Annotated in this window: 50 protein-coding genes, 2 tRNA genes and 1 riboswitch (1 of these 53 running past the window's edge); of the genes, 26 read left to right on the forward strand and 26 right to left on the reverse strand. The window is 70.0% G+C overall.

Features of this window, described 5'->3' with window-relative positions; all coding sequences use genetic code 11:
- Positions 1-2 precede the first annotated feature (2 nt).
- A complete protein-coding gene (locus tag B118_RS0115585) occupies positions 3-647 on the reverse strand; it encodes a C39 family peptidase (RefSeq protein WP_028192997.1) in 645 nt (214 codons plus the stop codon).
- Positions 648-1,044: 397 nt separating this feature from the next.
- On the reverse strand, positions 1,045-2,823 hold the full coding sequence (locus tag B118_RS0115590; RefSeq protein WP_028192998.1) for a beta-N-acetylhexosaminidase: 1,779 nt from the start codon (positions 2,821-2,823) through the stop codon (positions 1,045-1,047).
- A gap of 303 nt (positions 2,824-3,126) precedes the next feature.
- Here B118_RS0115590 and ppdK point away from each other — a divergent pair, with 303 nt between their 5' ends.
- The 9 genes from ppdK (at position 3,127) to B118_RS0115635 (ending at position 15,177) form a co-directional block, all read left to right on the forward strand.
- The gene (gene ppdK, locus B118_RS0115595; protein WP_018223055.1) at positions 3,127-5,859 is read left to right on the forward strand and encodes a pyruvate, phosphate dikinase; all 2,733 of its coding nucleotides are present in this window, start codon (positions 3,127-3,129) and stop codon (positions 5,857-5,859) included.
- Positions 5,860-5,982: 123 nt separating this feature from the next.
- Positions 5,983-7,248 (forward strand): deoxyguanosinetriphosphate triphosphohydrolase, encoded by a 1,266-nt coding sequence (locus tag B118_RS0115600; RefSeq protein WP_018812407.1) that lies wholly within the window; start codon positions 5,983-5,985, stop codon positions 7,246-7,248.
- A 9-nt stretch (positions 7,249-7,257) separates the two neighbouring features.
- Positions 7,258-8,091 (forward strand): siderophore-interacting protein, encoded by an 834-nt coding sequence (locus B118_RS0115605; RefSeq protein WP_018812408.1) that lies wholly within the window; start codon positions 7,258-7,260, stop codon positions 8,089-8,091.
- Positions 8,092-8,184: 93 nt separating this feature from the next.
- Positions 8,185-9,810, forward strand: a complete 1,626-nt coding sequence (locus tag B118_RS0115610; protein ID WP_028192999.1) for a BCCT family transporter — start codon at positions 8,185-8,187, stop codon at positions 9,808-9,810.
- A 105-nt stretch (positions 9,811-9,915) separates the two neighbouring features.
- On the forward strand, positions 9,916-11,850 hold the full coding sequence (dnaG, locus tag B118_RS0115615) for a DNA primase (RefSeq protein ID WP_028193000.1): 1,935 nt from the start codon (positions 9,916-9,918) through the stop codon (positions 11,848-11,850).
- Positions 11,851-11,898: 48 nt separating this feature from the next.
- Complete coding sequence (locus B118_RS0115620) at positions 11,899-12,435, forward strand: hypothetical protein (protein ID WP_018223060.1); 537 nt, start codon at positions 11,899-11,901, stop codon at positions 12,433-12,435.
- Between the two features lie 135 nt (positions 12,436-12,570).
- Entirely contained in the window at positions 12,571-13,503 is a 933-nt protein-coding gene (locus tag B118_RS0115625; protein WP_018223061.1) for an ABC transporter ATP-binding protein, read from the forward strand.
- 51 nt (positions 13,504-13,554) lie between these two features.
- Positions 13,555-14,355 carry an ABC transporter permease gene (locus B118_RS0115630; RefSeq protein WP_018812411.1) on the forward strand — a complete coding sequence of 267 codons (801 nt, stop codon included), beginning with the start codon at positions 13,555-13,557 and terminating at the stop codon, positions 14,353-14,355.
- Positions 14,356-14,367: 12 nt separating this feature from the next.
- A complete protein-coding gene (locus B118_RS0115635; RefSeq protein ID WP_027648850.1) occupies positions 14,368-15,177 on the forward strand; it encodes an ABC transporter permease in 810 nt (269 codons plus the stop codon).
- Here the strand turns inward: B118_RS0115635 and B118_RS0115640 are convergent.
- Positions 15,137-15,457: a hypothetical protein gene (locus tag B118_RS0115640; protein WP_018223064.1), complete on the reverse strand. Its 321-nt coding sequence runs from the start codon at positions 15,455-15,457 to the stop codon at positions 15,137-15,139. The two genes, B118_RS0115635 and B118_RS0115640, sit on opposite strands and share 41 nt — an antisense overlap.
- Before the next feature lie 228 nt (positions 15,458-15,685).
- Here B118_RS0115640 and B118_RS0115645 point away from each other — a divergent pair.
- From B118_RS0115645 to B118_RS0115660, 4 genes are all read left to right on the forward strand, one after another.
- Positions 15,686-15,758 (forward strand) — tRNA-Asn (locus B118_RS0115645).
- A 230-nt stretch (positions 15,759-15,988) separates the two neighbouring features.
- On the forward strand, positions 15,989-18,133 hold the full coding sequence (locus B118_RS0115650) for an MMPL family transporter (protein ID WP_028193001.1): 2,145 nt from the start codon (positions 15,989-15,991) through the stop codon (positions 18,131-18,133).
- The gene (locus B118_RS0115655; RefSeq protein ID WP_028193002.1) at positions 18,123-19,364 is read left to right on the forward strand and encodes an NAD(P)/FAD-dependent oxidoreductase; all 1,242 of its coding nucleotides are present in this window, start codon (positions 18,123-18,125) and stop codon (positions 19,362-19,364) included. Before B118_RS0115650 ends, B118_RS0115655 begins: the two co-directional genes overlap by 11 nt.
- 141 nt (positions 19,365-19,505) lie before the next feature.
- Positions 19,506-19,582, forward strand: a tRNA-Ile gene (locus tag B118_RS0115660).
- A 260-nt stretch (positions 19,583-19,842) separates the two neighbouring features.
- Here B118_RS0115660 and B118_RS0115665 read toward each other — a convergent pair.
- Complete coding sequence (locus B118_RS0115665; RefSeq protein ID WP_080636902.1) at positions 19,843-20,007, reverse strand: DUF397 domain-containing protein; 165 nt, start codon at positions 20,005-20,007, stop codon at positions 19,843-19,845.
- Positions 20,008-20,943: 936 nt separating this feature from the next.
- On the opposite strand from B118_RS0115665, the gene B118_RS30520 reads away from it, so the two are divergent.
- On the forward strand, positions 20,944-21,741 hold the full coding sequence (locus tag B118_RS30520) for a helix-turn-helix domain-containing protein (RefSeq protein WP_026270932.1): 798 nt from the start codon (positions 20,944-20,946) through the stop codon (positions 21,739-21,741).
- The gene (locus tag B118_RS0115680) at positions 21,732-21,932 is read left to right on the forward strand and encodes a DUF397 domain-containing protein (RefSeq protein ID WP_018216564.1); all 201 of its coding nucleotides are present in this window, start codon (positions 21,732-21,734) and stop codon (positions 21,930-21,932) included. The genes B118_RS30520 and B118_RS0115680 overlap by 10 nt, the downstream gene beginning before the upstream one ends.
- Positions 21,933-22,315: 383 nt before the next feature.
- Here B118_RS0115680 and B118_RS0115685 read toward each other — a convergent pair whose 3' ends face one another.
- The gene (locus B118_RS0115685) at positions 22,316-23,167 is read right to left on the reverse strand and encodes a CPBP family intramembrane glutamic endopeptidase (RefSeq protein WP_238323929.1); all 852 of its coding nucleotides are present in this window, start codon (positions 23,165-23,167) and stop codon (positions 22,316-22,318) included.
- Between the two features lie 238 nt (positions 23,168-23,405).
- Positions 23,406-23,840, reverse strand: coding sequence for an NUDIX hydrolase (locus B118_RS0115700; protein ID WP_018216556.1), 435 nt, complete (start codon positions 23,838-23,840; stop codon positions 23,406-23,408).
- On the opposite strand from B118_RS0115700, the gene B118_RS33465 reads away from it, so the two are divergent.
- Positions 23,766-24,047, forward strand: coding sequence for an ArsR/SmtB family transcription factor (locus B118_RS33465; protein WP_272945095.1), 282 nt, complete (start codon positions 23,766-23,768; stop codon positions 24,045-24,047). The genes B118_RS0115700 and B118_RS33465 overlap by 75 nt on opposite strands.
- A gap of 117 nt (positions 24,048-24,164) precedes the next feature.
- Here the strand turns inward: B118_RS33465 and B118_RS0115705 are convergent, their stop codons facing one another.
- Together B118_RS0115705 and B118_RS0115710 are read right to left on the reverse strand one after the other, a co-directional pair.
- A complete protein-coding gene (locus B118_RS0115705; RefSeq protein ID WP_018812574.1) occupies positions 24,165-24,419 on the reverse strand; it encodes a Txe/YoeB family addiction module toxin in 255 nt (84 codons plus the stop codon).
- The gene (locus B118_RS0115710; RefSeq protein WP_018216554.1) at positions 24,416-24,700 is read right to left on the reverse strand and encodes a type II toxin-antitoxin system Phd/YefM family antitoxin; all 285 of its coding nucleotides are present in this window, start codon (positions 24,698-24,700) and stop codon (positions 24,416-24,418) included. Before B118_RS0115710 ends, B118_RS0115705 begins: the two co-directional genes overlap by 4 nt.
- Before the next feature lie 207 nt (positions 24,701-24,907).
- Here B118_RS0115710 and B118_RS0115715 point away from each other — a divergent pair, with 207 nt between their 5' ends.
- Together B118_RS0115715 and B118_RS0115720 are read left to right on the forward strand one after the other, a co-directional pair.
- On the forward strand, positions 24,908-25,231 hold the full coding sequence (locus B118_RS0115715; protein WP_018216553.1) for an ArsR/SmtB family transcription factor: 324 nt from the start codon (positions 24,908-24,910) through the stop codon (positions 25,229-25,231).
- Positions 25,231-25,617 carry a VOC family protein gene (locus B118_RS0115720; RefSeq protein ID WP_018216552.1) on the forward strand — a complete coding sequence of 129 codons (387 nt, stop codon included), beginning with the start codon at positions 25,231-25,233 and terminating at the stop codon, positions 25,615-25,617. Before B118_RS0115715 ends, B118_RS0115720 begins: the two co-directional genes overlap by 1 nt.
- 93 nt (positions 25,618-25,710) lie before the next feature.
- Here the strand turns inward: B118_RS0115720 and B118_RS0115725 are convergent, their stop codons facing one another.
- From B118_RS0115725 to B118_RS0115740, 4 genes are all read right to left on the reverse strand, one after another.
- Positions 25,711-26,934, reverse strand: coding sequence for a right-handed parallel beta-helix repeat-containing protein (locus B118_RS0115725; protein ID WP_028193004.1), 1,224 nt, complete (start codon positions 26,932-26,934; stop codon positions 25,711-25,713).
- 380 nt (positions 26,935-27,314) lie between these two features.
- Complete coding sequence (locus B118_RS0115730) at positions 27,315-28,706, reverse strand: hypothetical protein (RefSeq protein WP_028193005.1); 1,392 nt, start codon at positions 28,704-28,706, stop codon at positions 27,315-27,317.
- A 204-nt stretch (positions 28,707-28,910) separates the two neighbouring features.
- Positions 28,911-29,783: an aldo/keto reductase gene (locus tag B118_RS0115735; protein ID WP_018223073.1), complete on the reverse strand. Its 873-nt coding sequence runs from the start codon at positions 29,781-29,783 to the stop codon at positions 28,911-28,913.
- 178 nt (positions 29,784-29,961) lie between these two features.
- The gene (locus tag B118_RS0115740; RefSeq protein WP_018812718.1) at positions 29,962-30,552 is read right to left on the reverse strand and encodes a helix-turn-helix domain-containing protein; all 591 of its coding nucleotides are present in this window, start codon (positions 30,550-30,552) and stop codon (positions 29,962-29,964) included.
- Positions 30,553-30,632: 80 nt separating this feature from the next.
- On the opposite strand from B118_RS0115740, the gene B118_RS0115745 reads away from it, so the two are divergent.
- The 3 genes from B118_RS0115745 (at position 30,633) to B118_RS0115755 (ending at position 33,234) form a co-directional block, all read left to right on the forward strand.
- Positions 30,633-31,652: an NAD(P)/FAD-dependent oxidoreductase gene (locus B118_RS0115745; RefSeq protein WP_018223075.1), complete on the forward strand. Its 1,020-nt coding sequence runs from the start codon at positions 30,633-30,635 to the stop codon at positions 31,650-31,652.
- Between the two features lie 275 nt (positions 31,653-31,927).
- Positions 31,928-32,197 (forward strand): hypothetical protein, encoded by a 270-nt coding sequence (locus B118_RS0115750; RefSeq protein WP_018223076.1) that lies wholly within the window; start codon positions 31,928-31,930, stop codon positions 32,195-32,197.
- Positions 32,197-33,234, forward strand: a complete 1,038-nt coding sequence (locus tag B118_RS0115755; protein ID WP_018828130.1) for a hypothetical protein — start codon at positions 32,197-32,199, stop codon at positions 33,232-33,234. The genes B118_RS0115750 and B118_RS0115755 overlap by 1 nt, the downstream gene beginning before the upstream one ends.
- Before the next feature lie 222 nt (positions 33,235-33,456).
- On the opposite strand, the gene B118_RS0115760 is transcribed toward B118_RS0115755, so the two are convergent.
- Positions 33,457-34,602, reverse strand: a complete 1,146-nt coding sequence (locus tag B118_RS0115760) for a site-2 protease family protein (RefSeq protein WP_018223078.1) — start codon at positions 34,600-34,602, stop codon at positions 33,457-33,459.
- 141 nt (positions 34,603-34,743) lie between these two features.
- The gene (locus B118_RS0115765) at positions 34,744-36,156 is read right to left on the reverse strand and encodes a membrane protein (RefSeq protein ID WP_028193006.1); all 1,413 of its coding nucleotides are present in this window, start codon (positions 36,154-36,156) and stop codon (positions 34,744-34,746) included.
- Positions 36,157-36,566: 410 nt separating this feature from the next.
- Between B118_RS0115765 and B118_RS0115770 the strand changes: the two genes are divergently transcribed.
- On the forward strand, positions 36,567-37,955 hold the full coding sequence (locus B118_RS0115770) for a right-handed parallel beta-helix repeat-containing protein (protein WP_028193007.1): 1,389 nt from the start codon (positions 36,567-36,569) through the stop codon (positions 37,953-37,955).
- A 100-nt stretch (positions 37,956-38,055) separates the two neighbouring features.
- Here B118_RS0115770 and B118_RS0115775 read toward each other — a convergent pair whose 3' ends face one another.
- The 5 genes from B118_RS0115775 to B118_RS0115795 all read right to left on the reverse strand — a co-directional run bounded on the left by B118_RS0115775 (position 38,056) and on the right by B118_RS0115795 (position 43,318).
- Positions 38,056-39,042 (reverse strand): zinc-binding dehydrogenase, encoded by a 987-nt coding sequence (locus B118_RS0115775; RefSeq protein ID WP_028193008.1) that lies wholly within the window; start codon positions 39,040-39,042, stop codon positions 38,056-38,058.
- Between the two features lie 148 nt (positions 39,043-39,190).
- Positions 39,191-40,474, reverse strand: a complete 1,284-nt coding sequence (gene serS, locus B118_RS0115780; RefSeq protein WP_018223082.1) for a serine--tRNA ligase — start codon at positions 40,472-40,474, stop codon at positions 39,191-39,193.
- Positions 40,475-40,570: 96 nt separating this feature from the next.
- Entirely contained in the window at positions 40,571-41,740 is a 1,170-nt protein-coding gene (locus B118_RS0115785) for a saccharopine dehydrogenase family protein (RefSeq protein WP_018223083.1), read from the reverse strand.
- Positions 41,741-41,765: 25 nt separating this feature from the next.
- Positions 41,766-42,938 (reverse strand): alcohol dehydrogenase catalytic domain-containing protein, encoded by a 1,173-nt coding sequence (locus B118_RS0115790; RefSeq protein ID WP_028193009.1) that lies wholly within the window; start codon positions 42,936-42,938, stop codon positions 41,766-41,768.
- Complete coding sequence (locus B118_RS0115795) at positions 42,935-43,318, reverse strand: SRPBCC family protein (RefSeq protein WP_033668099.1); 384 nt, start codon at positions 43,316-43,318, stop codon at positions 42,935-42,937. The genes B118_RS0115790 and B118_RS0115795 overlap by 4 nt, the downstream gene beginning before the upstream one ends.
- 338 nt (positions 43,319-43,656) lie before the next feature.
- Here B118_RS0115795 and B118_RS0115800 point away from each other — a divergent pair, with 338 nt between their 5' ends.
- Complete coding sequence (locus tag B118_RS0115800; protein WP_028193010.1) at positions 43,657-46,488, forward strand: winged helix-turn-helix domain-containing protein; 2,832 nt, start codon at positions 43,657-43,659, stop codon at positions 46,486-46,488.
- A gap of 34 nt (positions 46,489-46,522) precedes the next feature.
- On the opposite strand, the gene B118_RS0115805 is transcribed toward B118_RS0115800, so the two are convergent.
- Positions 46,523-47,071 (reverse strand): DsbA family protein, encoded by a 549-nt coding sequence (locus B118_RS0115805; RefSeq protein ID WP_018812730.1) that lies wholly within the window; start codon positions 47,069-47,071, stop codon positions 46,523-46,525.
- A 539-nt stretch (positions 47,072-47,610) separates the two neighbouring features.
- On the opposite strand from B118_RS0115805, the gene B118_RS0115810 reads away from it, so the two are divergent.
- Entirely contained in the window at positions 47,611-47,973 is a 363-nt protein-coding gene (locus B118_RS0115810; RefSeq protein ID WP_018223088.1) for an STAS domain-containing protein, read from the forward strand.
- A 72-nt stretch (positions 47,974-48,045) separates the two neighbouring features.
- Here B118_RS0115810 and B118_RS0115815 read toward each other — a convergent pair whose 3' ends face one another.
- From B118_RS0115815 to B118_RS0115830, 4 genes are all read right to left on the reverse strand, one after another.
- Positions 48,046-49,128: a coiled-coil domain-containing protein gene (locus B118_RS0115815; protein WP_043541421.1), complete on the reverse strand. Its 1,083-nt coding sequence runs from the start codon at positions 49,126-49,128 to the stop codon at positions 48,046-48,048.
- A gap of 6 nt (positions 49,129-49,134) precedes the next feature.
- Positions 49,135-49,266, reverse strand: a riboswitch (cyclic di-AMP (ydaO/yuaA leader).
- An 80-nt stretch (positions 49,267-49,346) separates the two neighbouring features.
- On the reverse strand, positions 49,347-50,270 hold the full coding sequence (locus B118_RS0115820) for a cation diffusion facilitator family transporter (protein ID WP_028193012.1): 924 nt from the start codon (positions 50,268-50,270) through the stop codon (positions 49,347-49,349).
- A 163-nt stretch (positions 50,271-50,433) separates the two neighbouring features.
- Positions 50,434-52,551, reverse strand: a complete 2,118-nt coding sequence (locus B118_RS0115825; protein ID WP_028193013.1) for a HelD family protein — start codon at positions 52,549-52,551, stop codon at positions 50,434-50,436.
- Between the two features lie 214 nt (positions 52,552-52,765).
- On the reverse strand, positions 52,766-53,095 hold the full coding sequence (locus B118_RS0115830) for a hypothetical protein (protein WP_018223092.1): 330 nt from the start codon (positions 53,093-53,095) through the stop codon (positions 52,766-52,768).
- Positions 53,096-53,405: 310 nt separating this feature from the next.
- Between B118_RS0115830 and B118_RS0115835 the strand changes: the two genes are divergently transcribed.
- Positions 53,406-53,897, forward strand: a complete 492-nt coding sequence (locus B118_RS0115835; protein WP_026185767.1) for a DUF3145 domain-containing protein — start codon at positions 53,406-53,408, stop codon at positions 53,895-53,897.
- Positions 53,898-53,991: 94 nt separating this feature from the next.
- On the forward strand, positions 53,992-55,728 hold the full coding sequence (locus B118_RS0115840) for a glycoside hydrolase family 3 protein (protein WP_026185768.1): 1,737 nt from the start codon (positions 53,992-53,994) through the stop codon (positions 55,726-55,728).
- Between the two features lie 36 nt (positions 55,729-55,764).
- Here B118_RS0115840 and B118_RS0115845 read toward each other — a convergent pair whose 3' ends face one another.
- Positions 55,765-56,442 (reverse strand): lipoprotein, encoded by a 678-nt coding sequence (locus B118_RS0115845; RefSeq protein ID WP_196230350.1) that lies wholly within the window; start codon positions 56,440-56,442, stop codon positions 55,765-55,767.
- A 116-nt stretch (positions 56,443-56,558) separates the two neighbouring features.
- Positions 56,559-57,278: the 3' portion of an acyl-CoA carboxylase subunit beta gene (locus B118_RS0115850; RefSeq protein WP_018223096.1), read on the reverse strand. Its footprint extends 705 nt past the window's final position; 720 of the gene's 1,425 nt are visible here — the last part of the coding sequence; its start codon lies beyond the right edge, outside the window; its stop codon occupies positions 56,559-56,561.

The raw sequence follows: 57,278 nt of genomic DNA on the forward strand, positions 1-57,278 counted from the left end.
GGTCAGCTGGTGGAGTAGCCGCGGGTGGCGATCCAGTCGGCGAGGGCTTCGGTGGTGATCCAGTACTCGGCGGTGTTCGGGTTCGCCGAGTCGGCGATCTTCACCTGGTCGCCGGCGTCGCGGTAGCCGTTGACGGNGATGTAGTGGCCGCCGGCGAAGGAGTGGCTCTCGCCGTTGGTGTCGGTGGCGGTGCCGGCGATGTTGGCCACGACGGCGCGGCCGTCGTCGACGGTGCGGATGATGTCTTCGCGCAGGGTGTCGGTCTGTGTGGTGTCGGCCTCGGGGGTGGAGATCTCGACGCTGCGGTACACGTCGCTGCCGGTTTCGGTGTTCAGCACCGGGGTGATGTCGTTGATGGAGTCGGTGCCGGACTCGGTGGTGCCCATCCGCTCGGCCATCGAGTAGACGTCGATGTCCTTGTCCTGCACGGACAGGGCGTTGCGGGCGGCGGCGGGGCCGCAGTAGTAGAAGTTCGGCTGGGCCTCGTAGTCGACCGGGAGTACGCGGGTGCCGTCGCGCTGGCTTTGCGCGGTGGGCTGCGCGGTGGGGGCGGCGAAGGCGGCGGTCGCGGGGGCGGCGATGGCGCCACCGGTGGCGATCAGGCCAGCGGCGGTCAGGGCGGTCTTGCGAAGGATGTCGGTACGCATGATGATCGAAGCCTTTCGCTCGGGGGTGCCGCGGACGCGGGGGGCGCCTACGGGTCGGGCGAGGTGGTTCGAGAAGAGATTCGAAAGAGGGGGTTGCGCCCGGCGGGGTGCTACTCGGGCGGCCCGGGGAGGTAACCAACGCCGGCCCGGTGGCATTCCGGGGCGGTCGAACCACCGGCGTCCGGCGGTCCGGCGGGGCGCTCGCGGCTGCCCCGCATGGTTACGCCAGGTATAACCACGGGCCCCCACCACCGATTCCCCGGCGACGGTGACCCGGGCCACCCGACAAGCCGCCCAGAGTGGGCGATAGGTGGCATCTCCCCGCGCGGCCATGCGACCAGACCAGACATCCGGCCCAGGCAGGTGGATCGGTGACACCGTGGCCCCGAGACCCCGGCTAGGCCGCCCTGGGGCGCGGCGTGGACGCCGCGACCTGCGCCGTCGGCGAATCAGCGGGCGTCGCGGGCCAGGGGACCTCAGCGGAGCGGTGGAAGGCGATGCCGGCCGCCGTCCAGCGGGGTCCCTGCCCGGCCAGTCGGGTACGAAACGCCGCCCAGTCGTGGTTGGCTCGCGGTGACCAGCCCAGCTCCGCGATGGCGGGTAGCCGGGGCAGGAGCATGAATTCGATCTCCGCAAGCGAGGTGACCGACTCGGTCCAGAGCGGGGCCTCCACCCCCAACACTGATTCCGCCGGCACGCCTGTCACCTGGGTCGCCGGGTCCCAGTCGTAGGCCCGCCGGACGTCGATCAGGCCCGCCCAGTCATGTCCGATCGGGGTGTCGGAGGTGTACTTCATATCCAGATACGCGCGGTTACCGGGGGAGAGGATCAGCCGGGCGCCGCGGCGGACGGCGTCGGCGGTGGTCGGGTCGATGCCGTCGGTGCCCCACCACTGGAGCACCCGTCCCTCGATGTGGGCGGCCGGAGCCAACTGGTGCCAGCCCACCACGGTCTTGCCGAGCTTGGCCACGATGCGTTGCGCCCGTTCCACGAATCCGGTGTACACCGCTCCCTTCACCTTGAAGGCCTCATCGCCGCCGATGTGCAGAAACGGCCCGGGGGTACGCGCGGCAACCTCCCCCAGCACGTCGGCGACGAACTCGTACGTCTGCGGGTTGGTGGGGTCCAGGTAGCTGAAGCCGACCTCGGTGCCGGTGTAGGGCACCGGTGTGGTCCCGGCCGGGGCCAGCTCCGGGTGGGCGGTCAGCGCGGCGTTGGTGTGCCCCGGAAGGTCGATCTCCGGAACGACGGTGAGGTGCCGCTCGGCCGCGTACGCGACGATTCGTTGGTAGTCGGCCGGGGTGTACCACCCGCCGGGGGCGCCACCGACCGCCGTGCTTGCGCCGATCGCGGTCAGTCGCGGTCGGGACTCGACCGCGATCCGCCACCCCTGGTCATCGGTGAGGTGCAGGTGTAGGTGGTTGAGCTTGTAGCGGGCGAGGTGGTCGATTACCCGCAGTACGTCGTCAACCCCGAAGAAGTGCCGGGCCACGTCGAGCATGGCGCCCCGGTACGGGAAGCGCGGCCGGTCGAGGATCGATCCACCGGGCAACGTCCAGGTGGCGCGGACCGGCGTGCTGCTCTCGATCGTGGCCGGTAGAAGCTGGCGCAGGGTTTGGGTGCCGTGGTGGAGCCCGGTCGCGGTGGCGGCGCTGATCCGGACCCCGGTCGGGGTCACGTCGAGTCGGTAGCCCTCGGGACCGAGCTCGGGCTGCTCGGCGAGGACGAGCGCGATGCCGTCGGTTGGCCCGGCGTGCGGGGCTTCGGCGATCGGGAGCCGATATCCGGTGGCCGGCCGGAGCAGGTCGGCGAGGCGTTCGGCGACGGCCCGCGCGGCGGGGTCGGGGCTGACCCGCACTCTCGTGTCGGCCGTCAGCGTGAAGTCGGCGCGGGGCGCCGGGCGGATCTGCTCGGGGGCGGGCACCACGTCGCCCAGTCGGACCGGGGCGGGCGCGAGTCGGGTGCCGGCTTCGTGGGCCGCCAGCCGGGCCAGCTCGCCCGCTGCCGGCTGGCCAGGTGCCAGCTCGCCCGCTGCCGGCTGGACGGGTGCCGGGGCGGAGCTCGTCGGGGTGTTCGCGTCGCCGTCGGTGCCCGGCACGGTGCCCGTCGTACCCGAGGTCGCGGGGGCGGGCCGGTGTTCCGGCTGCTGCGGCGAGGTGGCGGGGGTGGGGTGCACGGAGCTGCCTTTCGGGGGTGTATTCGAGGCGGTTGTGGCAAGGCTTCACCGAGGGCGTCGCATCAAGGGTACGGCGGTACGACGGATGCGTGATCGTGCGCGTGGAAGCGTTTCCAAATACGGGTACGAACACGGAAAGTGGGGACGACTGTGCCGATTGTCACCGAACGGTCCCTGGGGGTCCGATGTTCGCCTAACCTTCGCCCCACGATCGGCAGCGTGGCCGCGGACCGGCGGCCGGGCCGCCCGGTGGCAGCTGAAACCTTCGTCAAGTGACACATTCGGCGTGCGTGGGAGGCTCTGGTGGCAGCGCAGGAGACAGTCGATCACAAGTACGTCTATGACTTCGCCGAGGGAAACAAAGACCAGAAGGAGCTCCTCGGCGGCAAGGGCGCCAACCTGGCCGAGATGACCAACCTCGGCCTGCCGGTGCCGCCCGGCTTCACGATCACCACCTCGGCGTGTCAGGCGTACCTCGCCACCGGTAGCGAACCGGCCGGCCTCGCCGACCAGGTCGGTTCCCACCTCGACGCCCTGGAACGGGCGATGGGTCGAACCCTCGGCGACCCGGAGGACCCGCTGCTGGTCTCGGTGCGCTCCGGCGCCAAGTTCTCGATGCCGGGCATGATGGAGACCGTTCTCAACGTCGGCCTCAACGACCGCAGCGTCGTGGGGCTGGCCCGACAGGCCGGCGGCTCGGCGGGCTCCGACTCCACCAGCGACAGCGACCGGTTCGCGTGGGACTCCTACCGTCGCCTGATCCAGATGTTCGGCAAGACCGTCTGCGCGGTGCCGGGGGAGGACTTCGAGCACGCCCTCGACGACGCCAAGCGGGCCAAGGGCAGCGACCTGGACCTGGACCTGACCGCCGACGACCTCCGGGCACTGGTCGACACCTACAAGAAGATCTTCCGCCGGCACACCGGCCGGGACTTCCCGCAGCAGCCGCGGGAGCAGCTGGACCTCGCGATCCGGGCGGTCTTCGAGTCGTGGAACGCCGAGCGGGCGGTGATCTACCGCCGGCAGGAGCGACTGCCCGCCGAGGCGGGCACCGCGGTGAACGTGGTCGCCATGGTCTTCGGCAACCTCGGTACGGACTCGGGGACCGGCGTCGCCTTCACCCGCGACCCGGCCAGCGGGACCCAGGGCATCTACGGCGACTACCTGGCCAACGCGCAGGGCGAGGATGTCGTCTCCGGGATCCGCAACACCGTGCCGCTGCAGGAGCTGGAGCGGATCGACAAGAAGTCCTACGACGAACTGCTCGACTACATGGCCCGGCTCGAGCGGCACTACAAGGATCTCTGCGACATCGAGTTCACCATCGAGCGGGGCAAGCTGTGGATGCTCCAGACCCGGGTCGGTAAGCGCACCGCCGCCGCCGCGTTCAACATCGCCGGGCAGCTCGTGGACGAGGGCCTCATTGACCTGGACGAGGCGCTGCACCGGGTCAACGGTGCTCAGCTCGCCCAGCTGATGTTCCCGCGCTTCAACCTGGACCACGAGTTCCAGCCGGTCGCCACTGGTATCGGCGCCTCACCGGGCGCGGCCGTCGGCAAGGTGGTCTTCACCTCCGCCCGCGCGGTGGAGCTGGCCGGCCGGGGCGAGGCGGTGATCCTGGTCCGCCGGGAGACCAACCCGGACGACCTCAATGGCATGATCGCCGCGCAGGGCATCCTCACCTCGCGCGGCGGTAAGACCAGCCACGCCGCCGTGGTGGCCCGAGGCATGGGCAAGACCTGTGTCTCCGGCGCCGACCAACTCGACGTGGACATCCCGGCGAAGCGATTCACCGTGGCCGGACAGACCGTTCACGAAGGCGACGTGGTGTCGATCGACGGCACCACCGGCAAGGTCTACCTGGGCGAGGTCCCGGTGATGCCGTCCGAGGTGGTGCGGTACTTCGAGGGCACCCTCGACCCGGAGCAGGCCGACGTACTGGTGCGGGCCGTACACCGGATCATGACCCACGCCGACGACCGGCGGCGGTTGGCCGTGCGGACGAACGCGGACACCAAGGCGGACGCGGCGCGGGCCCGGCGTTTCGGCGCGCAGGGGATCGGCCTGTGCCGTACCGAGCACATGTTCCTCGGCGACCGGCGGGAACTGGTCGAGCGGCTGATCCTCGCCTCCACCGACGCCGATCGGGAGCAGGCGCTGGCCGCGTTGCTGCCGCTGCAACGGGCGGACTTCGTCGAGATCTTCCGCGAGATGGACGGGCTGCCGGTCACGGTGCGGTTGATCGACCCGCCGCTGCACGAGTTCCTGCCCCCGCTGGAGCAACTCGCGGTCAACGTGGCGGTAGCCCAGGAGCGGGGCGAGGCCGCGGCCCGGGAAGAGGCGTTGCTGGCCGCCGTTCGGCGGATGCATGAGGAGAACCCGATGCTCGGCCTGCGTGGGGTCCGGCTCGGCCTGGTCATTCCCGGCCTCTTCGCCATGCAGGTCCGCGCGATCACGGAGGCCGCCGTCGCGGTCGCCGAGTCCGGTGGGTCCGCCTTCCCGGAGATCATGGTCCCGCTGGTCGGTGCGGTGCAGGAGCTGGAGACGGTACGCACCGAAACGGAGAAGATCATCGCCGAGGTGGTCGGCGGCAGCGGTGTCGAGGTGCTGATCGGCACGATGATCGAGGTACCGCGAGCGGCGTTGACCGCCGGCGAGATCGCCGAGGCGGCGCAGTTCTTCTCGTTCGGTACCAACGACCTGACCCAGATGGCGTGGGGCTTCTCCCGCGACGACGTGGAGGGCGCCTTCTTCTGGCGCTATCTTGAGCTGGGCATCTTCGGCATCTCACCGTTCGAGTCGATCGACCGGGACGGGGTGGGCCGGTTGGTGCGGATCGCCGCCGAGGAGGGGCGGGCTGCTCGGTCGGAGCTGAAGCTCGGCGTCTGCGGCGAGCACGGCGGTGACCCCGACTCGGTGCACTTCTTCCATGAGGTTGGGCTGGACTACGTGTCGTGCTCGCCGTTCCGGGTGCCGGTCGCCCGGTTGGAGGCGGGGCGGGCGGCCGTGGAGACCGCCGGATCGGACAGCCGCTGACGTGCCGGGCGGTGGGTGGCCGGCTACCTACCGCCCACCGGTCACCGCCCACGCCGGCGCCCACCGGTCACCGCCCACGCCGGGCGCCCACCGGTCACCGGCTGGCCGGCGTAACCTGGCGGCATGAATCCGGTCGGCCCGGACCAGCGGCGGTGGGTGGGCGAGCCCGCGAAGGACACCGGGCAGGGCCGGTCGGCGTTCGAGCGAGACCGCGCCCGGGTGCTGCACTCGGCGGCCTTCCGGCGGCTTGCCGCCAAGACCCAGGTGCACACGGCCGGCACCGATGACTTCCTCCGTACCCGGTTGACCCACTCGTTGGAGGTCGCCCAGGTCGCCCGCGAGATGGGCAGCCGGCTCGGCTGCGACCCCGACGTGGTGGACACCGCCGGGCTCGCCCACGACCTTGGGCACCCGCCGTTCGGGCACAGCGGCGAGGCGGCGCTGGACACCCTCGCCACGACCTGCGGCGGCTTCGAGGGCAACGCCCAGACGCTGCGCGTGCTCACCCGCCTGGAGGCGAAGGTGATCGGGCCGGACGGCGCCTCCGCCGGGCTGAACCTCACCCGGGCCACCCTCGACGCGGTCAGTAAGTATCCGTGGCCGCGCCGGCCGGGAGAGCGCAAGTTCGGCGTGTACGCCGACGATCGCCCGGTCTTCGAGTGGCTGCGCGCCGACGTGCCAGACGGGCAGCGGTGCCTGGAGGCGCAGGTGATGGACTGGGCCGATGACGTCGCGTACTCGGTGCACGATGTCGAGGACGGCATCCACGGCGGGTACGTGACGCTGCGTCCGCTGCTGGCCGACGCCGACGAGCGGGCGGCGCTGAGTGCCGATGTCGCGGCGGCCTACTCCAATGAGTCCCCGTCCGACCTCGCTGAGGTGCTGGTTGAGCTGCTTGCCGACCCGCTGCTCGCGGCGCTGGCCGGCTACGACGGGAGTCATCGGGCGCAGGCCGCACTGAAGGCGACCACCAGCGTGCTGACCGGTCGCTTCGTCGCCGCCGCGGTGGCGGCCACCCGGCGTCGGTTCGGGCCCGGTCCGCACCGGCGGTACGCCGCCGACCTGGTCGTGCCGCGCGAGGTCCGGGCTCGGTGCGCCCTTCTCAAGGGCGTCGCCCTGCGGTACGTGCTGCGTCGCCCCGGCTCCGCCGCCCGGCACGAGCGGCAGCGGCAGCTCCTCGCCGGCCTGGTCGCGGGCTTGGCCGACCGGGCCCCCGACGCGTTGGACGCGGTGTTCGCCCCGTTGTGGCGGGCTGCCGGAGACGATGCGGCCCGGCTGCGGGTGGTGGTCGATCAGGTGGCGTCGTTGACGGATCCGGCGGCGGTGCAGCGGCATGCCCGGCTCTTTGGTGGCCCGACCGACGCCGTCGGGCAGGTTGACTTAGGTTAACCTAACCGCATGCCGGATCGTCCAAAGAAGGTCACGTCCACCCGTGTCGTCCGGATCGGACGGCCCACCCCGCACGTCGTTCGGCTGGTCCTCGGCGGTGCCGAACTGACCGGACTGCCGGTCGGCGAGTTCACCGACCACTACATCAAGATTCTCTTCCCGGTGCCCGGGGCGGTCTACCCGGAGCCGATCGACCTGGCCGCGATCCGTCGGGACCTGCCGGCCACGCAGTGGCCACGGCTGCGCGCGTACACCGTACGGGCCTTCGACACTCACGCCGGTGAGCTGACCGTGGACGTGGTGTACCACGGCGACGAAGGGCTGGCCGGGCCGTGGGCCGCGGCGTTACGTCCCGGTGACCCGGTGCACTTCCTCGGCCCGGGTGGGGCGTACGCCCCGAGCCCTGACGCCGACTGGCACCTGCTGGTCGGCGACGAGAGCGCCCTGCCGGCCATCGCCGTCGCCCTGGAACGGCTGCCCGTCGGGGCGCCGGCCACCGTCCTGGTCGAGACCAGTGGACCGGCCGAGGAACAGCCGCTGCCCAGCCCGGGGCAGGTGCGGCTGACCTGGCTGCACCGGGGGGACCGGCCGGTTGGCGCGGCGCTGGTCGCGGCGGTCCGGGCGCTGGACTTCCCACCGGGGGTGCACGCCTTCGTACACGGTGAGGCGACCTTCGTCCGGGAGCTGCGCCGGCTGCTGCGGGGCGAGCGGGGGGTTCCGCGCGAGCGGCTCTCCATCTCCGGCTACTGGCGTCGCGGTGTGGATGACGAGGGCTGGCGGGCCAGCAAGGCGGAGTGGAACCGCCAGGTCGAGGCCGAGGAGTCCGCCGCCGCCCCAACCTGACGATTGTTCCCATTTCGCCGCGGCTCCACCCCCGCCACCCGCAGGATGACAGAGGGGGGCATCGGTGGACCGGCGGGCAGCGGAGGGGCCAACATGGGCGAGGCGGCTGGGCGACGGCCCGACAGCGGGAGCGTGGACCGCCTTCTGCTGGGCCTCGCCGTGGGCGTCGTGCTGGCCGTCGTGGTCTGGGGCGCCCTGGCACCCGATTCGGTCTCCCGTGCCGGTGGGTCCGGGCTGAGTTGGGTCATCACCACGTTCGGCTGGTTGTTCGTCGTCGCGGCGAACGTCTTCCTGGTGCTGACCTTCGTGCTGGCGTTCTCCCGGTTCGGCACCATTCGGCTGGGGGCCGAGACCGAGCGGCCGGAGTTCACCACCCTGGCCTGGGTCGCCATGATGTTCAGCGCCGGCATGGGGATCGGCCTGGTTTTCTTCGCCGTGGCCGAGCCGATCCAGCACTACGCATCGCCGCCGCCGGCCACCGGAGCCGAGCCGGAGACCGGCGCCGCCGCCTCGGTCGCCATGCAGTTCACCCTCTTTCACTGGACGCTGCACCCCTGGGCGATCTACGCGGTGGTGGCGCTCGCCCTGGCGTACTCGACCTTCCGCAAGGGGCGGGAGAACCGGATCTCGGCGGTGTTTCGCCCGGTGCTCGGCTCTCAAGCCGACGGCACGGTCGGGCGGGTGATCGACCTGCTGTCGGTCTTCGCCACGGTCTTCGGCTCGGCGACCAGCCTCGGCCTCGGCGCACTCCAGGTCACCGCGGGCCTGGACCGGGTCGCCGGGATCCCCAGCAGCAGGGCGGTGGAACTGGTCGTGATCGGGGCGTTGACCCTGGCCTTCGTCGTCTCGGCCTTCTCCGGGCTGCACCGGGGCATCAAGTGGCTGTCCACCACCAACGTGGTGCTGGCGGTGTTGCTGATGATCTTCGTCTTCGTGGTCGGCCCAACCGTCTACATCCTTGAGCTGCTGCCCGCCTCGATTGGTGACTACCTCAGCAACCTGGTCTTCATGTCGACCCGCACCGGGGCCTTCTCCGAGTCGTCCTGGTTGGGCTCCTGGACGATCTTTTACTGGGCGTGGTGGATCTCCTGGGCGCCGTTCGTCGGGACCTTCATCGCCCGTATCTCCCGTGGCCGTACGGTGCGTCAGTTCCTGATCGGCGTGCTGCTGGTGCCCAGCGGGGCCAGTGTGGTCTGGTTCGCGGTGCTGGGTGGCAGCGCGCTGCGGGTACAGGCCACCGGCGCCGCGGACCTGGTCGCCGAGACCGCCGCCGGCACCGAGAACGCGCTCTTCGGGCTGCTTGAGGCGTTGCCGCTGGGCGTCCTGGCCAGCGTGCTGGCCATGGTGCTGGTGACGCTCTACTTCGTCACCAGCGCCGATTCCGCCTCTCTCGTGCTCGCGTCGCTGACCTCCCGAGGTGCGCTGCGCCCGCGCCAGGTGATCGTCATCATCTGGGGTGTGCTCATCGGTGGAACCGCCGCGGTGCTGCTGCTGGCCGGCGGGCTGAGCGCACTCCAACAGGCGACGATCATGGTGGCGTTGCCGTTCGTGGTGGTGATGCTCGGCCTCGCCGTGTCGCTGGTCAAGGAGATGCGTGAAGATCCGGTGGTGCAGGCCCGCCCACCCCACCAGCACGGGCTGGCCGAGGCCCTCGACCGCGCTCGTTCGACCAGGGAGGAGGGCCGCCACACCCGCTCGACCAGGGAAGAGGAGGAGTAGACCCCGCCCATCCTGGTCTCGCGCCGCGGAGTCCCGGTGGGGATTCGGTAGTGGTCGCCGTGCCCGCGTCCCCCGGCCACGGGGACGTCGGTCGGACAGGGCAGGATGTACGGCGAGGGGGTGGCGGAGATGACGGGGCGGATCCGGGACGAGGACATCGCGTTGGTCCGCGAGCGCACCTCGATCTCGGAGATCATCTCCGAGACGGTCACCCTGCGGTCCGCTGGTGGCGGCAACCTCAAAGGGCTCTGTCCGTTCCACGACGAGAAGAGCCCGTCCTTCAACGTGTCACCAGCTCGTAACGTTTGGTATTGCTTCGGCTGTGGCGCGGGCGGGGACGCCATCAAGTTCCTGATGGATGCGGAGCACCTCAGCTTCGTCGAGTCCGTCGAGCGGTTGGCCGGCCGCGCCGGCCTGCAGCTTCGCTACGTGGCCAACGACCACACCACCCCCCGGGCCCGGCCGCAGCAGGGGCAGAAGCAGCGGTTGATCGCCGCGCACGCCGCCGCGGTCGAGTTCTACCAGGCGCAGCTGACCACCGCCGGCGCCCGGCCGGCCCGCGAGTTCCTCGCCCAACGCGGGTTCGACAAGGCCGCCGCCGAGCGGTATGCCTGCGGCTTCGCGCCCGACGGGTGGGACCTGTTGACCCGTCACCTGCGCCAGCAGGGCTTCAGTCACGACGAGCTGGTTACCGCCGGGCTGTCCCGGCCGGCCCGGTCGGGCAGCCTGATCGACCGGTTCCGTCGCCGACTGCTCTGGCCCATTCGGGATCTGGCCGGTGACGTCGTCGGCTTCGGCGCCCGCAAGCTCTTTGACGACGACGACGGCCCGAAATATCTGAACACCCCCGAGACGCCGATCTACAAGAAGTCCCATGTCCTCTACGGCATCGACCAGGCCAAGCGGGAGATCGCCAAGCAGGGCAAGGTGGTCGTGGTCGAGGGCTACACCGACGTGATGGCCTGTCACCTGGCCGGGGTGCCGACCGCGGTGGCGACCTGTGGCACCGCTTTCGGCGGCGACCACATCGGGGTGCTGCGCCGGCTACTGCTGGACACCGACGCCGTTGCCGGCGAGATCATCTTCACCTTCGACGGGGACGCGGCCGGGCAGAAGGCGGCGCTGCGCGCCTTCGACGACGATCAGCGCTTCGTCGGGCGCACCTTCATCGCGGTCAGCCCGGACGGCATGGACCCCTGTGAACTGCGGCTGGCCAAGGGGGAGCTGGCCGTTCGGGACCTGGTCGCGCGCCGTGAACCGCTGGTCGACTTCGCGCTGCGGCACGTGATCGGCCGGCACGACCTCGACACCGTCGACGGTCGGGTGGAGGCGATGCGCCGGGCGGCGCCGTTGGTCGCCAAAATCAAGGACCGGGAAAAGCGCCCAGAGTACGTCCGCAAGCTCGCCGGGGACCTCGGCATGGAGATCGAGCCGGTACAGCGGGCCGTGCTGGCTGCCGCCCACGCCCCGGGCAGGGCCAACACCGCCTCCGGTAGGGCCAACACCGCCTCCGGTAGGGCCAACACCGCGCCCGGCGGGGCCCCGGCACCATCGCAGTCACCGGCGGAGAGCCCACAGGCGGCTGTCGAGCGGGAGGCGCTGAAGCTGGCCCTTCAGGCGCCGGTGCTCGCCGGGCCGATGTTCGACGCCGTGGAGGCCACGGAGTACCGCCATCCGTTGCATGTCGCGGTCCGGGCGGCGGTGGCGGCGGCCGGGGGAGCGGCGGCGGCCACCGGCGGTGCGGTCTGGATCGAGTCGGTCCGCCACGCCTGTGCGGATCTCGCCGCCCAGGCGCTCGTCGGTGAGCTGGCGGTCGAGCCGTTGCGAATCGACGGGGAGCTCGATCCGCGCTACGTGTCGGTGACGATGGCCCGCCTCCAGTGGGGAGCGGTGACCGGCCGGATCCGGGAGCTCAAGTCGAGAATCCAGCGGATGAATCCGGTCAGCAACAAGGACGAGTACTTCGCCGCCTTCGGTGAGTTGCTGTCCCTTGAGCAGCATGCCCGGGCGTTGCGTGAGCAGGCCGCGGGTGGGCTGTGAGGCCGACCGCCGGCAGGTGCGGGGCCGGTAGCCATGGGAGGGTGCTAGATGGGGTTGTTCCGCCGCCGGCCGAAACTGTCGCCGGCAGACCGTCCACCACTCGTCGCCGGGGAACGGGTGCTCGCCTGGGCCGCCGCCGGTGGTTGCGCGGAGGGCACCGTACTGGTCGCCACCAACCTTGGGCTCTGGCTACCCCGGCGGGCGGAACGGCTGGGCTGGCACGACATCCTTCGGGCGGTCTGGTCTGGGCAGGAGTTGGTGGTCACCGCCGCTGAGCCCGTGGTCGAGCGGGACGGCTACCTGGTGGTGGCCGACCGCCCCACCGAGGCCTACCCGTTGCCGGATCCGGGAGAGCTCCCGCACCAGGTGCGGGAACGGGTGACCCGCTCGGTGGCGTACACCGAGGCGTACTCGGTGCCCGGCGGCGAGGGCCGGGTGGTCGCCCGGCGGGTCCCGGGCGTTGACGGGCTGACCTGGACGGTCCGGTACGAGCCGGGCACCCCGGTCGACGATCCCGCGGTCCGTGCGGAGACCGAGCGCCTGGTCGCCGCGGCCCGCGTCGCGACCACCGCCCCGGAGGCGTGACAACGCGGCCAGGGGCGGCGGGGCCATGACAACGCGGCGATGGGCGGCGGAGGCGGTCGACCGCCGCGAGTTTGGACCGGTCGGCTGGGTGAAAACCCGGTGAGGAGTGTCGGACCGGGTGGCTAGGGTCAGGGGGTGACCACGGCTCAACCACTCATCCAGGCGCGGGGGCTGGTGAAGCGGTTCGGCGGCTTCACCGCGGTCGACGCGATCGACGTTGCGGTCCGGGCTGGGGAGGCGTTCGGCTTCCTCGGGCCCAACGGCGCCGGCAAGTCATCCACCATGCGCATGATCGGTTGTGTCTCGCCGCCCAGCGGCGGCGAGCTGCGCATCCTCGGCATGGATCCGGTGCGGGACGGGCCGGCCATCCGGGCCCGCCTCGGTGTCTGTCCCCAGCTCGACACGCTCGACCCGGAGCTGACCGTCCGGGAAAATCTGATCACCTACGCCCGCTACTTCGGCATCGCCCGCCGGGTGGCCCGGCTGCGCGCCGCCGAGCTGCTCGATTTCGTGCAGCTCAGCGAGCGGGCCGACAGCAAGGTGGAGCCGCTCTCCGGCGGCATGAAGCGACGGCTCACCATCGCCCGGGCGCTCGTCAACGAGCCCGAGATCGTGCTCCTGGACGAGCCGACCACCGGTCTTGACCCGCAGGCCCGGCACCTGGTCTGGGAGCGGCTGTTCCAGCTCAAGCAGCAGGGTGTCACGCTGGTACTCACCACGCACTACATGGACGAGGCCGAGCAGCTCTGCGACCGGCTGGTGGTGATGGACGGGGGGCGGATCGTCGCCGAAGGCTCCCCCCGCGTGCTGATCGAGCAGCACTCCACCCGCGAGGTGGTCGAGCTGCGCTTCGCAGGCGAGTCGCAGGAGCCGTTCGCCAGCAAACTCGACCAACTCGGCGAACGGGTCGAGGTGCTGCCCGACCGGGTCCTGCTCTACGTGCCCGACGGCGACGCGGCGGTGGCCGAGGTGACCGCGCTCGGCCTGCACCCGATCAACGTGCTGGTGCGGCGTAGCGGCCTGGAGGATGTCTTTCTGCACCTCACCGGCCGCACGCTGATCGACTGAGGCCGCGAGGAGCCGGGCCGGAAGAGGCCCGGGTGGATGGGGAGCGAAGGCATGACACAACTCGCGGCCAAGCGGGCCCGGCCCGGCCCGGCCCGCGCGCCGGCGTTGGCGGTGCTGCAATACCACCTGGTCGGTTACCGGCGCACCTGGCGGGGCGGGGTGCTCTCGTCGTTCCTGCTCCCCACGCTGACCGTGCTCGGCTTCGGCGTGGGCGTCGGGGCCTTCATCGACCAGGGGGTCGACGGTGTCTCCTATCTGGAGTGGATCGTCGGAGGACTGCTCGCGTCAACCGCGTTGCAGGTGGCGATCGCCGAGTCCACCTGGCCGGTCTACAGCAGCCTCCAGTGGACCAAAGTCTACTTCGCCCAGTATGCGGCACCGCTGCGGGTAACGGACATCATGGCTGGTCAGCTGGCGTTCGTGCTGTTCCGGGTGCTGACCTCGGCCGCGGCGTTTCTGCTGGTGACCGGGGTGTTGGGGGCCCTGCGCTCGCCGTGGGCGGTGCTGGCGCTACCGGTGGCGGCGCTGCTCGGCCTGGCCGTTGCCGCGCCCACCTTCGCGTACGCGGCAACGGCTTCCAGCGACAGCTGGCTCGCCTTGTTGTTCCGGTTCGCGGTGATCCCGATGACGCTCTTCGCCGGGGTCTTCTTCCCGGTCGAGTCGCTGCCGGTGGGGCTGCGTTGGCTGGCGTACGTCACCCCGCTCTGGCACGCGGTTGACCTGAGCCGGGCGGCCACGCTCGGCGCTGCGCCGGTCTGGTCGGTCACCGGCCATCTGCTCTACCTCGCCGCCTGGGCGGCCGGTGGGTGGCTGCTCGCTCACCGTGCCCTGCGCCGCCGGCTCGTCGTCTAGGAAAGGGGTGTCATGGTCGCTCTGGTGTTGCCCCGGCTGATGGATGTCTCGGCGGCGTCGCGCCGGTCGGCCTCGGTGGCCGAACGGAACGTCTCGGCCCTGAAGTCGATCTACTGGCTGCTGTTGGTCTCCGGCTTCGTCGAGCCGCTGCTCTACCTCTTCTCCATCGGGGTCGGGGTGGGGGCGCTGGTCGGTGACCTGACGCTGCCCGGCGGAGCCGTCGTCAGCTACGCGGCGTTCGTCGCGCCCGCGATGCTCGCCTCGTCGGCGATGACCGGGTCGTTCGCGGAGACCACCTTCAACTTCTTCGGCAAGATGAAGTACATGAAGCTGTACGACGGGGTGATCGCCACCCCGGTGCAGCCGTTCGAGATCGCCCTCGGTGAGCTGACCTGGGCGATGATCCGGGGTAGCGCCTACTCCGGTGCGTTCCTCGTGGTGATGGTCGTGATGGATCTGACCACCGCCGCCCGGGCGGCGGTCGCCTTCCCGGCGGCGGTGCTGGTCGGTTTCACGTTCGGGGCGATCGGCATGACGATCGCCACCTTCATGCGGAGCTGGCAGGACTTCGACGTGTTGGCGTCGGCGCAGTTCGTGCTCTTCCTCTTCTCCGGCACGTTCATCCCGGCGCAGGCCTACCCGACGCTGCTGCGCTGGCTGGTCGAGGTAACTCCGCTCTACCGCGCGGTGCACCTGATCCGGGGGATCACCGTCGGCAGCAGTGGCTGGACGTGGCTGCTCGACATCGGATACCTGCTGGTGGTCCTGGCCATTGGCCTCTTTATCGCATCCCGCCGGATGAGTCGGTTGCTCTACCGGTAACCGGCGTGCCGGCGAAGGGGTCGTCGGCGGCGGCCGGGCTCCGTCGCTGGCCGTTGCCGCTGAAGGTTTCGCCCAGCTTGGACTGACCGAGTTTGTCGCGGCTCTCGCTGTAGAACCGGTTCGCCTGTGCCTGTGCCACCCCCGCCGCCTCCTGGACGGTGGGGTGGTCGACGATCTTTCGCCCCCACACCACCAGTTCCTCGTACGCTTCTCGGCCGGCGCGGGCGCCCAGGACGAATCCCACCGCCATCCCGCCAAGGAACATGATCTTTCCGCGCATGGCGCCTCCTTCCGTACTTAACGTGCTAACTCCCCATCCTGCTCCCCGCGCTGACCTCCGGGTGCCCTGACACCGATTTATCTGGGCACATCCGGAATATTGGGTGGGAACGCTCGCGGTAGCACCCGGAACGGTGCGGTAACCCCCTCGACTGGGGCCGCCGGTAGTCCTGTACTCTTGTCCCGTCGCACGGCGAACCGGAGCTCCGGAGGCCGGGCGACGGCACGATCCCCCGTAGCTCAATTGGCAGAGCAGCCGGCTGTTAACCGGCAGGTTTTTGGTTCGAGTCCAAACGGGGGAGCTCCCTCCCCATCAAGCCCACCGACCCAGGTCGGTGGGCTTTCTTCACTTTGGCGCCCCTCCCGTGCCGGTGGGCTTCCGGTGCCTTCGGCACCCGGTCCGTCGGTCCGGCACGTCACCCCACAGTGGCCCTTACCGGTGGTTCCGGGACCGAAACCGGCGCCGGAGGGCAGGATGGGAGACGTTGACCAAGATCCCCAACGCGTCGGACGGCGCATCGGGTGGGTGCGGATGTCCGGGAAAGGTGCCGCGGGCCGGGGCACGCTGGTCGCCCTGCTCATCGCGCTCGCCTGGCTGGTGGTCGGCGGCCTCGCCGGGCCGTACACCGGAAGGCTCAGTGAGGTCAGCACCAACGACAACGCCGCCTTCCTCCCCACCGGGGCCGAGGCGACCCGGGCCCAGGACCTCTCCGAACTCTTCGTGGACCAACCGACCACCCCGGCACTCATCGTCTACGAACGCACCAGCGGCATCACCGACGCCGACCAGCAGCAGATCGCCACCGACACCGCCGAGATCGCCGACCTGCCCGGTGTGGTCGGCCCGCTGCCGCCGCCGATCCCCAGCGCGGACGGGCAGGCGGTCCAGCTGATCGTCCCCGTCGACGACGAGCGGGGCGAGGAGATCGCCACCGTCGTGGCGGAGCTGCGCACCATCGTCGATACGGATCGAGACGGGCTCACCGTCAACGTCACCGGGCCCGCCGGCCTGCTCGCCGACCTGATCGATGTCTTCTCGGAGATCGACGGCACGCTGCTGCTGGTCACCCTCTGCGTAGTGCTCCTCATCCTGCTGGTCGTCTACCGCAGCCCGGTGCTCTGGATCTTCCCGCTACTCGCCGCCGGGATGGCCTTCTCGCTGGCCACGGCGATCGTCTACCGGCTCGCCGAGGCCGACATCCTGACCCTCGACGGGCAGGCGCAGGGCATCCTCACCGTGCTGGTCTTCGGCGCCGGCACCGACTATGCCCTGCTCCTGATCGCCCGGTACCGGGAGGAGCTACACCGGCACGGCAAGCCGGCCGCCGCCATGCTGGCGGCCTGGCGCGGCGCCGCCCCGGCGATCGCCGCCTCCGCCGGCACCACCATCGCCAGCCTGCTCTGCCTGCTGCTGTCCAGCCTGAGCTCCAACCAGGCACTCGGGCCGGTCGCCGCCATCGGCATCGGCGCCACCCTGCTGGTGATGCTCACCCTCCTACCCGCGCTGCTCGTGCTCGGCGGAGGCCGGGTGTTCTGGCCGCGCCAGCCGCGACTCGACCACGCCGAGCCGCAGACCGAACATGGGATCTGGGGTCGCGTCGCGGGGTTCGTAGCCCGCCGGTCCCGACCGGTGTGGCTGGTCACCGCCTTCGCGCTGGCCGCGCTCGCCCTCGGCCTCACCCAGCTGAACGTGACCACCCTGGGTGAGAGTGACCTGTTTACCGAAGAGACGGACTCGGTCACGGGCCAGGAAACGATCGCCCGCCACTACCCGGCCGGCACCGGTAGCCCCGCCGTCATCTTCACCCGCCAGGAGACCGCCGAGCAGGTCGCCGCCGTGGCCCAGGAGACGCCCGGTGTCGTTGCGGTGCGACCGGTCACCGACCGTCCCGGCGCCGGTCCAGGCTCGGACTCGGACGGCGGTGCACCACCGACCGAGCCGCCGAAAGTCGTCAACGGCATCGTGCAGCTCGAGGCAACCCTCGCCGACGCACCCGACTCCGACGGCGCCGAAGAGACCATTCGCGAGCTACGGGTGGCGGTCCACGCCGTACCCGCCGCCGGCGCGGTCGTCGGCGGCCTAACCGCGATCAACATCGACACCGCTGACGCCTCCACCCGGGACCGCAACGTCATCATCCCGGTGGTCCTCGGTGTCATCGCCGTCATCCTGGCGCTGCTGCTGCGCGCCCTGCTCGCCCCGCTGCTGCTCGTCGCCACCGTGCTGCTCTCGTACGGTGCCACGCTGGGCCTCTGCGCGCTGATCTTCAGGTACCTCTTCGACTTCCCCGGTGTGGACGCCTCCTTCCCGCTGTTCGCCTTCGTCTTCCTGGTCGCCCTCGGCATCGACTACAACATCTTCCTGATGAGCCGGATCCGGCAGGAAGCAGTGCAGCGGGGTACCCGCTCCGGTGTGCTGTACGGGCTCGTCGTCACCGGCGGCGTCATCACCTCCGCTGGCATCGTGCTCGCCGCGACGTTCAGCGCACTGGCCGTACTCCCGCTGGTGGTGCTCATCGAACTGGGGGTGGCGGTCGCCGTGGGCGTCCTGATCGACACGATCGTCGTCCGTTCGCTGCTGGTGCCCGCCCTCGCGTACGACATCGGGTCGAAGATCTGGTGGCCGAGCCGGCTGGCCCGGACCAACGGCGGGCGGGAGGCGCGCGATGTCGGTTGATACCGACGTGGTGATCGTCGGCGGTGGCCTGGCCGGGCTGGCGACGGCGCGCCGGCTGCATCGCGCCGGGGTGCCCTGGCGGCTCCTCGAAGCGAGCGGCCGGCTCGGCGGCCGAGTCGGCACCGACCTTGTCGACGGATTCCGGCTCGACCGGGGCTTCCAGGTGCTCAACACGGCGTACCCGCGGCTCGGCACCCTGCTGGACGTCAGCCGGCTCGACCTCGGGTACCTCGTCCCCGGGGTGCTGGTGCGCCACGGCGACACCCGCACCAGACTGGTCAACCCGCTCCGCGAACCCGTCGGCGCGCCCACCACCCTGCTCGCCGGAGTCGGGTCGCTGCGCGACCGACTCCGCTTCGCCGCACTCGCCACCGGCGCCGCCACGCTGCCCGCGCGGCAGCTACTCAACGCCCCGGAGACCACCACCGAGGCGGCCCTGCGTCGCGCCGGCCTCTCCGACACCATCATTGAACAGCTGCTGCGGCCGTTTCTCTCCGGTGTGTTCCTGGAACGCGAGCTGGAGACCTCCAGTCACGTCTTCGCGCTGGTGCTGCGCTCCTTCGTCCGGGGTCGCATCGGCCTGCCCGCCGAAGGGATGGCCGCGTTGCCGTACGCGGTCGCCGCCCCGCTCCCCGCGGACCTGATCGACCTGGACACCCCGGTCGACCACATCGAGCCGGGTCGGGTGCGGACCCCGGCCGGTGCCATCACCGCCCGCGCCGTCGTGGTCGCGGTCGACCCACCCACGGCGACCACCCTGCTGCCGGTGCTCCCCACGGTCCGCATGCACAGCTACACAACCTGGTACCACGCCACCGAGACAGCACCGCTGACGGAGCCGATTCTGCTCGTTGACGGTGACCGCCGCGAACTGATCACCAACACCGTCGTCGTCAGTAAGGCGGCCCCGACGTACGCGCCGAAGGGGCGGCACCTCGTCGCCACCTCGATGGTGGGCCCAACCGTACCGGCCGAGCCGGTGATCCGAACCGAGCTGGCCCGCCTCTACGGACAGTCCACCGCAGACTGGGCTCACCTGAGCACCATTACCATCGCCGGGGCGCTACCCGCCGCACCACCGCCACAGGGTCGGCTGCGGCGGCCGGTCGCCCTCGGAGACGGCCTCTTCGTCGCCGGCGACCACCGGGACAGCCCATCGATCCAGGGCGCGCTGGCCAGCGGCTGGCGTACCGCCGGCGCGGTCCTCGCGTACCTGCGGCCGGCGCCCTGACGGCTCCTCGGCCGAACTGGTTGGGCGCACACTGTTATCCTCGCGTTGCCCATCGTGCTACTGCGTCTGACGCCGTGACCGAGGGAAGCTGGTTCGCGTTGGCCCCTGATCAACCAGGCGGGTACGATCCAGTGCGGTACCGGGGCGGTAGCTCAGCTGGTCAGAGCAGGGGACTCATAATCCCTCGGTCGCGGGTTCAAGTCCCGCCCGCCCCACCATCAGAAATGGCCCCTAACCTGGGGTTTCTGGGGTTTTGGCCGATCTTCTGTTTCAGGATCATCGATCTTTGGGGCCGATGTGAGCCCGGGAGTGCCAAAGACCGTAGCGGAGACGAATTCAGCAACTAGGATGCCCCGGACCCCTGACAAGGGGTCCGGGGCCCTTTTCGTTGGGCGGTTCACACGATCCTCAGAGGGGCACCTGGACCGCTAGCCGCCCGCTACGGCCAGCCCTCAAGGGCTGACCCAGGACGGGCGCGTCAGAAACGCTGTCCGCCGCGAACACTACCCTCGAACGCGTCCCACTCTTCCGCGCTGAAGGCCAGGATCGGCCCGTTCGGGTTCTTACTGTCACGGACAAACCGCTCGCCGTTGTCGCCGGACGCGACCTCGACACAGTTGGGCGAACTGTTGTCACACCTCATCGGCTTCTTCCAGCTCAACTTTTCCACGAGAATCTTCCTCTCTCTTTTCCTCACCGGTCGCTGTTTGCGGCCGGACATCTTTAGGGGGGTGGCGGCGTAGGGTCCAACAAGTCATGGGCCAGCAACTCGGCGAATGCTTCACCCCATACCCGGCACCGGCCGGGAGTGCCACACTCTGGACAGTGACCATCAACCGACCGGTGGTCGCTGAGGGTCTTCTGCCACCGCTCAACCGTTGTCCGGGATGGAGGCCGGTCTGTCATCGGAGTGCGCCGATCACCACAGCGGCAACAAAGATCAACGCGCAAAGCAGCGCTTCCAATTTTTGCCGAGTTGTCAGGGGTGCCAGGTCCGGTGGCAGTTCGGGCTCTCTGTGCACTCGGTCACCATCCGGCAACGGGGGTGTCCCGTGAGGATCACGGTTGCGGTGCAGCGGAGGTCTACCGTCGTTTGCCATCACAGCCGCCGCAGGCCAGCAAGCACAGCCTGCAAAACCGCTAGGTCCGGAGGATCGGCATCTAACGCCCGCAAAGCGTCTTTTGGATGGGACGTGTAGTACACCCGCGCTCGTCCGATGGCGGGCGAACTCTGCACGCAAAGATCGGTTGCAACGGGCGTGGAGGGGGTTGGCGGAGCTGCCGCTTCCTGGTCAAATCGATGTCGAGCGGCATTCGCCTTCGTGCCTGTGATCACACCTAGGAGCAGGCCAAAGGTGCCCGCAGCGGCGGCTACAGAGATCATCATTAGCATTGACGCTCCTAGAGTCCAAACAGCTCTCGGCGGGTTGGGTCCTCCACCGGCACGCTGTCGGGTTCCACCATGGATGCGATAGGCATACCCTCACTAGGTGTGTCGGTCGGGTGGGCAGCGCCGAGGTAGTCCGGGAAACCCTTGCGACAGCCTGAATTATTGATCTTGGTGTTGGGAGATGTTGAAATGGTCGATCTGTCGAACCCGATCGCATCGTTCATCGTTAGTGAGATCCGCCGCGCCAGGGGAGCAGCCGGCATGACACAAGAAGCGTTTGGGCGAGCAGCCGGATATGCCGCATCGCACGTTAGCTCCGTCGAGAATGGAACGCGGGCGCTAACAATCGACTTCATCCATGGAGCCGACCGGGGACTCAACACCGGTGGACTGTTTGAACGCATGATCAAAGAACTGGGACGACGATCCTGGTTCGTGCCCTGGTTAGATGCCGAACGCACTGCAACACAGCTCAGGTGTTTCCAGCCTTCGCTCATTCCTGGCCTACTACAGACCCAGGACTACGCCCGGGCGGTGATCCGGTGCGATGACCGGCTCAGCGATGAAGAGGTTGACCGGAGGCTTGTCGAAAGGATGGACCGGCAAGAAGTCTTGACCAGAAAGGACCCTCCGCACTTCATCGCGGTTATTGCCGAATCGGTAATCCGTCGAGCAGGCGAAGACTTCCGTGGCATCATGGCGGGTCAGATTAAGCACCTAATCTCACTCGCCGAAAGACCCAACATTAGCGTCCATGTCCTGCCTGACGAAATCAGTATGCATGTCGGGCTTACTGGCCCATTCAGCCTCACCTGCGCCGGTCACCAGTGGCTAGCGGAGATGGAAAACCAACTAGGGGGCACGGTTGTAGACCAAGACGACGACGTAGATACTCTGATGTCACGGTGGGAGACGGTGCGCAACGAGGCACTACCTCGCCGCCAGTCAGTCGAGCTGATGAAGGAAGTAGTGGACTCATGGACCTGATCGGCGCTCAGTGGCGCAAGTCGACCCGCAGCGGCTCCGGTGGCGGCAACTGTGTGGAGGTCGCCGGCAACCTCCCTGGCATCGTGGGTGTCCGGGACAGCAAAGACCCGACCGGCCCGGCCCTCGTGTTTGGCCCAGAGGCGTGGCGGTCGTTCGTCGCGTTCACCAGCAGTGGGCACGTAGACCGCTGAGGCACCACACACACAACGAAACCCCCGGCCCTTCCTCATGGGTAGCCGGGGGTTTTCGCGTCTACAGGTCCCGTACTGCCGGCCCACAGTGGCGGTGTATTGCGGGGGTCTTCTATGTTGCTTCTTGCTCCCGCCTCACCCTGGAAGGTGAGCCCGGTGTGAGCCCGGACGTCTCTGGACCGGCCATCAGCCGGCGGGACCGGTTGGCATGAAGAAGGTGCCCAACTCGGCATCGAGCCGGGCACGGTGCTTCAGAAGTTGCAGCGCACCCTGCTGTGCCGTGAAGGTATCCGCGGCCGAGCGCTGGGCAACCGAAATCCGCCCGCTTCGTAGGACGGGTAAGGGTTCCTGTCGGGTGTTGAACGCTAGACAGTAAGGCCCGATCAAACCAGGATCAGCACGGCGAGTACCCCGATCACCGCGTTCGCGGTCACGTGCACAAGGTAGGTCATCAGGATGCCGCCGCTGCGCGCGCGGATCACGCCGAGGACGAACCCCCAGGACATCGCCATGACCATTCCTGCGATACCGGATGGAAAGCCTGCGGAATGCGCTAGTCCGAACAACATGGCTTGCAGCACCACGGCGGCCCTGGTGCCCCAGACCGAGGCCAGTTCGGTGAGCAGCACCCCACGGAAGAGCATCTCTTCCCAGATCGGATTGACCAGCGCGAACGCCACGGTGCCGAGGATCGCGAGCCAGAGCGGCAGGCGTTGCAGCCCACTGAGATACTCGGCGGGCTCAGGCCGCACAATGAGCGCCCACACAACGAGGGCCACTCCGCCGAGGACCACGGTGACCAGCCCCAGCCAGAAGATCTCGGGCGTGATCGAGCCGCGTCTCAGCCAGGGGGCAGCCGCCCCCAGGGACGGGCAGCGACCAACGATCAGCAAGCACCCCAGCGGGAGGACACAGACCAGAGCCGTGGTGATGGCCGGGGGCCAGCCGAAGTGAATTCCCACCGCGAAACAGCCGAACAGCGTGCCGATGAACGCCGACGCGCGGATCGATGCCGGCGATCGCAAAATCAGCGCGCAGGCCACCACCACCACAGCGACCATGCCGACGACCGCCGTGCGCCAAGGCGACTCCGGTCGGACCGGAAAGACTGCGCACCCGCCCAGAGCGAGGATGCAGGCGCCGGCGAGCGTCGCCCGGTGGGAGGTGTTGCTCTTGGTGACGGGTTGGGGTGGCGCCGAACTGTCCAAGTCGGATTTCATCGCGGCTCCGATCACCTAGCTGCACGACAGTGCCATTCTGCAAGATTCACGAAAAGACCGCTGACCCCGAACTGCCGTAGGCATCAAGCCATCGAGTCGGCACAGGTCACGACCGACTGTCCGGCGAGCACCTTGTCATCCGAGCGGCTCGGCGCCTTCGACGTCTAGGCCGCGGTACAGGTGGGCCATCGGGTCGTGCTGATCGGTGGTGCCATGCATCGGCTGCCTTCCAGGGGGCGTGACCGGGCGGGGATCAGCCGTAGAGGCGTCCCAGCAGGGCGCCCTGGCCGGACTGGAGGATGTGGGCGGCCTCCAGCGGAATCCAGAAGCATTCGAAGTGCGTCGGCTCCTGCTCCCCGTCGTGGTCCTCCTGGCTCATCCACCGCTCCGATGTCGGCTCGGTCAGTTCCAGGTGGAAGACGTGGCGACGCTGGAGCTCGAACCGGTACGGGCTGATGTCGTACTCGGTCTCGCCGAGCTTCCGCACGACCTTGAAGTCCTTCAGGCCGGTCTCCTCACGGGCCTCGCGCAGGGCCGCCGCCTCCGGCGTCTCGCCCGGGCGGACGCTGCCGGCCGGAACCTGGATACCGACTTCCTCGTAGCTGTGATCGGTGTGCCGGAAGACCAGCAGCTTGCCGTCTCGTACGACGTAGCAGAGAACCTTTTCCTTGGTGACCCGCTCCGGCATGGGAGAACCCCTCCTCATTCGTTGACCGAGCCGCTGCCGACGGTCGAGATCGCTCGCCGGCTCACTGTGACACCCAGCGCCGTGTCACAACACCTACAGGTTCTCCACGCGACAGGCATGATCACTCGTGCCCGCGACGGGCGGCATGTGCTGTATCGGCGCAGCCCTCTTGGCGATCAGTTGGTCGATCAGTCGGCCGGGCGGTGACCTAAGTGGATCAAGCGCTGCCAGGTGGCATGTCCAACCAGGTCATGCCCATTTCCGGGAAACAATCAGCCCATTCACCCTCTGGTCGGTGTCCCTCGGCGGAGGGGGTCCGCTACCTCATTCGTAGTGGTAGCGGCACTGTGCTATCTGCACTGTGTCGTCCATGATCCGGTACACGAGGCGGTGTTCCTGGTCGATGCGCCTCGACCGGAATCCCGCCCAGTTTCCGCGGAGCTGCTCCGGTTTGCCGATGCCTTGGTGGCCGTTGCGTCGGATGTCCTCGATCAAGGCGTTCACTCGTTTGAGCATCTGGCGATCTCGCTGCCAGGTCAGATAATCTTCCCAGCCTCGGCCGGCGAACTGGACCTTCACGTTGCCGGCGCCTCGCCTGCACTGGCGTCGGGGTCGATCAGGTCGTGCGTCTCCCCACCGCCGTTGCGCAGCTCCTCGACGGCTTCGTTCAGACGGCGCGCGTTGGCGGGGCTGGCCATCAGGTAGGCCGTCTCTTTCAATGACTCGTACTCGCGCAGCGAGATGATGACCGCGGCCTCCCGGCCGTGGCGGGTGACCACCACTTCCTCGGCGTCGTCCACGACATGGTCGAGCATCTTGGCCAGGTTCTGGCGGACCTCTGAGTAGGGAACGGTGCGCATACTGCTGCCTCCCACACGTTACGTACAATAAATTGTACAAGCTTGCCGGTGCTGCTCGTCAGCTGCTCCGACGTCTGGCCTTGAACTATCGATCAGGCTCAGGAGCGGCGTGGGCGTAGCGGGCGCGGATCGCCAGCGATGGTGGCTGTGTGGCTGGGGCCGGGTGGCGGCTTGATAGGCAAGTAACTGCTTGCCTATCATTGGCGGGTGAGTGACGCTGGCGCAGACAAAGGCCACCCGGCTGAAGCGGGCGACGTCTTCAAGGCGTTGGCCGACCCGACCCGCCGGAAGATCCTTGACGAGCTGGCGGAGCGGGACGGCCAGACGTTGTTCGAGATCTGCTCGCGGCTGACCATGAAGCACCAGCTCGGTTCGTCCCGCCAGGCGATCTCACAACACCTGGAGGTGCTGATCAAGGCCGACCTGGTCGCCAGCCGCCGAGCGGGTCGTTACAAGTTTCACCACCTCAACACCGAACCCTTGGAGCGCCTTACCGACCGATGGCGTAACCGAGAAGCGAAGGAGAGCTGATGCGCATCCACCTCACCAGCGTTCTGGTGCACGACCAGGAGGTGGCACTGCGGTTCTATACCGAGGTGCTGGGATTCGTGAAGAAGGCGGAGGTTCCGCTCGGCGACTACCGCTGGCTCACCGTCGTCTCGCCGGAAGACCCGGGCGGCTGCGAGCTGTTGCTCGAGCCGGACGCCCATCCCGCGGCCACGCCGTGGAAGGAGGCGTTGGTCAATGATGGGATTCCGGCTGCGTCTTTCGCCGTCGAGGATGTCCGCGCAGAAGTTGAACGCCTTCGTGGCTTGGGGGTCCGGTTTACCCAGGAGCCCCTGCAGATGGGTGCGGTCACCACGGCGGTCCTCGACGACACCTGCGGCAATCTGATCCAGCTTGTACAGGCCACCTGAGCACGGCCGGTGGGTTGGGGAGGAGGGCGAGGGGTTCCGCCCTGCCGCCAACAGCGGCTGGGACGGAACCCCTCGTGACAGTCGGGCGCGGGGTTAGCCCGCGCAGCCGGGAACGTTGACGCAGTTGTTGGGCCGGTTCTTGATGACGACGGTGCCGGTGGCGGTGTTCAGGTTCACCGTTCCGCCGCTGTTGAGGATGCCGCCACCGGTGGTGATGGCGATGTTTTTGAGCACCTTCGTGGTGAACAGACTGATCGTCCCGAAGTTTTGGATGCCGCCGCCCACATCGGCCTGGTTGCCGATGACCTTTGTCCGGCGCAACACCGTTTCCCCGCTGTTGAAGATGCCTCCGCCAGTGAACGTGGCGGTGTTGTTCTTGAGGAGGCTGTCCTCGACCACGGCGAAGTTGTCCCCCTCTCCGACAAACAACCCGCCTCCGGAAATATCCGATGTATTGTCCGACACGTTGACGTGGCGCATTGTCAGCTGGGCGGTGTTGTCAACCCGGACCCCGGTACCACTGCCGGAGCTGGTGTTTCCGGTGATTTTGGTGCCGGTCACCACACCGTTGGCACCGAACACGAACAACCCTCCAGTGGTACCTGCCTGGTTGCCGGAGATGCTGCCGCCCTTGACGGTGACGGTGCTGCCGGATTCAAAGATGCCGCCGCCAGCGTTGGCGATGTTTGCATCGACGTGAGACTCCCTGACTTTCAGGAGGCCGAGACTGTGGATTCCGCCGCCGCTGTCGCTGGCGGTGTTTCGGCTGACGGTGGAGTGTGTGACGGTCGTGGTGCCGTTGTTGGCGATGCCACCGCCGTTGTCTGCGGCGATGTTGCGGGTGATGGTGCTGTGGTTGGTGGTGAGTGCGCCGCCGGTGTTGACGAGGATGCCGCCGCCGTCGCTGTCGGTTTGTCCGCCGGTGATGGTGAGGTGGTTGAGGGTGAGGTCGCCGCCGGTGTTGACGGTGAGGATTCTGAATTGTTCGACGGCGGCGGCGCGGGTGATGGTGGTGTGTTTGCCGCCGTTGAGGGTGATGGGGGTGGTGATGGCGGGGAGGCCGGCGTCGTCGATGAAAACTACAGGGTTGAGGGTGGCGCCGCCGCGGGCGTTGGCGAGGGTGATCGCGGCGATCAGGGCGTCGGCGTCGCAGGGTACGGGGGTGCCCGGCGGCTTCTTCTCCTTCTCGCCCTTGCCGCTCTTGTCGCGGTGGTTCCCGGTGGAGGGTTGGTCGTCGACGGTGGTGAGGTTGCGTCCGGCCGTGTTGGCGGCCGAGGTTGCCGGGGTACCGACAGTAGTCAGGGCCAAGCCGGTCACGCCGGCGAGGCCGACGGCCCACCATCGCCACCGTGATCTCGTTTGCGTTTTACCGGGGGGATCCGTTGTGGGTTTGTGTGGACGGTTCATCGCTGCGTCGGTGTCCTTTCCTGGTCAAGGATGATGAACCCGCAGGTGGTAGCTGGCGGGTGGTTGTTCCTCGGCTATCCAGGAGGGCGGTAGCAGCCCCCTTAGTTGAGCCTGAGGAGATGGCTATAGGGGTGCGAAGGGGAAGAAAATATCCATAAGATCATTGCGCTGCCGCTGGTTACAGGTCTGTTCTCCTGTTGTAGGGGTTGAAGGGGTCCCTCCTCCGCCTACCGGCCGAGGAGGGATCCCCTTCGTTCAGGCACCTACATTCAGGTGGGCGTGCACGGTTTTCATCCGACGCATTCCGGAACGTTGACGCAGTTGTCGGGTCGGTTCCTGATAACAACGGTGCCGGTGGCGAGGTTCAGGTTCACCACGCCGGGGACGGCGTTGAAGATGCCCCCACCTTCGGTGACGGCGATGTTCTTGACCACCTGGGTGTTGAAAAGAGAGAGGCTGCCGGTAAAGCTGTTGTAGATTCCGCCCCCCTGGTTTCCGGACTGGTTCCCGACTACCTTCGTGTTGCGCAGAACCAGCGAATCGAAGTTGAAGATGCCGCCGCCATTGGCGGCGGCGGTGTTGTTCTTGATGGTGCTGTCCTCGACCACCGCGGTCGTGTTGGGGTTCACGTTCATCCCGCCGGCCAGTCCCGTTGTCGCGGTGTTGTTGGCGATGAGGACTTTCCGGAGCGTGAGTTGCCCGTCGCTCGTGGTGATTCCGCCTGCCGCGGTGGCGGTGTTGTTGGTGATCTTGGTGTTCGTGACAGTGCCGGTCCCGCCGAATGACTCCAGGCCGCCGGCGCCGGTCTGGCTCTGATTTGCGGTGATCCGGCTGTGGTCGACCAACAATGTTCCGTTGGTGCTCTGGATGCCGCCGCCGGAGGCGCCGCTGAGGTTGGCGGTGATGTCGGACTTGGTCACGGTGAGGAGGCCGGTGTTCCAGCTGCCGCCGCCGGTGGTGCTGGCGGTGTTTCGGCTGACGGTGGAGTGTGTGACGGTCGTGGTGCCGTTGTTGGCGACTCCGCCTCCCGCGGTGGCGGCGATGTTGCGGGTGATGGTGCTGTGGTTGGTGGTGAGTGCGCCGCCGGTGTTGACGAGGATGCCGCCGCCGTCGCTGTCGGTTTGTCCGCCGGTGATGGTGAGGTGGTTGAGGGTGAGGTCGCCGCCGGTGTTGACGGTGAGGATTCTGAATTGTTCGACGGCGGCGGCGCGGGTGATGGTGGTGTGTTTGCCGCCGTTGAGGGTGATGGGGGTGGTGATGTCGGGGAGGCCGGCGTCGTCGATGGGGGCGGTGAGCAGGTAGGTGCATTTGCTGGCGAGGTTGAGGGTGGCGCCGCCGCGGGCGTTGGCGAGGGTGATCGCGGCGATCAGGGCGTCGGCGTCGCAGGGCACGGGGGTGCCCGGCGGCTTGCTCTCCTTCTTGCCCTTGCTCCTGTCGTCATGTTGCCCTTGTTCGCCGCCGCGGTTGTCGCTGTTGGGCGGCTGGGGTTTGACCGTGCGGTTGTCGGTGGTGAGGGCACGTCCGATGGCTTCGGCGGCCGGGGTGGCGGCGACGCCGACGGTGGTGAGGGCGAGTCCGGTAGCGCCAGCGAGGCCGATGGCCCACCAGCGTCGCGGTGACCTCGTCTCGTGTCCGCCGGGGCGGCCCGGTTCGGGTTCGTGGGTGTGGTCCTGCTGGTTCATCGCGGCGCCGGTGTCCTTCCCCCGTGCGTGGCGAGGAGGCGCCAGCCCCGGGGCGGACCGGGTCGGTGTCGTCCTCGGCTACCGAGCGGGCGGTAGCAGCCACCCGCACACTAAACCGACAAAAGCCCCATCCGAATGTGAACCTGAAAGACTTGCCCAAATCGGGTAAACCCGAATAGATGTGCAGTTATAGTCAGATTAGGGTTAGGCGGCCTGGGTTAGGGCCTCGAACCGGTCGTCAGTGAGCTCCACCTCGGCGCTGGCGAGGTTCTCCTCCAGATGCGCTATCGAAGAGGTGCCCGGAATCGGCAGCATGACCGGCGAGCGGCGCAGCAGCCACGCCAGGGCGAGCTGCACGGGCGTTGCGCCGTACTCGGCGCTCATCGCTTCCAGTGGGCCGCCGGGGCGGGCGAGGTCACCGGTGGCGATCGGGTACCAGGGGATGAACCCAAGGTCGTTGCGCTCGCAGTACTCCAGCACCGGCTCAGCATCCCGCTTGCTCACGTTGTAGAGGTTCTGCACGGTGGCGATCGGGGTGATCTCGCGGGCGGCCTCGATCTGCTCGACGGTCACCTCGGAGAGACCGATGTGCCGGATCTTGCCCTCCTGCTGAAACTGGACCAACTCGCCGAGTTGGTCCTCAAGGGGCACCTCCGGGTCGATGCGGTGCAGCTGGTACAGCGGAATGCAGTCCAGGTTGAGGTAGCGGAGGCTCATCTCGCACTGTTGCCGCAGGTACCTCGGGAGCCCGAGCGACTTCCAGTCGTTCGGCCCGCCCCGGACCAGCCCTGCCTTGCTCGCGATGACCAGATCATCGGCGTACGGGTGTAGCGCCTCTTTGATCAGCATCTCGCAGACGAATGGCCCGTACGAGTCGGCGGTGTCGATGAACGTCACCCCGAGCTCGACGGCGCGTCGGAGCACCCGGATCGCCTTCGCCGGATCGTCCGGCATGCCCCAGACTCCCGGGCCGGCGAGCTGCATGGATCCGTACCCGAGTCGGTCGACCGGGAGGTCCCCACCGATGCGGTAGGTACCGGAGGCCTTTACCGGCTGGTTGTTGGCGTGCGGTGACATGCGGGCGTCCCCTCGTCTCGTCGGTGGGCGGCGGCAGACCTACCTGGTCCGTTATACCCCTACTGCCGGGGGTCAATCGCACGGCTGCCATCGCCGTCGATCACTGGCGGGTGCGTGGTCGGGATCCGTCGGTCAGGTTGGCGCGAGGGCCCGATCGGCGTGGGGTGGGCCGGTCGCCTCACTCCGAAGCTGGTGGGGTCTTGGGCCGGGCGCGGAGGTGGGCACGTTCTCCCTGTTGGCCGAAGAGGCTGAGGATTTCGACCGGCTGATCCTCGGCGACGCCGAACCAGTGCGGGACCCGGGTGTCGAACTCGGCCGCCTCGCCGGGTGCCAGCACGAGATCATGCTCGCCGAGCAGGAGTCGTAGTCGCCCGTTGAGGACATAGAGCCAGTCGTACCCGTCGTGGGTTTTGGGGTCTGGCTCCCGCCTGCTGATCGGGATGATCAGCTTGAAGGCCTGGATGCCGCCGACTCGTCGGGTCAGCGGCAGCACGGTCATGCCGTGGCGGGTCACCGGGCGCAGGTGGATGCGGGGGTCGCCGGTGGGCGGTGCCCCGACGAGTTCGTCGAGGGTGACGCCGTGGGCGCGGGCGAGGGGGAGGAGCAGCTCGAGGGTTGGCCGGCGGGCGCCCGATTCGAGCCGGGAGAGGGTGCTCACCGAAATGCCGGTCTCGGTGGAGAGGTCGGTCAGGGTGGTGCCGCGCTGGTGGCGCAGGGCGCGCAGCCGAGGGGCGACCGCTCCGAGAGCCTGGTTCAGATCACCGTCCATGGCCAATATCTTGCCATATTGGCAACAGGGTTTGCTGGGAAGGCAGGCTGGGGGCACCGTGGCCGCAGGAGGTGGTCAGAGTGACCGATCAGCTGAAGGAGAGCTACGACGTGGTGGTGGCCGGTGGCGGTGCCGCTGGCCTGAACGGGGCGGTGATGCTCACCCGGTCACGTCGATCGGTGGTGGTTCTCGACTCGGGCGCCCCACGCAACGCCCCGGCCGAGGGGGTGCACGGGCTGTTGGGCCGCGAGGACATGCCGCCGGCCGAGCTCCTCCGGCGCGGCCGGGCCGAGGTACGCGGCTACGGTGGCCACGTCGTGACCGCAGAGATCGCGACCGCGGCTCGGGACGGTGCCGGCTTCGTCGTGACCCTGGCCGACGGCCGGTCGGTACGGGCCCGCCGCCTGCTGGTCACCACGGGACTGGTCGACCTACTACCGAGCATTCCCGGGCTACGCGAACGCTGGGGCCGAGACGTTCTCCACTGCCCGTACTGCCACGGTTGGGAGGTGCGGGACCAGGCCATCGGAGTGCTCGCCACCGGTCCGCGGTCAGTGCACCAGGCCCTGCTCTTCCGCCAGCTCAGCGCCGACATCAGCTACTTCACCCACATGTCCGCCGGACCCGACGAGGAGCAGGCGGAGCAGCTTGCGGCCCGGGGTGTGCGGGTGGTCACCGGCACGGTGGCGGCCCTGGAGACCGCCGACGACCGGCTCGTCGGGGTGCGGTTGGTGGACGGCACGGTCGTACCCCGGACCGCCCTGGGGGTCGGGCCGCGGATGGTGGCGCGAGCCGGGTTCCTGGCCGGGCTCGGCCTACTGGCCGTCGAGCACCCGAGCGGGCTCGGCGAGCACATCCCGGCCGATCCGACCGGGCGTACCGAGGTGGAGGGGGTCTGGGCGGCGGGCAACGTCACCGACCTGGCGGCCCAGGTGGGGGCCGCCGCCGCTGGCGGCGCTGTCGCCGGGGCCGCGATCAACGCTGACCTGATCGCTGCGGAGACCCGCCGGGCGGTCGCCGCCCTGCGGCAGCCGGTCTCGGGCAGGTCCGAGGCGCGGATCGCCGAGTTGGTGGCCGGCGAGGGCCGGCACGGACTGTGAACGGCGAACGGGGCGCCACCGAGCAGCCGGAGAGAGGGGCAAGCAGGTGCGCGACAGTCGGCTGATCGGCTACCGGACAGGACGCCGGGCACCGCGTCGACGCACTGTTGTAGCAGGTGAGAGGCGTGGATGGCGGGCCACATCCCGATCCTCGGGCCTGGCGGGGCCAGCAGCGTATCGGTTGGCACCGCCGCCACCGAGCCCGGCGCGAGCGTCGTCGCTGACGCGACCCGCGCCGTCGGCCCGCCCCACCCACGCTTGGAAGGAGCCAACCGATGGCTGCTCCCACCGTGACCGTCGCCCTGAACGCGGCGGTCTACGCCCCTGGTGATGAGATGATCATGACGGTCACCTACAGCGACGCCGATACCCGGCCGGTGACCGTCACCGTGGTGGTCACCGACGTGCGCGGCCGCAGCAGCGCCCCCGCGCAGGTCACCGCGGTTATCGACCCGCTCACCCTCACCGTCACCGATGACTCCGGCCGGGCCTGGACGAAGCTGTCGGACAACGGCGCGGTGGCCGGCTACCAGGCGGTGGCGTGATGCCCCGGGTCACCGTCACGGCGCGCGACTCCGGCGGGCGCACCGCCACCACCACCGCCGACTACCAGGTCAGCTCGCCCGTCCTGGGCGGCTACTACCTCTCCGGCAACGGAAATCCGGTGGCCGACCTGGCGGGCGGAAACTTTCGATCGTTGACCCAGTACCGCAGCTTCGCCGACGGCTACCTCTTCCCGGGGTGGAACAAGCCCTGGTTGACGGAGCTCGGTAGGGCCGGGATGAAGATCAATATGGTGTTGGAGCTGAAGCACTACGGCGCCCCGTACGCCAGGGAGCAGACGTTCCGGGTCAACGGCCGGACGTACACGGTCCCGGCCCCGGCGATGACCATCCAACAGCGACCGGGGACGACCTGGCCCCGGGCATACGGGTACGACCAGGTGCTCTCCGGCCAGTGCGACGGACTGTTCGCGCGAGCCCTGGCGCAGTATCAGGAGATGGACGTCGGGATGAACCTCCAACTCGCCTCGGAGCTGGACACCGACCACGAGTTCGGCACCACGGAGGCGGGCGGGGCGTACACCTGGGCGGAGTCCGACGCCCGGGCGGTGGCGGCGTTGACATACATCGTCACCTGGTTCAAGGCCCGGGGCCTGCCCGCCGACACCACCTTCTCGGTGGGGGCGGGCGGCTTCGACCGGGCCTGCTATCAGCGGACCCACCCGGAGGCGCTGATGGCGAAGCTCGACTTCCTGCAGTGGAACGTCTACGCCACCAGCGCCACGCACACCGCGCTGGCCCGGTTTTGCCGTACCAAGGACTGGGCGGTCGCCGACCTCGGCCCGATCGCCCTCTCCCGCCCGGTCCTGATCGCGGAGTGGGGGGTCCGGTCGGCGGAGCTTCCCGACCAGGCGGCGTGGATCGGGACCGTGCCGGCCGCCGTCGCCGCGCTCAACGCCGAGGGAGGGCCCCGGATTGTGCGGACGAACTACTTCAACTCCGGCTGGGGTCGACTGGTGCCGAAGGACATCGGCCTGGCCGCACTCAAGCGGGCCTACACCACCCGGCCGTACGTCTGAGGGGCCCGATGCGTCGGCTCGGGGTGAGCCGGCCTGGTGCGGGGTGGCCCGGTCAGCGCCGCCGGCCGGGAGCGCGGCGGCGGCCCGGGGTGCGGCACCGGGGTCGGCGCGGGCGGCGGTGCCGGGGTGGGCTGTGGGCCCGGCGTGGTCGGTGGCGCCGGAACACGGTGGCTGCTCATCGTCGGGGAGTTCCCGGCCCGGTCGGCGGCGAAACCGCACCCGTCAGGAACCTGGTTGCCCGGCCAACTGCTCCCGCATGCTGCCGCGCTGCGCCGCCCGGCTGATGTCGCTGGGCGACACGATCCCGACCAGCCGCCCGTCCTCCACCACGAGCGCCCGCCCGTCGGCGCAGTCGGTGAGCCGGGGAAGGAGCTCGTTGAGTGACTCATTCGGGGCGGCGAGCACCAACTCGTCGGTGCGGCAGGCGACCTCGGCGAGGGTGGTGGTGGACCGGCGATCGGCCGGTACCCGGCGAATCCGGTCGAGGGTGATCAGCCCGACCGGTCGGTCGTCGGCGACCAGCGGCAGCGTCGAATACCGGTAGGCGAAGAGGTAGTGCTCGATGAAGTCGGCCACGCTCATGTCGCCGGCGGCGGTCTGTGGCTCTGGGGTCATCACATCGGCGATCCGGATCCCGCTCAGGGCGCTGCCCATCCGGGCCTGCCGCTCCTCCATCGTCGCGGCGCCGATCAGGAACCAACCGATCAGGATCAGCCACAGGCCGCCGAACCCGCCGCCGGCGAAGAACTGCCAGAACCCCAGGCCGATCAGGAGCGCCCCGAGGACCCAGCCGGCCCGGGCGGCCACCACCGAAGCCTTGGTCCGATCCCCGGTGGCCTTCCAGATCGCTGCCCGCAGCAGTCGCCCGCCGTCCAGCGGGGCGGCGGGCAGCACGTTGAAGACGGCCAGCAGCACGTTGATGCCGGCGAGCCAGGCCAGCGCGCCGAGCCACAGCCCGTCGTACCCGGTCATCGCCACTCCCGCCGCGATGGCGCCGAAGAAGACGCCGATCAGCAGGCTCACCAGCGGTCCGATCCCGGCGATGCGCAGCTCTGCGCCCGGGTTTGGCGCCTCGCCCTTCAGTTCGGCGACACCGCCGAAGAGCCACAACGTGATGCCGCCGACCTCGAGCCCGTTGCGCTTGGCGACGACCGCGTGTGAGACCTCGTGGGCGAGTAGGCCGAGGAAGAAGACCACGGCGGCGGCGAGGCCGGCGAGCAGGTACGCGATCCCCGGCTGGTCCGGGTAGGTGCGGGGGAACTGGTTGGCGGAGAGTGCCCAGGCGATCACCAGGAAGATGACCAGGACACTCCAGTTGACCCCGACTGGTACGCCCACGATCCGGCCGAGCCGGAAGCTTGCCCTCATCTTCCGGTCATACCCCTGGACTCTGTACCCATGCCAGAGGCGAAGGCCACCGGTCGTTGCGAGATCGTACGGCCGGGGTTGGGCCCCGCCGCCTGCCCCGGCGGCGGGGCCCAACCCCCGGTGGCGCGGGCCGGTGGGCGGTCAGCCCGAGCAGCCCGGGACGTTGACGCAGTTGTTGGGCCGGTTCTTGATCACGATTGTGCCGGTGGCGGTGATTAGGTTCACGGTGCCGCCCGCGATGTTGAGGATGCCCCCACCGTCGGTGACGGCGGTGTTCTTGACGATTTTGGTGGAGAAGAGGGTGAGGGTGGAGTTGTCGTTGTTGAAGACGCCGGCGCCGGTGTCGGCCTGATTTCCGGCGACCCGGGTGTTGCGGAGCACGACCGTGGCGGCGAGGTTGCGAATTCCGCCGCCCCGGCCTGTGCTGTTGTTGGTGATCTCGCTGTCCTCGATGGTTGCGGTGTTCCCGCCGAGAACGTTCTGAATTTCGAGGCCGCCGCCGCCATCGCCGGGGGCGCTGTTGCCCGTGAGCGTAACGCGTCGCAGGGTGAGCTGCCCTTCTTCGAATATCCCGCCCCCGGTGTTGGCGGCGGTGTTGTGACTGATGGTGGAGTCGGCAACAACGCTGGTGGCATCGAAGTCGCCGATCCCTCCGCCGGCTAGCGCTGAGTAGTTGTGGGTGATGTCGCTCTGGCTGATGCGCGTGGTCGCACCGTTGATGCTGCCGATTCCCCCGCCGATCGCAAGTCCGGTGGCGGTGTTGTCGGTGATGGTGGAGTGTCCGACGGTGAGCAGGCCCGCCATATTCTGGAGGCCGCCGGCGCTCGCCCGTGCCGTGTTCCCGCTAACCGTGGAATGCTTGACGGTGGTCGTGCCACGGTTGGCCACCCCGCCGCCGTTGTGGCCGATGTTTCTTTTGATCACGCTGTGGTTGATGGCGAGAGTGCTTCCGCTGCTGGTGAGGATTCCGCCACCGTCGTCGAACATTTCCGTCTGGCCGCCGGCGATGGTGACATGGTTGAGGGTGAGGTCGCCGCCGGCCTCGACAGTCAGAATGCGGAACGGGTCGGCGGCGGCGGCGCGTTCGATGATGGTGTGTTTGCCGCCGTTGAGGGTGATCGGGGTGGTGATGGCGGGCAGGCCGGCGCCGTCGAGGTCGGCGGTGAGCAGGTAGGTGCAGTCCTTGGCGAGGTCGAGGGTGGCGCCGCCACGGGCATTGGCGAGGGTGATCGCGGCGATCAGCGCATCCGCGTCGCAGGGGACTGGCGTGCCGCCTCCGGGCTTGCCCTTGCCGGCACGGTCGCGCCGGTCGTCGGTCTTGCCGTGGCCGCGCCGAGCATCAGTCTTGCCGCTGTCGCGCTTGCTGTGGTCGTCGGCGGTGCTCCGGGTGCGCCCGGCGGCGTCGGCGGCTGGGGTGGCGGCGACGACGCCGACGGTGGTGAGGGCGAGGCCGGTCACACCGGCCAGCCCGGCCGCCCACCAGCGCCGACGTGACCTTGGCTGGTCCCCGTTGCGGCGGTCGGCTTCGGGTTCGTGGGTGTCCTGATGGTGCATCGCGGTGTCGTGTCCTTCCCGTCAGCGACGAGAGCCGACCATCGGATGGACCGGGTGGCTCCTCGGCGCCCGAATTGTCGGTGGCAGCCACTCGCACGCTAGCTGCGCGACCGCTAAAAGGGACATGAACCTGAAAAACCCCTCAAAACAGACGGGTTCGTTGGCTCGATGGTGGTCGGTCTCAGGGTTGACTTACGAGCATCTTGTACCGATATGAGGAATTTTGTGGTGAAAGCGGCTCACTATTCGGTTTGGTGGGATTTAACTGCTTGTGCGGCTGGATAGCCGCCCCACCGCTTCACCAGGAGCGCGGACCGACCGACACGAAGGTAGATCACATGCTGGACCAAGCACGCCCAGCGGGAAGGCCCCGTCGGCGGCGCCTCACCCGGACCGCGACGACGCTGGGGGTGGCGACTCTCGCTGGCTTCGCGACCGTGGCCGCCACCGGATCCATGAGCCTCGCCCAGGCGCCAGGAGCGGTTGCCCGAGCCTCCCTCCCCGGGAGCGACGGCGGCAGCGCCCCCGGCAAAGGCGGCCCGGAGCAGCACCGAAGCGGCTCCGCAAACAGTGACCAGGGAGGTGACAAGAGCGCTGCGGGTAACCCGGGTTGGAAGCGGGATGCGCATGGTGACGGGAAGGGCAAGGGCACCCCGGTGCCCTGCGATCCCAACGCGCTGATCGCCGCGATCACCGCGGCGAACCAGGCCGGCGGCGGCACGCTACGCCTGGCCGAGAAGTGCACCTACACCCTCACCGTCAACCAGGACGACAACGGACTACCCCAGGTCTTCCAGCCCATCACGATCCACGGCCAGGGCGCCACCATCATCCGGGCCGCCGCCGCCGACAACTTCCGCATCTTCGAAGTCGTCACCGGCGGCGACCTCACCCTCAAAGACCTCACCGTCGCCGGCGGGCAGGTCGCGGACCTTGACGGCGGCGGCATCACGGCTGGCGAAGGCACCCGCCTGACCCTCGAACGGGTAACCGTCCGCGACAACATCGCCACCGGCGCGAGTAGCGAAGGTGGCGGAATCTACAGTGACCGGAGCAAGGTCACGATCACCAAGAGCACCATCACCCGCAACACTGTTGGCGGCGATGGCGGCGGCTTCTACAACGACAACGCCGTTGTCTCGATCAGCAAGTCGAAGGTGACCCACAACACCGCTGGTGACGAAGGCGGCGGATTGGTCAACGACGACGGAAACGCGACCGTGAGCCACGCCGTGATCAGCGACAATACCGCGGTCGACGGCGGCGGCGTGCACGGCGACGGCGACCTCACCGAGATCGTCCACAGCACCATCGCCCGCAACACCGCCAGCGGCCTCGGCGGCGGCATCTACGACGACGGTGACGAAGCCCTCCTGCTCCAGCACGTCAAGGTCGCCGAGAACACCGCCACCTCCGGCGGAGGGCTCTACCTCGTTGAGGACATCGGCGCCACCATTGAGGACAGCAAGATCGTGTACAACACCGCCACCACCGGCGACGGCGGCGGCATCGCCATCGTCGGCGTGGAAGACGGTGACCCCGTGGTGGCTCTGCGCCGCACCATCATCGCCGGCAACCAGGCCGGGGAAGCCGCGGGCGGGATCTACTTCAGCCCATTCAACGAGACCACCGTCCTCACCCTCACCGACGTCCGCGTCACGGACAACCTCGCCCAGAACGAACCCGGCGGCGTCTACAACGGCGGCGTGATCAACGTCTTCGGCAAGGTCATCATCATCAACAACCGACCCACCAACTGCGTCGGCAGCCCCAACCCCGTACCCACCTGCTTCGGCTGACCGATCCACCACAGCTGACGCCCCCGGCGGTCGCCGGGGGCGTCAGGCGTGGAAGCGGCACCCTTGGGAAGCGGTTCGACACCCGTGGTCCCGCCAGTTCCTAAGAGGCGCGCCCCGACTGGTCGCCGATCAGCAACAGTGACTTGCCGACCGTGGCGCGCATGGCCAGGGCGCGGTGAGCGTCAGCGGCCCGTTCCAGCGGGTAGGTGGCGCCGATCACCGGGTGCATGCGTCCCCGCGTGCTCCGTTCCAGGGCCAAGCCCAACAGCTCGCGTACGGTCTGTCGGTCCGGCGGGCCCTCCAACAGTGGTGTGAATATCCGAATGCCGCGACCGGCGGCCGAATCGGGATCTGGGGTCGCGAAGCCGTCGGCGGTGCCGTAGGTGACGAGCCGTCCGCCGTCGGCGACCGCAGCCAGGGTGGCCGTGCCGGTTGGGCCACCAGCCCCGTCGTAAACCAGCGCGACACCGCCGCCTGTTGCTTCCCGCACCTGATCAATCCAGTCCGGTCGGGTGTAGTCGACGGCGATCTCCGCGCCCAGTCGGCGGGCCAGCGCCAGCTTGGGGTCGGAGGACGCGGCGGCTACCACCCGCGCTCCGGCGTTGACGGCTAGCTGTACCAGCAGTGATCCGGCCCCACCAGCGGCAGCGGAGACCAGTACCCACTCTCTCTTTCGTGGTGTGCCCAGTTGGTCCAGGCGGAGCGCGGTCACGCCGTCGTGCACCAGCGCCGCGGCTGCCTCGATGGCCAGGCCGTCGGGGACCGGCAGGATCTCCTCGACGTGCGCGGCGACTCGTTCGGCGTAGCCGGTGCTGGTCTGTACGACCACCCGCCGGCCAATCCATGCCCGGTCCACCCCGTCGCCGGTCTGCACGACCACGCCTGCTCCGCCGCCACCCGGCACATAGGGCAACGTGCGGGGGAAGAAGTCCTGTCCCCAGCCGCTGCGTAGCAGGGTGTCGAGGAAGATGACATCCGCCGCGGCCAGGGCGACGACAACCTGGCCGGGGTCGGGCGCCGGGTCGGGCAGTTCCGCAGGCGACAGCACCTCTGGACCGCCGAACGCGGTTACCTGTATTGCGCGCATGTGTAAGTGGCACCCCTTTGGGACAGAAAGCATCCCGACCAGGGTTCAACCTGAACCTCGGTTGAGGTCAAGCCCACCGCTGCCGGCTCTGGCCCGACCACGCCGGGGCCTGTGCCCGGCATGGTCGGCGGTGGTGATCCCGGCGGTCTCAGCGCGGGGTGAGGCGGTCGGTACCGAGGCGGTCCCGCAGCACCTCCGGCACCAGGACACTCCCGTCGGACTGCTGGAACTGCTCCAGGATGGCCGGGAAGAGGCGGCTGGTGGCCAGCGCCGAGCCGTTCAGCGTGTGCACGAAGCGGGTCTGCTTGCCGCCCGGCTCGCGGTAGCGGATCGCCGCCCGTCGGGCCTGGTAGTCACCGCCCCAGGAGACCGACGAGACCTCCTTGTATTTTCCGGTGCTCGGCATCCAGACCTCGATGTCGAGGGTCTTGCGCATCGCGGCGCTCGAGTCGCCGGCCGCGAGCAGGCTGCGCTGGTAGTGCAGGCCCAACCGTTCCACCAGGCCCTCGGCGTGGGTGACCATCGCCTCCAGCGCCGCGTCGGCCTGCTCCGGCAGGACGAACTGGAAGACCTCCACCTTGTTGAACTGGTGGCCGCGCACGGTGCCGCGCTCGTCCGAGTGCGAGCCGGCCGCCTCCCGGCGGTAGCACGGGGTGTACGCGAACACCTTCAGCGGCAGCTTCGTGGTGTCCAGGATCTCGTTCTGGTACGCCCCGAGGATCGCCGTCTCGGCGGTCGGCAGCAGGAACTGACCGCGGGGGGCGGACTGCCGGCTCAGGTGGTAGACGTCGTCGTAGAACTTGGGGAACTGCCCGGCGGCGAAGCCGGCGGTCTCCAGCAGCAGGTGCGGCGGGAGCAGGAACTCGTAGCCGGCCGCGATGTTCTGGTCGATCAGCCAGTTGACCAGCGCCCACTCCAGCCGGGCACCCAGGCCGGTGTACATCCAGAAACCGGAGCCGCCGAGCTTCACGCCCCGCTCGTGGTCGACCAGGCCCAACAGCCGGCTCAACTCGACGTGGTCGCGCACCCTCTCGATCGTCGGTGGCTCGCCGAAGGTCCTCACCACCCGGTTGGCCTCCTTGCCGCCGGGCACCACATCCTCGGCGGGCAGGTTCGGCAGCTCGCTCATCCGCGCCCGGAGCTGCTCCTGCACCTCGCCCAGCTCGGTCTCCAGCTCGGCGAGTTGCCGACGACCGGCCTCGGCCACCGTCGGCTCCGGCTCGCGGCCGGCCCGCTTGGCCTCCGCGTACGCCCGGGCTTCCGCCTTGCGGCGCTGCCGCTCGCCGTCGATCTCGGAGATCAGACTGCGCCGCTGCTGGTCAAGCTGCGACAGCTCGTCCAGCGCCTGGCTCACCTCCGCCGGGTCCAGTCGCTTGGCCAGCGCGGACGCCACCGCGTCGCGATCTTTCCGGATCAACTCCATGTCGAGCATGCTGCTCCGTACGCCTCCGTCCGGATGTCAGGTGGACCACCAGATGCTACCGTCGCGGGCCCACCGCCCCCGGCCTGCCCTCAGCGTCGGCTCCGGCTACCGCACGCGGAAGGTGATGCCGGCGCGTTGGAGCCGCTCCAGCAGGGCATCGCCCATCGCGGTGACCGGGGTGACCTGGCCGGTGGTCGGGGGGAGGTCGTCCAGGGCGAGGCAGAGCGCCGACTCGGCGAGCATCTTCGCCGTCTCGTCGTAGCCGGGGTCACCGCCCGCCACCTCGGTGCGTACCTGCTGCCCGCCGCTCTCGGCGAGGAACCGCAGCTGGAACCAGGACCGGGCCCGCCGTTCGGGACTCGGGCCCTGCCCGGGGCTGAGCCGCCCGAATAGCCAGCGCCGGGTCGGCGGCAGCTTCACCAGCACCGTCACGGCGGCGATCCCGGCCGCCCCGGCGAGCAGGGTGGGGAGCCGCCGTATCGCCGCGAAGTGCCGGTAGCGGAAGTCCGGCCCGTACTCCGGGCGGGCGGCTGCCGAGCGACGGACCACCTGGGGGTCGATCGTCGGCAGCGGCGCCACCCACATGCCGAGGTCGGGGGAGCGGGCGATCCGGCCGGCCGCCGCCCGGACCCGTCGGCCCTCCGGTCGCGGCTCGACCGCCCGTCGGGCCGCCGCGGCCCGGCTCGTCTCACCGGTCCGCGAAAACGCGGTCAGGGCAGAGTGGTACGTGCCGCCGGAGAAGCGCCCCCCGGCCCGGAGGAAGCCGTCGACGCGCATCGGCGCGCCCGTCGGGAGCTGCTTGAGCGTGAACCAGACACCCAGGTCGTACGGGATCGAGTCGAAACCGCAGGTGTGCACCAGCCGGGCGCCGGTGCGTACCGCCGTCTCGTGGTGTCGTACGTACATCAGGTCGACGAACTCCGGTTCGCCGGTGATGTCGAGGTAGTCGGTGCCCGCCGCGGCGCAGGCGGCCACCAGCGGCTCGCCGTGGTGGATGTACGGGCCCACGGTGGAGGCGACCACCCGGGCGCGCTCGGCCACCGTCCGCAGTGACGCGGGGTCGGTGACGTCGGCGGTGAGCAACGGCAGCTCAGCCAGCGTTGCGTCGATAACGGCGAGTCGATCCCGGACGGCGGTGAGCTTGTCCGGGTTCCGCCCGGCCAGCGCCCAGCGCAGCCCGGGCGGCGCGTGTTGGGCCAGGTATTCGGCGGTCAGGCTCCCGGTGAAGCCGGTGGCGCCGAACAGGACGAGGTCGTACGTCCGCTCCGGAGGCATCTGCCGAGTCTGCCACCTGAGGCGGCTATCCGGCAGGGGGTAGATCCGGGCTGAAGAGGGCCCGGACGCAGCCGTCCCGTCGGTCTCGGAACAGCGCGTACCCGCGCGCCCCCTCCTCCAGCGGCAGTCGGTGGGTGGCCAGGTGTTCGGTCCGCAACTCGTCGCGGGCCATCCGCTCCAGCAGCGTCGGCACCTGCCCCGCCCCGTGCTGCCGCGCACCCCGCACCCGCAACCCCTTGGCGCCGACCGCGCCCAGCGGAAAGGCGTCCACCTGCCCGGTGAACTCGCCGAGCACGACCACGGTGCCGCCCTTACGGCAGGAGTGCATCGCCTCGTGGACCGCCGGGGGGCGTTCCGCCGCGCCGGTGAGCCGCTCGGCCAGGGAACGCGGCCGTCCGTCCCAGGCCGGTCCGACCGCCTCCACGCAGATGTCCGGCCCCCGCCCGCCGGTTCGTTCGCGCAACTCGGCGGGGATATCCGGGTGCCGCGGGTCGACCGTCTCCGCGTCTGTGTGCCGTCGTGCCATCCGCAGCCGGTCCTCCCGCGGATCCATGATGATCACCCGGTCGGCGCCGAGCAGGCTGGCCGCGCGGGCGGTGAGTTGACCGACCGCCCCGGCACCCCAGACCGCCACCACGGCTCCCGGGTGGACCCCGCCCAGCTCGGCGGCGAGCCAACCGGCGGGGGCGGCGTCCGCGGCGAAGAGCGCCCGTTCGTCGCTGACCTCGTCCGGGATGCCGAACGCGCCGACATCGGCGTACGGGACGCGGACGTACTCGGCGTGCCCACCGGCGAACCCGCCCGCAGCGGTGGGTCGCCCGAAGGCGCCGGGCACGGCTTGGCCGTACGCCAGCTCGCTCGCCTCCGGCACCAGGTTTCCGTTGTCGCAGCACCACGGTGCGCCGGAGCGGCACTGCCAGCAGGAGCCGCAGGCCACAGTAGAGCTGACCACCACCCGGTCGCCGACCCGGTGCCGGTGTACCTGCGGTCCCACCGCGACGACCTCGCCCAGGAACTCGTGCCCGAGCACATCCCCATCGGCCAGGTACGGTGCCCGACCGGCCAGGAGGGGCAGATCCCCGCCGCAGGTGGCGCTCAGGCGTACTCGCACGATCGCGTCGTGGCCGTTGCGCAGTTCCGGATCGGGTACCTGCCGGACCGCGACCCGGCCGGCGCCCGTCCAGCACAGTGCCCTCATCCGGCCAGCCCCCGGTCGATCGGCGAGCGGTCGGCGTTGAGCACCTCCCCGGTCTCGGCGAGCTGCTTGGCCTGTCGCAACGCGGTCCGCACCACCCGGTCGGGATCGTCGCCGGCCACGTGCGCGGCGAGGCCCGGAAGGGCCGCGCCAGGACGGATCCGCGCCGCCAGCTCGGTGCCCCGGCCCGCTGGCGCGGGCCAGACGTCCACCTGGACGGCGTGGCCGAGTCGGCGCAGCGGCTCCGGCCGTCGCCCGCCGGGCAGCACCTCGTTGGGCGGTCGGTTGACCGTCACCACCTCCCAACCACCGGCCGGCGGGGCATCGGGGCGCGGATCAGCCGGGTGAAACCGCCGTCGGGCACCGGCGAGCCTCGCCAGCATCCCGGCAGCGGTCCCGGCCCGTCTCGTGCGGTGTCTCACCCGTGCCTCCCGTCGGTCCGTCCGTTACCGGTCCGTCCGTTACCGGTCCGTCCGTTACCGGTCCGTCCGTTACCGGTCCGTCCGTTACCGGTCCGTCCGTTGCCCATCCCGCCCATCACCCGGCCCGTTTCCCCGTCGGTCCACCACCCGCTTCGTTGCCCGGGGTTTCCTTCTCGCCGGACGCCACTCTTCCCAGCGTCGGCTCGGCCTGGGTGAACCGGGTTCCCCCGGAAGGGGTGAATCGGCACCGGCCGGGTAACCCCGGATCTGGGGAGAACGTGTCCGATGGGGGTGGGCCGATGCCGGAGGAGCGACGGCAGACCACGGGGACCGGTGCGCCGCTACTGGCCTCCCGTCTGACCCCGGGTCCACTGCCCGGACCGGTGGTCCTGCGGCCCCGGCTGCTGCGGCAGCTTGACGAGGGGAGCGCCGTACCGGTGACGCTTGTCGCCGCGCCGGCGGGCTGGGGTAAGACGACGTTGCTCACCTCCTGGTATCAGGCCGCCACCGGCGGTGACCTGGTGCGGGGCGGCCCGGTGACCGGCGCCGCCGGCGGGGATCGTGTCGGGTCGCCGACGAAGGTCGGGGCGGAGGCGCCGGACCCGTCGGAATCGGGGTCCGGCCGGGACCGGCCGGACCTGGGCTGGGTCTCGGTGGAGGTCGGTGACGACGGCGAACGCCTCTGGTCGTACCTGGCGGCGGCGCTGCGGCCCGACCCGCCGCGATCGGCGGCGTTGGACGGTCCGCTGCGATCGGCGGTGCCGGACGGTCCGCCGCGACTGGACCAGTTGGAGGTGCTGGCCGCGGCACTTGCCGCCCGGGAACGGCCGGTGCTGCTGGTCCTGGACGACCTGCACCGGATCACCGACCCGGCGGCGGTCGCCGGATTGGAGTTCCTGCTCCGCCACTGTGAGCAGCGGCTGCGTCTGGTGGCCGGGGCTCGTGCCGGGGTGCCGTTGGCGGTCCACCGGTGGCGGCTGGCCGGCGAGCTGACCGAGCTCGGTCCAGACGACCTGGCCTTCACCCGCGACGAGGTCGCCGACCTACTGACCGCACATGGGACGGCCCTTCCGGCGGAGGGGGTCTGGCGGCTGCGCGAGCGCACCGGCGGCTGGCCGGCGATGCTCCGGTTCGCCGCGCTCGCCTTGCCCGGGCAGCCGGACCCGGCCCGGTGGGTGGGGCGGCTCGGCAGTGACCAGCCGGACATCGCCGGCTACCTGCGGGAGGAGGTCCTTGGCGGGCTGGATCCGGACGACCGGGAGCTGCTGCGGAGCACGGCGGTGGCGGACGCCGCCTGCGCTGGCCTCGCCGACGCGGTGACCGGCCGTTCGGACACTGCGGCGAGGCTGGCCGAGCTGGCCGGCGTCGGCGGCGTACTGCGGCACGACGACGGCCGGCCCCCCTGGTACCGCTGTCATCCGCTCCTGGCCGATCTGCTCCGTGACGAGCTGGCCCGGCTGCCCGCCGTTGACGCGCGGGAACTGCACCGGCGCGCTGCTGGCTGGTACGCCGACAACGGGCGGCCCGCCGACGGTCTGCGGCACGCGCTGCAGGGCGGCGACTGGTCCGGGGCCACCGAACTGCTCCGCACGACCTGGCCGGAGCTGGCGCCGTACGACCGGGAGGGTTCGCCCGCGCCACCGCCACCACCTGCCGAGACCCTGGCGCGGGACCCGGAGCTGGCCCTGGCGTGCGCGGCGGAACGGGCGTACGCGGGGGATCTGTCGGCCGCCGAGGGGTATCTGCGGTCCGCCGGGGCGGTGCGTGAACTGCCGGCGCCCCGCCGGGAGCGTTTTGCCCGGTTGGTTGCCGCGGTGGAGCTCGCGGTGGTCCGCTGGTCCGACGACATTCCGGCGGTACGCGCCGCCGCTGCCCGGTTGCTCGCCACCCATTCGGCGACCGGGGCGTCCGGAAGGCAGGACCGGATGCCGGCCACCGCCGAACCGCGCGAGACCATCGTCGAGGATGCGGATGGGTGGGCGGTGGCGGGCACCGCGCTCGGTCTGGTCGAATTCGCGGTCGGCGAGTTGGGCAGCGCGGAGCGGCAGCTGGTGGCGGCGTCCCGGGCCGCCCGGACCGCCGGTTGGGTACGGACCGAGCTGGCCGGTGCCAGCCGAGTGGCGCTGCTGCGTGCGATCCACGGTGAACTGCGGCAGGCGGAGACGGGGGCCCGTTCCGCGCTCGCCCTTCCGCCCGGCCAGGGGTGGTCCTGCCGGACCGACTGCGGGTACGCCTACCTGGCGCTGGCGGTGGTGGCGCTGCTGCGGGACCAGCCCGAGGAGGCGGCGGCGAATCTGGCGTTGGCGGAGCCGGCGACCATGGAGCCCGCCGCCGGGGCGGTGGTGGCGTTGTGCCGGTCCCACCTGTTGCGGGACTCCGGTGACCGCACGGGTGGGCACCGGCTGCTCGTCGCGGCCCGGGAGCGGCTGGACGGTCCGCGGGGGGAGCTGGGCGGTCGGCGGGGGGAGCTGGAGCGGTGGCTGCGGGCTGCCGAGGCCGACCTGTATGCGGCGCGGGGCGACCTGGACGCCGCCCGCGAGTTGCTTGTCGGGGCGGGCCCCGAACTCGCGGTGGGCCTTGCTCGGGTGGAGCTTCGGGCCGGGGACAGTCGGACGGCCGAGGCGGTGCTGCCCGACTGGCAGGCGCCCGAGGCGGCGGACTGGCCGCTACCGGTGCGGGTGGAGGCCGCGGTGCTGCACGTGGTGCTGGCCGAGCGGGCGGGGGATGGCCGGCGGGCGCACCGGACCCTGGAGGCCGCCCTCGACCTGGCCGGAGCGGAGGGGGTCCGGCGGCCGTTCACCCGCGCGGATCCGGAGATCCGTGACCTGCTGGCAGCGCATCTGGATGCCGGTACGGCGCACTGGTCGGCGGTGAGCGACCTGGTCCGCGGAGTGGAGGAGCCGGACGAACGGCCCGGGCCGGCCCGGGCCGCACTGGCCGAGCCACTGACCGAACGTGAAGTGACCATCCTGCGCTACCTGCAGAGCATCCTTTCCAACGTGGAGATCGCGGCCGAGTTGTCGTTGTCGATCAACACGGTTAAGACCCATGTGCGTAATATCTATCGCAAGCTCGACGCCTCCCGCCGTCGGGAGGCCGTCCGTCGGGCCCGGGAACTGCGGCTGATCTGATCAGCGACGTCGACCATCACCGCCACGGTGCCGGTCATTCCCGGTCGGCGGCGTCGACCGCCGCCAGCAGGTCGGCGAGGTCGAATCCACCGTTGTGTCGGGCGCCGTTGACGAACAGGGTCGGAGTGGCCTGCACGCCGCTGCGGATGCCACCGACGAAGTCTCGCCGGACTCGGTCGCCGTGGGCCTGCTGATCGGTCTCGGCGTCGATTTCGGCGGCGGAGAGGCCGAGTTGTCCGACGCCGAGCGAGAGGTGCACCGGATCGAGTTGGTCCTGGTGTTCGTACAACCAGTCGTGCATCTCCCAGAATCGGCCTCGGACGCCGGCCGCCTCGGTGGCATGGGCCGCGTTTTCCGCGTACGGATGCACGTTGGAGATCGGAAAGTGTCGGTAGACCAGCCGGACCATGTCGGCCCGTTGTCGGAGCAGTTCGGCGAGGTTGGCGTAGGCCACCCCGCAGAACTGGCACTGGAAGTCCGCGTACTCGACGAGCGTCACCGGCGCGTCCACCGGTCCCCGGATGTGGTCGCTCTCCGCAACCGGGGTTCGGAGGAGTGGGGTGACCTGGTGTGGGGTCGTCATCACCGCACCACCAAACGGTTGCCACGTGCCGACTGGGCCGGCACGTTCGGATCGGTCATGCCTCCCACTGTCGCCGGCAGCCGGGTGAGGAGGACTCACCCGGCCCGGATGGTTCCCGACCCCGCAGCGTCGGCGCGACGAGGCGGTTGTGGGTCGGGAGTGCCGGCTGTGCCCGTGCTGGGCGACCACGCCGCGCGGCCCGGGTCTCCGCCTTTCGTCGCATCGGGCCGCTACATTGGGCCGTGACTGTTTCGGGTCCCGGGTACTCCGGCCCTTGACTGTTTGGGTGGGGAACTGTTCAGGTGGAGAACTGTTGGGATGGAGAACTGTTCCGGATGAGAGCTGTTCGTGTTAGGGCTGTTCCCGTTGAGGCAGCTCCGTAACCGAAGGGTGAAATATTCGGATAAGGGTGACCTGGCATTCGAACCACAAGAACTACTCATCCCAGGGGGTGGCGACCGAGCGTGTTGGAGGAATACTCTCGGTCGCGGCCTGCGTACTGATGAGGCGCCTGTTGACTGGCGAGTGGAGGTGCTCGCGTGAGCCTGTCGATCGTAAAGTCGGTCCTACCCGGGAGCGTCGTGGAGATCTCACCGCGTGGTGAGATCGATGTCGATACCGCATACGAGGTGCGTGAGGCGGTCGCTGAGGCCCTGGCCAAAAGCCATCCTCGCCGCATCGAGTTGAATATGCGGCTGGTGACCTTTATCGACTCTGTCGGCATCAGCGCGATGGTTGCCGGCTTCCAGACCGCAGAGGTGAGCGGTGTGAGGCTGGTGGTGACCGAGCCCAGCCGATTCGTACACCGGCAGCTCTGGGTCGCTGGCCTGCTCGGTCTCTTCGGTGCCCCCGAGCCCTACTTCGCGGGGGCGACGGCCCCGGAGGCCCTGCCGGGGGGCTGATTCAGCTCGTGCCAGGCGGGTGCGCGGGCCGGGAGCTGTTCGCCAGCGGACGGCTCCCGGCCCGACCACCGGTTAGTACACCGACAGGTGCACGTGGTTTGTATGGTCGCTGGATGGGTCGCCGGCGGCCCCGCTGTACGACTTCCACCCACTGCTGGGCAGCCAGATCTGCCGGTACCAGATCACGTACAGCACCGCGAGTTGGTCGGCGTTGTCCACCAGAAACGCCGCCAGGTTGTTGCCGTAGGTCCGGTCGTCGCCCGTGGCATCTCCACCGAAGCCGTCCTGCTGAGCGGCGAAGTCGCAGGCCCGGCCCTTCGGGTGCTCGCCGGAACTGCCTGGGCGATAGCAGGACACATAGCGGGTGAAGCCGGCCGCCTTGGCCTCGTTCAGCGCATGCAGCGTTCGCGGGGTAATGCAACCATCCGCCGGCGTGGGATCGTTGACGCTGCAGGATTCGGCCGGCCAGGAGCCGTCCGGGTTGCGCGGGGCCGGGTCTGCCCGGGCCGAGTTCTGGGTGGTCTTGGTGGCCGCAGCCGCAGCCGCAGCCGCAGCCGCAGCGCTGGCCTGTTCATTGGCGACCGTCAGCGCCTTCTCCGCCTGCTGTTTGCGCTTGGCCATCAGGGCCTCTTGCTTGCGCTGTTCGATGATCTCCGCTTCGACCGCGCGGGTGTCCCGGGCGATCTTTTTCTGGGTCTGCTGCAACTCGTCTATGGCTCGGTTCTCGTTGGCGACCGTCGCCTCCAGCGTCGCGACGCGGTCCAGGAAGTCCGCCGGCGAGGTGTTGTCGAGCAGCACCGACGCCGTGCGCAGTGGACCGGTCCGATACGCCTGGCCGGCGATCTGCTCCACCCGCTCGGTGCGCTCGGCCTGTTCGGCCTTGGCGGTCTTGAGTTGGGCGGTGAGCTGCTGCTGCCGCTGCACCGACTCGGCCAGCGCCTGTTTAGCGTCCAGGAATCCCTTGCTGGCTTCCTCGAGCGCGGCGCGAAGGGCAGCGGTGCCGCCCTCCGGATCGTCGGTCACCGCGACCTGCCGGGCGGGGGGAGCGGCTACCGTGGGGCCGGCGGGGGCAAGGCCGACACTGAGGGTGAGCGCCACGATGATCAGTGCCGCCACCCGGGCGGCGCGGTGTCGTACGGGTGCCGCTGCTGGCATATGCAGATGTCCTTCCGTCGGCCACCGACCGGGTTAGCTGACGGGTTCGGGACGGAAGATCCCTACCGCTGACGCGGATGCACCCCAGGTACCTGGTTCCCCGGCTCACCCTGGCGGGTGATTAGGCGGCGGCCCGGCCGGCACCGGTGGGTGCCGCCTGGCGCAGGCCGGCTCAGAGCCTAACCGGTGCTCCTGAGCCGGGCGCACTCGGCAGTTGATCAGAAACTACACCGCCCGACGGAACCGCAGTCCCCACCGGTTGACCCCGGCTCGACCTGCAGTGTCGCGTGCTCGATTCGGAAGTCCTCCTGCAGCGCGGACCGGGCGGCTCCGAGGACCGCGCCGAGGTCGGCGGCGGGGGCGATGGTGAGATGTGCGGAGGCTACCTCCATCCCGGAGGTGAGGGTCCAGATGTGCAGGTCGTGCACCTCACTCACCCCGGATACGGCGACCAGCCGGTCGTGTACCGCGGTGACCTTCAGATGTTCCGGCGCGGCCTGCACCAGGATGCGTAGGGCTGCCCGGCCGAGCCGCCAGGTTCGCGGCAGGATGAACAGCCCGATCGCCACCGCGACCAGCGGGTCAGCCCACCACCACCCGGTGCCGGCGATGACCAGTGCCGCCGCGATCACGCCGAGGCTGCCGAGTAGGTCGCCCAGCACCTCGAGGTAGGCGCCCTGGATGTTGATGCTCTCCTGCGCGCCCGGGCGTAGCAGCGCGAAGGCGACGATGTTGGCGAGCAGGCCCAGGATCGCCACAACCAACATGGGCCCGGTGCTTACCTCGCGCGGATCACCGAACCGGCGGACGGCCTCCACCAGCACATAGATCGAGACGGCGGAGAGAAGCAGGGCGTTGGCGAGGGCGGCCAGCACCTCCAGCCGGTAGAGCCCAAAGGTCCGCTGCGGGTCACTGTCGCGGCGCCGGGTGGCGGTCAGCGCGGCGAGGGCCATGCCGATGCCGAGGACATCGGTGAACATGTGCCCGGCGTCGCTGAGCAGGGCCAGAGATCCGGTGCGGACGGCGGTCACCGCTTCCGTCACCATCAGGGCGGCGAGCAGGGCGAAGGCGGCCCAGAGGCGCCCCCGGTGCCGCTGCCCCGCGTTGGTCACCGCCCCGTGGTGGTCATGTGCTGCACCCACTCGGACACCTTCCGCCGGCTGTCCGGTCCTGCACCCAACCTATGTTCACATTGCCATGTGTATAGCTAGCTGCGGGAATTAGACCGAGTCGTGCCGCGGAACGCGACCAGCGGGGACACCCCGGCGGTCCCACCCCCGGCGGCGCGACCGGATCGAGCACAGCTCAACCGGACAGGTCAACCGTGGTGAGCCGTTGGGTGGCGCGGGACAGCGCGACGTACAACGTCCGTACGCCCGACCCCGGCTCCGCCCGGATCTCGCCCGGGGCGACCAGGACGACGCCGTCGTACTCCATGCCCTTGGCCTCCAGGCTCGTCACCACCTGCAACCGGGGCGCGTCGATCCCGTCCAGCCACCCGGCTACCTCGGCCCGACGCGGCACCGGCGTGACCACGCCGACCGTGCCGGGGACCTCGGCGAGCAAGGTGTTGACCGCCGTGCGCACGGTGGTCTCCAACTCCGCCGGCGGCACGCTCAGCTGCACCGGGGCGACGCCGGTGGAGCGGACGGCGGTCGGCAGCGGGAGGTCCGGGTCAACCCGCCGGATCTCGGCCGCCGCCACCGCGAAGATCTCCGCCGGGTTGCGGTAGTTGGTGGTCAGGGTGAAGTGGTGCCGCGCGCGCCGGCCGAGCGCCTGGTCGCGGGCTCGAGCCAACTCCGTTGGGTCACCGGTCCATGCCGTCTGCGCGGGATCGCCGACGACGGTCCACGAGGCCAACCGCCCCCGGCGGCCGATCATCCGCCACTGCATCGGCGACACGTCCTGGGACTCGTCCACCACCACGTGCGTGTACTCGCGATAGTCCTCGGGGCGTTCCCGGGCCGCCGCTCGGGCGGCGCGCTGCCGATCGGCGAACGTGCTCAGCTCGCGTACTCCGCCGGCCAGTTGGAACGGGTCCCGCCGCGGCCGGGCCGGCTTCATCGGCTTGCCCAGCAGGGCGTCCAACTCATCGAGCAGCGCGACGTCGGCCACGGTCAACCCAAGGGCTGCCCCGGCCCGGTACGCCTCGCCGAGCAGGCGGACCTCGTCGGCGGAGAGCACCCCCGCGGCGTAGCGGCGCAGCCGCTCGGGCTCGGCCAGCCAGCCGAGTACGTGCCGCGGGTGGAGCCGCGGCCACCACGCCTTGAGGAACTCGCGGAAGTCCGTCCGGTCGGCCAGCTCGTCCTCGAACGCCCGCTGCTGCGGCAGGCCGGGAACGCCCAGCTGCCGGGCCTGCGCCCAGAGCGCGGCGAAGACGCCGTCGAAGCCGGCCCGGCGTACCTCGTTGCGCCGCGCGCCCCGCCGCAACGCCCGATCCCGGATCGCGGTCAGCTCGCGACGATCCACCCGCAGTAGCTCGCCCCGGTAGAGCAGCCGCAGCTCGTTCGGGGTGCCCGGCGCCGCGTCCCGGGCGGCCCGCTCCAAGACCCGCCGCATCCGCAGCGAGCCCTTCACCGCGGCGACCTCCGGTGGGTCGGTACGGGTCGCACGGACCCCCGGGAAGAGCCCACCGAGCGCGGCGAGGGTGGCGGTCTCCTCGCCCAGCGACGGCAGCACCGACCCGATGTACTCGACGAACACGGCCGACGGCCCGACCACCAGAATGCCGCCGCCGGCGTACCGGCTGCGGTCGGTGTAGAGCAGGTACGCCGCCCGGTGCAGGGCCACCGCCGTCTTGCCGGTCCCCGGGCCGCCGGAGACCACGGTGACACCGGAGCCTGGCGAGCGGATCGCCTCGTCCTGCTCCCGCTGGATGGTCGCCACAATGTCCCGCATTCCCCGCCCGGTCGCCTGGGACAGGGCAGCCAGCAGGGCGCCGTCGCCGACCGTCGTCATGTCCGGCGGAGTGGCAGCCGGGTCGAGCAGGTCGTCCTCGATCCCGGTGACCCGCTCTCCGCTTGAGGAGATCATGCGGCGGCGAATCACGCCCAGCGGCTGTGCCGGGGTCGCCCGGTAGAAGGCGGCGGCGGCCGGGGCCCGCCAGTCCACCACCAGTGTCCTGGCACTCTCGTCCCGAATGCCGAGGCGGCCGACGTGCAGCACCTGCCCGTTGTGCAGGTCGAGTCGGCCGAAGACGAGCCCCTCGTGCTCGGCGTCGAGCAGGTGTCGGCGCTGCGCCGCGTGAAAGACCATCGCGTCCCGCTCGACGAGCGCGCCGAAGTTGCCGACCCGGGCCAGGCGGTAGCCGTCGGACTCGGCGCGGACCGCCGCCTGGCGCAGCTCGGCGAGGCGCGCGTACACCCGGTCCAGGTGCCGCTGCTCGACGGCGATCTCCTGCTCCAGCTCGGTCCGGTCGGTCAACGCTCGTTCCTCCTGAGGTCGGTGACCAGCGCCGCGCGGGACACGCGGCGGTCAACCGCACGAGGGTACGCCCCGGCTGTGTGCACCGCGCCAGGGCGCTCAGCAGCGGGAGTGCACCCCGCTGACCAGCAAAGAACGATGCGGCCCGCCGGGATGTCCCGACGGGCCGCATCGTTCGTCGCTCCCCGAGCGGGGTAGCTGGCTGGCGGGAGGGTCAGCCCTCGAAGACGCCGGCCTCGACGAGGCGCTTCTCGGTGGCGTCCCAGCCGTCACCCGGGTGGGTGGCGTTGAGGGCGCTCAGCTCTGCCCGGATCTTGGCGGCGTGCCCCGCCGCGGCCAGCGTCCGGATCTCCTCGACGAAGGCGTCGGAGTCGGTGCGCAGGTGTTCCGTCTTGCCGTTGGTCAGGTTACGGACGTACGCGTTCCGGCCGCCGTTGAGCGGGATCACGTACTTGAACTCGCCCAGCACGCTGAGGGCACCACCCTGGCCAGCCTGGCCGGCCCGGACAGACGCGCGCGCGGTCTTCGAGGTGTTACTCGCCACGGAGGTACTCCTTGCAGACGTACGGTGAGGACGCGGGTAAGACGTCCGGGGGCTGGTGCGGACCTCACCCGGTGGGTGATCCCGCGGAGAATTCGCGGCACAGGCCGCCAATGGAACTGTACACGAGCGGGGGGCCGGGTTGGCCACCGCCTCGGGCTGGTCCAACGGGTTCACCCGACCGGCTATTCCGGGACCCGATTTTCCGAATCCCTAGCGCACCATCTGTCACACCAGTCATGATGTGCCCCGGTAGCCACCTGGCGCGACGAGGTCGTAGGGGAAGACGCACCTCGCTCCCCGGGAGGTCACCGTGCCAACGCGTGGCGTCGTATACGTCCACTCGACCCCGCTCGCCGTGTGCTCGCACGTCGAGTGGGCGATCGCGCGCGTCCTTGCGGCGCCGGTCAACCTGCAGTGGACAACCCAGCCCGTTGACCCCGGCGCCCGCCGGGCGGAGTGCGGGTGGACCGGCCGCCCCGGAACGGGCGCCGAGCTGGCTGCTGCCCTTCGACAGTGGCCCATGATCCGTTTCGAGGTCACGGAGGAGCCGAGCCCAGGCGCCGATGGAGAACGCTTCATGTACGTCCCCGGCCGCGGGCTCTTCCAGGCAACCGTCGGCGCGGCCGGCGACATTCAGCTCGGTGAGGACCGTTTGCGCAGCATCATGGCGGATGCCCGGGCGCCCGAGGCCCTCGCCCACGCCCTGGAGAAGGCCCTCGGGGCGGCCTGGGACGCCGAGTTGGAGCCCTATCGGTATGCCGGCGACGGTGCCCCGGTGACGCTGCTCACCCGCGTCGGCTGAGGTCTACACCCACAGGTGAGGTCGCTACGTGTTTCGGTGGCGGCAATTCGGCGCGGGTAGGGTCGACCTGCCCCAACCAGCGTCGAAAGAGTGGATGGCTCGCGTGTCGATACCTGCCCGACGTAATGGTGTCGCGGTCATCGCGCTGGCCGTACTCACCGCACTGCTCCTTGCCGGCTGCACCGGCGGCCCGGGGCGCGCGCAGTCGACCCCGGCCCCGAGTGGCCCGCCGGCCGGCCCGTCGCCCATCGGCCCGGTCGAAGATCCGGCGGCCAGTGCCGCCGCCCTGGCCAGTACGCTGGCGGATGAGGACCTCGTCGGTCAGGTGTTGATGCCATTCGCCTACGGTGCCGCCGCCGACCAGGTCACGGCCGGCTCGGCCGCCGGCAACCAGGAACTGGCCGGCGTCGACACCCCCGCCGAAATGATCGCGAAGTATCGCCTCGGCGGGCTCATCCTCGTCGGCTTCAGCGCGGACGACCCGACCAGCGGCAACCAGGTAACCACCAACGTCGACAACCCGGAACAGGTCCGGGCACTGACCACCGGGCTGCGGTCCGCCGCCGCCGGCCTGGCCGCCGGCGAGGCGCCGTTCCTCATCGGCACCGACCAGGAGTACGGGGTGGTCACCCGGATCAGCGACGGGGTCACCCTGCTGCCCAGCGCGTTGGCCATGGGGGCGGCCGGCAGACCTGAACTGACCGAGGCCGCCTGGCGGGCCGCCGGCACCGAACTCGCCGCCATGGGCATCAACCTGGACTTCGCTCCCGTCGCCGACGTGCTGGTCACCCCCAGCACCGTGATCGGGTCCCGGTCGTACGGCGCCGACCCGTCGACTGTGGCCGAGCAGGTCAGTGCGGCAGTGAGCGGTCTACAGGCGACCGGCGTCGCGGCAACGCTGAAGCACTTTCCCGGCCACGGGCACAGCGCCACCGACTCCCACGAGGAACTGCCGGTGCTGCCGCAGCCCCGCACCGTGCTTGAGCTGGAGGCCTGGCCTCCCTTCGCGGCCGGCATCGGGGCCGGCGCCCTCGCCGTGATGTCCGGGCACCTCGACGTCAGCGCGGTCGACCCGGGCACCCCGGCGACGTTCTCGCACACCCTGCTCACCGAGGTGCTCCGCGGCGAGCTCGGCTTTCCGGGGGTGGTGATCACCGACGGGATGAACATGGCCCCCGCCAAGCGCTGGTCGCCCGGCGAGGCTGCGGTTCGGGCGCTGAAGGCCGGCAACGACCTGATCCTCATGCCGCCGAACGTCGGCCAGGCGTACGACGGGCTGCTCACCGCGTTGCGTGACGGCTCGCTGCCCCGCAACCGGCTGGTGGAGGCGGTGACCCGGGTGCTGACCATGAAGTTCACCCTGGCTGGGGCGGCCACCCCGGAACTGGATGTCCTCGGCGCGCCGGCCCACCAGGCGGCGGCTGCCGAACTCGCCACCGCCGCGGTGACCGCGCTGCGCGGCCCGTGTGGCAGCCCGGTCTCCGGGCCGGTCACCGTGACCGCCGCCGACGGCCGGGAGCGCACCCGGGCGACGCTGATCGAGAAGCTGACCGCGGCCGGGGTGCCGGTCACCGACAGCGGGGGTGCCGTGGTCCACCTGGTCGGCTACGGCGACAGCGCCGACGACCTGAGCGCCGACGCCGCCGTGACCGTCGCTATGAACACCCCGTACCTGTTGGCCGAGGCGGACTCCCCGGCGTTGCTGGCGACCTACTCGTCGAGCCCGGCGTCGATGACCGGGCTGGCCCAGGTGTTGGCCGGCAAGGCCATCCCGGCCGGCCGCGCACCGGTGCCGGTATCCGGCCTGCCCGCCACGACCTGCGGCAGCTGAGTTACCCGGTCGGCCGGGGCCCAGTCGGTGGACCGGTCAGCCCGCCGTACGCACCCCCTGCACCGCCAACCGATACACCGGCAACATGTCGGAGTGGTCGGTGAACACGCTCTCGTTGGTCACGAACAGCAGGGCTTGCCCGTTCGCCGAAACGGCCGCTCCCCAGCCGCGGTTGACCTCGTCAAGCGAGTTTTGGCTGACCCAGGTCGCCTCCACGCCGGTGAGGTCATCGACGGTCAGGTCACGGAACTGCGCCTCGGTGGCCTGCTCGAGCGACGTGTCGGCGAGGAAGGCGTCCAGGGCCGCCCGGGGCGTGACACCCTGCTCGGTGGTCCAGACCCGGAGGAAACCGCCACCCGGGCCACGGCCCACCTCGCACCGTACGGTGGCGCCGCCGCGCAGCGTCATTATCGCCGCCATCTCGGCGGCCAACTCCGGATCCTCGGCGGTCGTCGGGTCCACCTCGATGGTCTCGGCCTGCCATCCCTCGGCGACCGGGAAGGTGACCGGCAGTGGGCACGGCCCGTCCGCGCCACCGGCGGCACCGTCGGCGTCGGCCGAGGTGATCTCGTCGTACCAGGGCTCGCCGACGGCGGCGCTCTCGGCCGACGCCGGCTCGTCGGCCGGCTCGTCGGCCACGCCGCAGCCGGCCGACACCAGGAGGGCGAGAACGGCCAGCGTGGCCGGTAGACGATGACGCAGCACAGTACACATCCCCAGGATCGAATTGGACCGACACAGTGCAGCGTGCCGGCCACCCACCGGGATAGATGTATACCGGAGCCCCCGGACACCGCGGTCGGCGGTACCCGGGGGCTGCCCGATATCCGCTAGAGCGGGATGTTGCCGTGGGCGCCGCGACCGGCCGGTGCCGCCGCGAGAGCCTCAGCGATCTGTCGGCGGGTCTCGGCTGGTTTGATGACGTTGTCGACCACACCGATCTCCAACGCCCGGTTCACGCCACCCGCGACCCGGATCTGCTCCTCGATCAGCTCGGCGCGTAGCGCCTCCCGCTTCTCCGGCGGCGTGGCGGCCAGCTTCTTGCGGTGCAGGATGTTCACCGCCGCGCTGGCGCCCATCACCGCGACCTCCGCGTTCGGCCAGGCGAAGACCGCGGTCGCGCCGAGGGATCGGGAGTTCATCGCGATGTACGCCCCGCCGTACGCCTTGCGGGTCACCAGCGTCACCCGCGGTACGACCGCCTCGGCGAAGGCGTGCAGCAGCTTCGCCCCGCGCCGGACCACCCCGTCCCACTCCTGACCCAGCCCGGGCAGGTAGCCGGGGACGTCAACGAGCACGATCAGCGGTACGCCGAGCGAGTCGCACATCCGCACGAAACGGGCCGCCTTCTCGGCGCTGGACGCGTCGAGGCAGCCGCCGAGTCGCAGCGGGTTGTTGGCGATCACGCCGACCGTCCGGCCGGCGAACCGTCCCAGGGTGGTGACGATGTTCGGGGCCCACTTGGCGTGCAGCTCGACACCGGGCGCGTCGAGCAGCGCCTTGACCACCGGTTTGACGTCGTACGCCCGGTTGGTCTCGGCCGGCATCTT

Origin of the sequence: Salinispora pacifica CNR114, assembly GCF_000514775.1 — a bacterium.
GTDB lineage: Bacteria > Actinomycetota > Actinomycetes > Mycobacteriales > Micromonosporaceae > Micromonospora > Micromonospora pacifica.

Coding starts and splice junctions, on each gene's coding strand:
- B118_RS0115610 (WP_028192999.1), top strand. CDS start 8,185: ATGGGCGAGGCGGCTGGGCGACGGCCCGACAGCGGGAGCGTGGACCGC.
- B118_RS0115760 (WP_018223078.1), bottom strand. CDS start 34,602: ATGAGGGCAAGCTTCCGGCTCGGCCGGATCGTGGGCGTACCAGTCGGG.
- B118_RS0115750 (WP_018223076.1), top strand. CDS start 31,928: ATGGCTGCTCCCACCGTGACCGTCGCCCTGAACGCGGCGGTCTACGCC.
- B118_RS0115680 (WP_018216564.1), top strand. CDS start 21,732: ATGGACCTGATCGGCGCTCAGTGGCGCAAGTCGACCCGCAGCGGCTCC.
- B118_RS0115600 (WP_018812407.1), top strand. CDS start 5,983: ATGAATCCGGTCGGCCCGGACCAGCGGCGGTGGGTGGGCGAGCCCGCG.
- B118_RS0115640 (WP_018223064.1), bottom strand. CDS start 15,457: ATGCGCGGAAAGATCATGTTCCTTGGCGGGATGGCGGTGGGATTCGTC.
- B118_RS0115840 (WP_026185768.1), top strand. CDS start 53,992: ATGGCTCGCGTGTCGATACCTGCCCGACGTAATGGTGTCGCGGTCATC.
- dnaG (WP_028193000.1), top strand. CDS start 9,916: ATGTACGGCGAGGGGGTGGCGGAGATGACGGGGCGGATCCGGGACGAG.
- B118_RS0115635 (WP_027648850.1), top strand. CDS start 14,368: ATGGTCGCTCTGGTGTTGCCCCGGCTGATGGATGTCTCGGCGGCGTCG.
- B118_RS0115805 (WP_018812730.1), bottom strand. CDS start 47,071: ATGACGACCCCACACCAGGTCACCCCACTCCTCCGAACCCCGGTTGCG.
- B118_RS0115655 (WP_028193002.1), top strand. CDS start 18,123: ATGTCGGTTGATACCGACGTGGTGATCGTCGGCGGTGGCCTGGCCGGG.
- B118_RS0115740 (WP_018812718.1), bottom strand. CDS start 30,552: ATGGACGGTGATCTGAACCAGGCTCTCGGAGCGGTCGCCCCTCGGCTG.
- B118_RS30520 (WP_026270932.1), top strand. CDS start 20,944: ATGGTCGATCTGTCGAACCCGATCGCATCGTTCATCGTTAGTGAGATC.
- B118_RS0115790 (WP_028193009.1), bottom strand. CDS start 42,938: ATGAGGGCACTGTGCTGGACGGGCGCCGGCCGGGTCGCGGTCCGGCAG.
- B118_RS0115605 (WP_018812408.1), top strand. CDS start 7,258: ATGCCGGATCGTCCAAAGAAGGTCACGTCCACCCGTGTCGTCCGGATC.
- B118_RS0115700 (WP_018216556.1), bottom strand. CDS start 23,840: ATGCCGGAGCGGGTCACCAAGGAAAAGGTTCTCTGCTACGTCGTACGA.
- B118_RS0115650 (WP_028193001.1), top strand. CDS start 15,989: ATGTCCGGGAAAGGTGCCGCGGGCCGGGGCACGCTGGTCGCCCTGCTC.
- B118_RS0115730 (WP_028193005.1), bottom strand. CDS start 28,706: ATGAACCAGCAGGACCACACCCACGAACCCGAACCGGGCCGCCCCGGC.
- B118_RS0115620 (WP_018223060.1), top strand. CDS start 11,899: ATGGGGTTGTTCCGCCGCCGGCCGAAACTGTCGCCGGCAGACCGTCCA.
- B118_RS0115720 (WP_018216552.1), top strand. CDS start 25,231: ATGCGCATCCACCTCACCAGCGTTCTGGTGCACGACCAGGAGGTGGCA.
- B118_RS0115800 (WP_028193010.1), top strand. CDS start 43,657: ATGCCGGAGGAGCGACGGCAGACCACGGGGACCGGTGCGCCGCTACTG.
- B118_RS0115845 (WP_196230350.1), bottom strand. CDS start 56,442: ATGTGTACTGTGCTGCGTCATCGTCTACCGGCCACGCTGGCCGTTCTC.
- B118_RS0115755 (WP_018828130.1), top strand. CDS start 32,197: ATGCCCCGGGTCACCGTCACGGCGCGCGACTCCGGCGGGCGCACCGCC.
- B118_RS0115710 (WP_018216554.1), bottom strand. CDS start 24,700: ATGCGCACCGTTCCCTACTCAGAGGTCCGCCAGAACCTGGCCAAGATG.
- serS (WP_018223082.1), bottom strand. CDS start 40,474: ATGCTCGACATGGAGTTGATCCGGAAAGATCGCGACGCGGTGGCGTCC.
- B118_RS0115735 (WP_018223073.1), bottom strand. CDS start 29,783: ATGTCACCGCACGCCAACAACCAGCCGGTAAAGGCCTCCGGTACCTAC.
- B118_RS0115785 (WP_018223083.1), bottom strand. CDS start 41,740: ATGCCTCCGGAGCGGACGTACGACCTCGTCCTGTTCGGCGCCACCGGC.
- B118_RS0115815 (WP_043541421.1), bottom strand. CDS start 49,128: ATGCCAGCAGCGGCACCCGTACGACACCGCGCCGCCCGGGTGGCGGCA.
- B118_RS0115795 (WP_033668099.1), bottom strand. CDS start 43,318: ATGCTGGCGAGGCTCGCCGGTGCCCGACGGCGGTTTCACCCGGCTGAT.
- B118_RS0115630 (WP_018812411.1), top strand. CDS start 13,555: ATGACACAACTCGCGGCCAAGCGGGCCCGGCCCGGCCCGGCCCGCGCG.
- B118_RS0115665 (WP_080636902.1), bottom strand. CDS start 20,007: ATGAGGTGTGACAACAGTTCGCCCAACTGTGTCGAGGTCGCGTCCGGC.
- B118_RS0115765 (WP_028193006.1), bottom strand. CDS start 36,156: ATGCACCATCAGGACACCCACGAACCCGAAGCCGACCGCCGCAACGGG.
- B118_RS0115775 (WP_028193008.1), bottom strand. CDS start 39,042: ATGCGCGCAATACAGGTAACCGCGTTCGGCGGTCCAGAGGTGCTGTCG.